Source organism: Micromonospora sp. NPDC004704 (assembly GCF_053601675.1).
In genome coordinates this window covers 1-56,045 of sequence record NZ_JBSGCD010000005.1, presented here as the reverse complement: position 1 = coordinate 56,045, position 56,045 = coordinate 1, and the positions used below count along the sequence as shown (strand labels likewise).

58 protein-coding genes, 2 tRNA genes and 1 riboswitch (1 of these 61 running past the window's edge) are annotated in these 56,045 nt (G+C 69.2%); of the genes, 30 read left to right on the top strand and 30 right to left on the bottom strand.

Features of this window, described 5'->3' with window-relative positions; translation table 11 throughout:
- Nucleotides 1-105, top strand: the 3' portion of a protein-coding gene (gene trhA / locus ACWEFB_RS08450) for a PAQR family membrane homeostasis protein TrhA (RefSeq protein WP_452283555.1). 573 nt of this gene lie to the left of the window's left edge; 105 of the gene's 678 nt are visible here — the last part of the coding sequence; its start codon lies off the left edge, out of view; the stop codon is at nt 103-105.
- A 162-nt stretch (nt 106-267) separates the two neighbouring features.
- Here the strand turns inward: trhA and ACWEFB_RS08445 are convergent, their stop codons facing one another.
- Complete coding sequence (locus tag ACWEFB_RS08445; RefSeq protein ID WP_452283553.1) at nt 268-537, bottom strand: DUF6458 family protein; 270 nt, start codon at nt 535-537, stop codon at nt 268-270.
- Between the two features lie 222 nt (nt 538-759).
- On the opposite strand from ACWEFB_RS08445, the gene ACWEFB_RS08440 reads away from it, so the two are divergent.
- The gene (locus ACWEFB_RS08440) at nt 760-1,287 is read left to right on the top strand and encodes a SixA phosphatase family protein (protein WP_452283551.1); all 528 of its coding nucleotides are present in this window, start codon (nt 760-762) and stop codon (nt 1,285-1,287) included.
- 16 nt (nt 1,288-1,303) lie between these two features.
- On the opposite strand, the gene ACWEFB_RS08435 is transcribed toward ACWEFB_RS08440, so the two are convergent.
- The 4 genes from ACWEFB_RS08435 to ACWEFB_RS08420 all read right to left on the bottom strand — a co-directional run bounded on the left by ACWEFB_RS08435 (nt 1,304) and on the right by ACWEFB_RS08420 (nt 5,670).
- Nucleotides 1,304-1,573 carry a DUF6458 family protein gene (locus ACWEFB_RS08435; RefSeq protein WP_326561983.1) on the bottom strand — a complete coding sequence of 90 codons (270 nt, stop codon included), beginning with the start codon at nt 1,571-1,573 and terminating at the stop codon, nt 1,304-1,306.
- 190 nt (nt 1,574-1,763) lie between these two features.
- Entirely contained in the window at nt 1,764-3,617 is a 1,854-nt protein-coding gene (locus ACWEFB_RS08430) for an acyl-CoA dehydrogenase (RefSeq protein WP_452283549.1), read from the bottom strand.
- Between the two features lie 139 nt (nt 3,618-3,756).
- Nucleotides 3,757-4,884, bottom strand: coding sequence for a PP2C family protein-serine/threonine phosphatase (locus ACWEFB_RS08425; protein ID WP_326561981.1), 1,128 nt, complete (start codon nt 4,882-4,884; stop codon nt 3,757-3,759).
- Between the two features lie 147 nt (nt 4,885-5,031).
- On the bottom strand, nt 5,032-5,670 hold the full coding sequence (locus ACWEFB_RS08420) for a septal ring lytic transglycosylase RlpA family protein (RefSeq protein WP_452283546.1): 639 nt from the start codon (nt 5,668-5,670) through the stop codon (nt 5,032-5,034).
- 169 nt (nt 5,671-5,839) lie between these two features.
- Here ACWEFB_RS08420 and ACWEFB_RS08415 point away from each other — a divergent pair, with 169 nt between their 5' ends.
- Together ACWEFB_RS08415 and ACWEFB_RS08410 are read left to right on the top strand one after the other, a co-directional pair.
- The gene (locus tag ACWEFB_RS08415; protein ID WP_326561979.1) at nt 5,840-6,391 is read left to right on the top strand and encodes a phosphoribosyltransferase family protein; all 552 of its coding nucleotides are present in this window, start codon (nt 5,840-5,842) and stop codon (nt 6,389-6,391) included.
- Between the two features lie 62 nt (nt 6,392-6,453).
- Nucleotides 6,454-7,464, top strand: a complete 1,011-nt coding sequence (locus ACWEFB_RS08410; protein ID WP_452284042.1) for a questin oxidase family protein — start codon at nt 6,454-6,456, stop codon at nt 7,462-7,464.
- A 24-nt stretch (nt 7,465-7,488) separates the two neighbouring features.
- On the opposite strand, the gene ACWEFB_RS08405 is transcribed toward ACWEFB_RS08410, so the two are convergent.
- Both ACWEFB_RS08405 and ACWEFB_RS08400 read right to left on the bottom strand, forming a co-directional pair.
- Nucleotides 7,489-8,364, bottom strand: coding sequence for an LLM class flavin-dependent oxidoreductase (locus tag ACWEFB_RS08405; RefSeq protein WP_452283544.1), 876 nt, complete (start codon nt 8,362-8,364; stop codon nt 7,489-7,491).
- Between the two features lie 83 nt (nt 8,365-8,447).
- A complete protein-coding gene (locus ACWEFB_RS08400; RefSeq protein ID WP_452283542.1) occupies nt 8,448-9,002 on the bottom strand; it encodes a hypothetical protein in 555 nt (184 codons plus the stop codon).
- Between the two features lie 133 nt (nt 9,003-9,135).
- Here ACWEFB_RS08400 and ACWEFB_RS08395 point away from each other — a divergent pair, with 133 nt between their 5' ends.
- Together ACWEFB_RS08395 and ACWEFB_RS08390 are read left to right on the top strand one after the other, a co-directional pair.
- A complete protein-coding gene (locus tag ACWEFB_RS08395) occupies nt 9,136-9,819 on the top strand; it encodes a UTRA domain-containing protein (protein WP_452283540.1) in 684 nt (227 codons plus the stop codon).
- Nucleotides 9,816-10,559, top strand: coding sequence for a glycosyltransferase (locus ACWEFB_RS08390; protein ID WP_452283538.1), 744 nt, complete (start codon nt 9,816-9,818; stop codon nt 10,557-10,559). The genes ACWEFB_RS08395 and ACWEFB_RS08390 overlap by 4 nt, the downstream gene beginning before the upstream one ends.
- 33 nt (nt 10,560-10,592) lie before the next feature.
- Here ACWEFB_RS08390 and trxA read toward each other — a convergent pair whose 3' ends face one another.
- Nucleotides 10,593-10,940: a thioredoxin gene (gene trxA / locus ACWEFB_RS08385; protein ID WP_452283536.1), complete on the bottom strand. Its 348-nt coding sequence runs from the start codon at nt 10,938-10,940 to the stop codon at nt 10,593-10,595.
- Nucleotides 10,910-11,302, bottom strand: coding sequence for a MerR family transcriptional regulator (locus ACWEFB_RS08380; protein WP_452283534.1), 393 nt, complete (start codon nt 11,300-11,302; stop codon nt 10,910-10,912). Before ACWEFB_RS08380 ends, trxA begins: the two co-directional genes overlap by 31 nt.
- 149 nt (nt 11,303-11,451) lie before the next feature.
- Between ACWEFB_RS08380 and ACWEFB_RS08375 the strand changes: the two genes are divergently transcribed.
- The gene (locus ACWEFB_RS08375) at nt 11,452-11,655 is read left to right on the top strand and encodes a hypothetical protein (protein ID WP_326561971.1); all 204 of its coding nucleotides are present in this window, start codon (nt 11,452-11,454) and stop codon (nt 11,653-11,655) included.
- Nucleotides 11,656-12,366: 711 nt separating this feature from the next.
- Here ACWEFB_RS08375 and ACWEFB_RS08370 read toward each other — a convergent pair.
- Together ACWEFB_RS08370 and ACWEFB_RS08365 are read right to left on the bottom strand one after the other, a co-directional pair.
- Nucleotides 12,367-12,738: a hypothetical protein gene (locus ACWEFB_RS08370; RefSeq protein WP_452283532.1), complete on the bottom strand. Its 372-nt coding sequence runs from the start codon at nt 12,736-12,738 to the stop codon at nt 12,367-12,369.
- A gap of 187 nt (nt 12,739-12,925) precedes the next feature.
- Nucleotides 12,926-13,345 carry a hypothetical protein gene (locus tag ACWEFB_RS08365; protein ID WP_452283530.1) on the bottom strand — a complete coding sequence of 140 codons (420 nt, stop codon included), beginning with the start codon at nt 13,343-13,345 and terminating at the stop codon, nt 12,926-12,928.
- A 389-nt stretch (nt 13,346-13,734) separates the two neighbouring features.
- Between ACWEFB_RS08365 and ACWEFB_RS08360 the strand changes: the two genes are divergently transcribed.
- Nucleotides 13,735-14,544, top strand: coding sequence for a hypothetical protein (locus ACWEFB_RS08360; RefSeq protein ID WP_452283528.1), 810 nt, complete (start codon nt 13,735-13,737; stop codon nt 14,542-14,544).
- Between the two features lie 61 nt (nt 14,545-14,605).
- On the opposite strand, the gene ACWEFB_RS08355 is transcribed toward ACWEFB_RS08360, so the two are convergent.
- Together ACWEFB_RS08355 and ACWEFB_RS08350 are read right to left on the bottom strand one after the other, a co-directional pair.
- Complete coding sequence (locus tag ACWEFB_RS08355; protein ID WP_452283526.1) at nt 14,606-15,364, bottom strand: glycosyltransferase family 2 protein; 759 nt, start codon at nt 15,362-15,364, stop codon at nt 14,606-14,608.
- Complete coding sequence (locus tag ACWEFB_RS08350) at nt 15,361-16,155, bottom strand: GntR family transcriptional regulator (RefSeq protein WP_452283524.1); 795 nt, start codon at nt 16,153-16,155, stop codon at nt 15,361-15,363. The genes ACWEFB_RS08355 and ACWEFB_RS08350 overlap by 4 nt, the downstream gene beginning before the upstream one ends.
- A 138-nt stretch (nt 16,156-16,293) precedes the next feature.
- On the opposite strand from ACWEFB_RS08350, the gene ACWEFB_RS08345 reads away from it, so the two are divergent.
- The 11 genes from ACWEFB_RS08345 to ACWEFB_RS08295 all read left to right on the top strand — a co-directional run bounded on the left by ACWEFB_RS08345 (nt 16,294) and on the right by ACWEFB_RS08295 (nt 25,138).
- Nucleotides 16,294-16,551 carry a DUF6284 family protein gene (locus ACWEFB_RS08345; RefSeq protein ID WP_452283522.1) on the top strand — a complete coding sequence of 86 codons (258 nt, stop codon included), beginning with the start codon at nt 16,294-16,296 and terminating at the stop codon, nt 16,549-16,551.
- Nucleotides 16,548-17,396: a DUF2637 domain-containing protein gene (locus tag ACWEFB_RS08340; protein ID WP_452283520.1), complete on the top strand. Its 849-nt coding sequence runs from the start codon at nt 16,548-16,550 to the stop codon at nt 17,394-17,396. The genes ACWEFB_RS08345 and ACWEFB_RS08340 overlap by 4 nt, the downstream gene beginning before the upstream one ends.
- A 92-nt stretch (nt 17,397-17,488) precedes the next feature.
- Entirely contained in the window at nt 17,489-17,953 is a 465-nt protein-coding gene (locus ACWEFB_RS08335) for a transcriptional regulator (RefSeq protein WP_452283518.1), read from the top strand.
- Between the two features lie 21 nt (nt 17,954-17,974).
- On the top strand, nt 17,975-18,142 hold the full coding sequence (locus tag ACWEFB_RS08330) for a hypothetical protein (RefSeq protein ID WP_452283516.1): 168 nt from the start codon (nt 17,975-17,977) through the stop codon (nt 18,140-18,142).
- A 97-nt stretch (nt 18,143-18,239) separates the two neighbouring features.
- Nucleotides 18,240-20,396, top strand: a complete 2,157-nt coding sequence (locus ACWEFB_RS08325) for an FtsK/SpoIIIE domain-containing protein (protein ID WP_452283514.1) — start codon at nt 18,240-18,242, stop codon at nt 20,394-20,396.
- A 147-nt stretch (nt 20,397-20,543) separates the two neighbouring features.
- Nucleotides 20,544-20,786, top strand: a complete 243-nt coding sequence (locus ACWEFB_RS08320) for a hypothetical protein (RefSeq protein ID WP_452283512.1) — start codon at nt 20,544-20,546, stop codon at nt 20,784-20,786.
- Nucleotides 20,783-21,079, top strand: coding sequence for a hypothetical protein (locus tag ACWEFB_RS08315; RefSeq protein WP_452283510.1), 297 nt, complete (start codon nt 20,783-20,785; stop codon nt 21,077-21,079). Before ACWEFB_RS08320 ends, ACWEFB_RS08315 begins: the two co-directional genes overlap by 4 nt.
- Nucleotides 21,080-21,231: 152 nt before the next feature.
- A complete protein-coding gene (locus tag ACWEFB_RS08310) occupies nt 21,232-22,116 on the top strand; it encodes a bifunctional DNA primase/polymerase (protein ID WP_452284040.1) in 885 nt (294 codons plus the stop codon).
- Nucleotides 22,113-23,441 carry a DUF3631 domain-containing protein gene (locus ACWEFB_RS08305; protein ID WP_452283508.1) on the top strand — a complete coding sequence of 443 codons (1,329 nt, stop codon included), beginning with the start codon at nt 22,113-22,115 and terminating at the stop codon, nt 23,439-23,441. The genes ACWEFB_RS08310 and ACWEFB_RS08305 overlap by 4 nt, the downstream gene beginning before the upstream one ends.
- 229 nt (nt 23,442-23,670) lie before the next feature.
- Nucleotides 23,671-23,937 carry a helix-turn-helix domain-containing protein gene (locus ACWEFB_RS08300; RefSeq protein WP_452283506.1) on the top strand — a complete coding sequence of 89 codons (267 nt, stop codon included), beginning with the start codon at nt 23,671-23,673 and terminating at the stop codon, nt 23,935-23,937.
- Nucleotide 23,938: 1 nt separating this feature from the next.
- Nucleotides 23,939-25,138 carry a tyrosine-type recombinase/integrase gene (locus tag ACWEFB_RS08295; protein ID WP_452283504.1) on the top strand — a complete coding sequence of 400 codons (1,200 nt, stop codon included), beginning with the start codon at nt 23,939-23,941 and terminating at the stop codon, nt 25,136-25,138.
- A 93-nt stretch (nt 25,139-25,231) separates the two neighbouring features.
- Here ACWEFB_RS08295 and ACWEFB_RS08290 read toward each other — a convergent pair.
- Nucleotides 25,232-25,302, bottom strand: a tRNA-Gly gene (locus ACWEFB_RS08290).
- Nucleotides 25,303-25,513: 211 nt separating this feature from the next.
- Here ACWEFB_RS08290 and ACWEFB_RS08285 point away from each other — a divergent pair.
- Nucleotides 25,514-26,497: a zinc metalloprotease gene (locus tag ACWEFB_RS08285; RefSeq protein ID WP_452283502.1), complete on the top strand. Its 984-nt coding sequence runs from the start codon at nt 25,514-25,516 to the stop codon at nt 26,495-26,497.
- Nucleotides 26,498-26,594: 97 nt separating this feature from the next.
- On the opposite strand, the gene ACWEFB_RS08280 is transcribed toward ACWEFB_RS08285, so the two are convergent.
- Nucleotides 26,595-27,236 carry a pyridoxamine 5'-phosphate oxidase family protein gene (locus tag ACWEFB_RS08280; protein WP_452283500.1) on the bottom strand — a complete coding sequence of 214 codons (642 nt, stop codon included), beginning with the start codon at nt 27,234-27,236 and terminating at the stop codon, nt 26,595-26,597.
- 115 nt (nt 27,237-27,351) lie between these two features.
- Here ACWEFB_RS08280 and dcd point away from each other — a divergent pair, with 115 nt between their 5' ends.
- A complete protein-coding gene (dcd, locus tag ACWEFB_RS08275; protein WP_326561965.1) occupies nt 27,352-27,930 on the top strand; it encodes a dCTP deaminase in 579 nt (192 codons plus the stop codon).
- 118 nt (nt 27,931-28,048) lie between these two features.
- Here the strand turns inward: dcd and ACWEFB_RS08270 are convergent, their stop codons facing one another.
- The 8 genes from ACWEFB_RS08270 to ACWEFB_RS08235 form a co-directional block, all read right to left on the bottom strand.
- The gene (locus ACWEFB_RS08270; protein WP_326561964.1) at nt 28,049-29,032 is read right to left on the bottom strand and encodes a C40 family peptidase; all 984 of its coding nucleotides are present in this window, start codon (nt 29,030-29,032) and stop codon (nt 28,049-28,051) included.
- A 67-nt stretch (nt 29,033-29,099) separates the two neighbouring features.
- A riboswitch (cyclic di-AMP (ydaO/yuaA leader) is annotated at nt 29,100-29,237 on the bottom strand.
- A 215-nt stretch (nt 29,238-29,452) separates the two neighbouring features.
- Complete coding sequence (locus ACWEFB_RS08265) at nt 29,453-30,481, bottom strand: NlpC/P60 family protein (RefSeq protein ID WP_442792092.1); 1,029 nt, start codon at nt 30,479-30,481, stop codon at nt 29,453-29,455.
- A 136-nt stretch (nt 30,482-30,617) separates the two neighbouring features.
- Nucleotides 30,618-31,661, bottom strand: coding sequence for a hemolysin family protein (locus ACWEFB_RS08260; RefSeq protein WP_452283496.1), 1,044 nt, complete (start codon nt 31,659-31,661; stop codon nt 30,618-30,620).
- Between the two features lie 25 nt (nt 31,662-31,686).
- Nucleotides 31,687-33,012 carry a hemolysin family protein gene (locus ACWEFB_RS08255; protein ID WP_326561961.1) on the bottom strand — a complete coding sequence of 442 codons (1,326 nt, stop codon included), beginning with the start codon at nt 33,010-33,012 and terminating at the stop codon, nt 31,687-31,689.
- Between the two features lie 110 nt (nt 33,013-33,122).
- Nucleotides 33,123-33,767, bottom strand: coding sequence for a response regulator transcription factor (locus ACWEFB_RS08250; RefSeq protein WP_326561960.1), 645 nt, complete (start codon nt 33,765-33,767; stop codon nt 33,123-33,125).
- Entirely contained in the window at nt 33,758-34,930 is a 1,173-nt protein-coding gene (locus ACWEFB_RS08245; RefSeq protein ID WP_452283494.1) for a sensor histidine kinase, read from the bottom strand. The genes ACWEFB_RS08250 and ACWEFB_RS08245 overlap by 10 nt, the downstream gene beginning before the upstream one ends.
- Nucleotides 34,931-35,004: 74 nt before the next feature.
- Nucleotides 35,005-37,197 carry a (Fe-S)-binding protein gene (locus tag ACWEFB_RS08240; protein ID WP_452283492.1) on the bottom strand — a complete coding sequence of 731 codons (2,193 nt, stop codon included), beginning with the start codon at nt 37,195-37,197 and terminating at the stop codon, nt 35,005-35,007.
- A gap of 298 nt (nt 37,198-37,495) precedes the next feature.
- Nucleotides 37,496-37,759: a cell division protein CrgA gene (locus ACWEFB_RS08235; RefSeq protein ID WP_326561957.1), complete on the bottom strand. Its 264-nt coding sequence runs from the start codon at nt 37,757-37,759 to the stop codon at nt 37,496-37,498.
- 220 nt (nt 37,760-37,979) lie between these two features.
- On the opposite strand from ACWEFB_RS08235, the gene ACWEFB_RS08230 reads away from it, so the two are divergent.
- The 4 genes from ACWEFB_RS08230 to ACWEFB_RS08215 all read left to right on the top strand — a co-directional run bounded on the left by ACWEFB_RS08230 (nt 37,980) and on the right by ACWEFB_RS08215 (nt 42,029).
- Nucleotides 37,980-38,789 (top strand): DUF881 domain-containing protein, encoded by an 810-nt coding sequence (locus ACWEFB_RS08230; RefSeq protein ID WP_326561956.1) that lies wholly within the window; start codon nt 37,980-37,982, stop codon nt 38,787-38,789.
- A gap of 332 nt (nt 38,790-39,121) precedes the next feature.
- On the top strand, nt 39,122-41,080 hold the full coding sequence (locus ACWEFB_RS08225) for a class E sortase (protein ID WP_452283489.1): 1,959 nt from the start codon (nt 39,122-39,124) through the stop codon (nt 41,078-41,080).
- A gap of 3 nt (nt 41,081-41,083) precedes the next feature.
- On the top strand, nt 41,084-41,374 hold the full coding sequence (locus tag ACWEFB_RS08220) for a hypothetical protein (RefSeq protein WP_326561953.1): 291 nt from the start codon (nt 41,084-41,086) through the stop codon (nt 41,372-41,374).
- 4 nt (nt 41,375-41,378) lie between these two features.
- Entirely contained in the window at nt 41,379-42,029 is a 651-nt protein-coding gene (locus tag ACWEFB_RS08215; RefSeq protein WP_452283487.1) for an aminodeoxychorismate/anthranilate synthase component II, read from the top strand.
- 51 nt (nt 42,030-42,080) lie between these two features.
- Here ACWEFB_RS08215 and pknB read toward each other — a convergent pair whose 3' ends face one another.
- The 7 genes from pknB to ACWEFB_RS08180 form a co-directional block, all read right to left on the bottom strand.
- Entirely contained in the window at nt 42,081-43,898 is a 1,818-nt protein-coding gene (gene pknB / locus ACWEFB_RS08210; protein ID WP_452283485.1) for a Stk1 family PASTA domain-containing Ser/Thr kinase, read from the bottom strand.
- Complete coding sequence (locus ACWEFB_RS08205) at nt 43,895-45,346, bottom strand: protein kinase domain-containing protein (RefSeq protein WP_452283483.1); 1,452 nt, start codon at nt 45,344-45,346, stop codon at nt 43,895-43,897. Before ACWEFB_RS08205 ends, pknB begins: the two co-directional genes overlap by 4 nt.
- Entirely contained in the window at nt 45,346-46,848 is a 1,503-nt protein-coding gene (locus ACWEFB_RS08200) for a peptidoglycan D,D-transpeptidase FtsI family protein (protein WP_452283481.1), read from the bottom strand. Before ACWEFB_RS08200 ends, ACWEFB_RS08205 begins: the two co-directional genes overlap by 1 nt.
- Nucleotides 46,845-48,290 carry an FtsW/RodA/SpoVE family cell cycle protein gene (locus ACWEFB_RS08195; RefSeq protein WP_452284038.1) on the bottom strand — a complete coding sequence of 482 codons (1,446 nt, stop codon included), beginning with the start codon at nt 48,288-48,290 and terminating at the stop codon, nt 46,845-46,847. The genes ACWEFB_RS08200 and ACWEFB_RS08195 overlap by 4 nt, the downstream gene beginning before the upstream one ends.
- Nucleotides 48,291-48,369: 79 nt before the next feature.
- Nucleotides 48,370-49,833, bottom strand: coding sequence for a PP2C family protein-serine/threonine phosphatase (locus tag ACWEFB_RS08190; RefSeq protein ID WP_452283479.1), 1,464 nt, complete (start codon nt 49,831-49,833; stop codon nt 48,370-48,372).
- On the bottom strand, nt 49,830-50,312 hold the full coding sequence (locus tag ACWEFB_RS08185) for an FHA domain-containing protein FhaB/FipA (RefSeq protein WP_326561947.1): 483 nt from the start codon (nt 50,310-50,312) through the stop codon (nt 49,830-49,832). Before ACWEFB_RS08185 ends, ACWEFB_RS08190 begins: the two co-directional genes overlap by 4 nt.
- 4 nt (nt 50,313-50,316) lie before the next feature.
- A complete protein-coding gene (locus ACWEFB_RS08180; protein ID WP_452283476.1) occupies nt 50,317-51,114 on the bottom strand; it encodes an FhaA domain-containing protein in 798 nt (265 codons plus the stop codon).
- 242 nt (nt 51,115-51,356) lie between these two features.
- Here ACWEFB_RS08180 and ACWEFB_RS08175 point away from each other — a divergent pair.
- From ACWEFB_RS08175 to ACWEFB_RS08155, 5 genes are all read left to right on the top strand, one after another.
- Nucleotides 51,357-51,442, top strand: a tRNA-Leu gene (locus tag ACWEFB_RS08175).
- Between the two features lie 122 nt (nt 51,443-51,564).
- Entirely contained in the window at nt 51,565-52,638 is a 1,074-nt protein-coding gene (locus ACWEFB_RS08170) for an NAD-dependent epimerase/dehydratase family protein (protein WP_452283474.1), read from the top strand.
- A gap of 106 nt (nt 52,639-52,744) precedes the next feature.
- Nucleotides 52,745-53,551, top strand: coding sequence for a WecB/TagA/CpsF family glycosyltransferase (locus ACWEFB_RS08165; RefSeq protein WP_452283472.1), 807 nt, complete (start codon nt 52,745-52,747; stop codon nt 53,549-53,551).
- A gap of 165 nt (nt 53,552-53,716) precedes the next feature.
- A complete protein-coding gene (locus tag ACWEFB_RS08160; RefSeq protein ID WP_326561943.1) occupies nt 53,717-55,144 on the top strand; it encodes a hypothetical protein in 1,428 nt (475 codons plus the stop codon).
- A complete protein-coding gene (locus ACWEFB_RS08155) occupies nt 55,141-55,920 on the top strand; it encodes a 3-ketoacyl-ACP reductase (RefSeq protein ID WP_452283470.1) in 780 nt (259 codons plus the stop codon). The genes ACWEFB_RS08160 and ACWEFB_RS08155 overlap by 4 nt, the downstream gene beginning before the upstream one ends.
- Nucleotides 55,921-56,045: the final 125 nt, after the last annotated feature.

The window sequence follows — 56,045 nt, the reverse complement described above, 5'->3', positions numbered from 1 at the left end:
AACCCGTGGCCGACCGTCTTCGGCCACCACGAGTTCTTCCACGCCTGCACCCTGATCGCGGCGATCTGCCACCACGTCGCGATCTACCTCGCCCTGTACGCCTGACCGTCGGCTTACGCCCGAGCGTCGCGCCGACGAGCGGACGCAACCGGCCCCGGACATGGGTAACCGGCGCGGACCGCGTGGGGGGACGGTCCGCGCCGGCTACGAAGGGTGGGTAGGGCCGTATCCCGTGGACCGGCCCGGAACCCTGTTACTCGGGTTGGTTCAGAGGGGGTGACCCGGACGCCGCACCTCGCGGTACTCCTCGACCACCCGGTCATCGCGGACCGGTACGACCCGGGTGTCCTCGACCGTGGTGACGACCGGACGGCGGCGGCTCTGCCAGAGCCACGCGGTCATGATCAGGCCCACCAGGCCGGCGAGCATCAGCACCCAGCCGACCACGCTGAGATCGAGCCAACCCAGCTCCACGTCCACGGCGAACGCAAAGATCGCGCCCAGCGCGATGAGGAAGATACTTCCACCGATACCCACTTTTGTCGCCCTCCTTGGCTATCCGCTGGCCTGACTGGCCCGCCGCGGCCACTTGGCGAGGTTGCGGCACAGAAGGACTTACCCAGGCGCTTCGTCGCCCAATCAACCTCACTCTCCGAGTCGACCGGTGGGACGAAAGCCGAGAGCCGGACGCAGGGCGAGGTCCCCCGACTGGCACAGCTATAAAGGTCATGACGACGACGAGCGGAGCGAGGAGACGTCATGACCAAGCGCGTCGTACTGCTGCGGCACGCCAAGGCGGAACGCCCGGCCAGGATCGCGGACTTCGACCGTCCGCTCACCGCCCGGGGGTACGCGGACGCTGGCGCCGCCGGGGCCTGGCTCGCCCACGGCGGTCATCTGCCCTCGGTGGTGATCTGTTCGCCGGCCAGGCGCACCCGGCAGACCTGGCACGGGGTGGCCCTGGCGATGGCCGAGGCCCCGGCCGCCACGGTCGGGGGGAAGGCCGGCGGCGGACCGGTGGTGAGTTACGAGCCGGACGTGTACGAGGGTGACGCCAGGGAGTTGCTGGACCTGATCCGTAAGGTCGATCCGGCGGCGGGTGTGGTGTTGCTGATCGGGCACAACCCGAGCATCTCCGGCCTTTCCCGTCTCCTGGACCCGGTGAGCGCCGATCCGGACGGACTCCGTACCAGTGGAATTGCCGTACACCGGCTGGCGGTGCCCGAGTGGGCGGAACTCAGCCCGAGTCGGGGACCGCTGGAAGCGGCGCACACCGCCCGGAGCTGATGCACGCCGCGGCCCGTCACGAGGGCGGTGCCTGCGGCGGGGGCGGGTCCGGAGGCGGCGGCATCATCGCCGTCGGATGGGACAGCCGGTTCTCTTCCACGATGAGGGTACGGGCCTTCTTCTTGCTGGTCTGCCAGTACCAGAGGGTGGTCAACAGGACGGCCAGTCCGGCGAGCATGAAAACCCAGCCGACCGCGCGCAGGTCGAGCCACCACACGTTCGCCCTGATGGCGAACGTCAGAATGGCTCCCAGTCCGATCAGGAAAATACCGCTACCGACGCCCATGTCCGCTGCACTCCCCCGTGCGATGGCTTCTGGGCTAACCTGACAAATCACATAAACCTAAACTGACAAATCCCAACAAACTGCTGGTCGCACCGCTTCCACCATAACGCGGCGGCCGACGAGCAGTCTCGCTCGTCGGCCGCCGAAAAACATCGGTGCTAGGCAGTGGGCGCTAGCGCTACCGAACGGTTCAGAACGCTTCCTCGGCCAGGTCCATCAGGTCGAGGTTGGTGGACTCGATGACGCGCCGGTCGGCCCCGATCCGGGGCAGCACCTCGTGGGCGAAGAACCGGGCCGCCGCGACCTTGCCGGTGTAGAACGACTTGTCCGCAGTCGACACCTCGCCGCCCAGTGCCCGCAGGGCCACCTCGGCCTGCCGCTGGAGCAGCCAGCCGACCACCAGGTCACCGACCGCCAGCAGCACCCGGCGGCTGTTGAGGCCGACCTTGTAGACCGCGCGCGGCTCGCCGGACTGTGCCTCGCCCAACCAGCCGGTCATCGTGACGAGGATGGTCTGCAACTCGTTGAGGGCGCGGCCGAGGGCCACCCGCTCCTCCTTGAGCTGACCGTTGCCGCCCTCGGCGGTGATGAACTCCTCGATCTCGCTGGCCACCACCCCGAGCGCCCGGCCGTTGTCCTTCACGATCTTCCGGAAGAAGAGGTCGAGGCTCTGGATCGCGGTGGTGCCCTCGTACAGAGTGTCGATCTTGGCGTCGCGGACGTACTGCTCCAGCGGGTAGTCCTGGAGGAAACCCGAACCACCGAAGGTCTGCAACGACTCGTGGCTGAGCATTTCGTACGCCCGCTCCGAGCCACAGCCCTTCACCAGCGGCAGCAGCAGGTCGTTGACCCGCTTGGCCTGCTTCACGCCCGCCTCGTCGCCGGCCGCCTCGGCCAGCTTCACCCTGTCCTGCCAGGTCGCGGTGTAGCAGACCAGGGCGCGCAGCCCTTCCGCGTACGACTTCTGGAGCATCAGCGAACGGCGGACGTCCGGGTGGTGGGTGATGGTGACGCGGGGTGCGTTGCGCTCGGTGGCGACCAGGTCTGCGCCCTGCTTGCGCTGCTTCGCGTACTCCAGGGCGTTGAGGTAGCCGGTGGAGAGGGTGGCGATCGCCTTGGTGCCGACCATCATCCGGGCGTACTCGATGATCAGGAACATCTGCCGGATGCCGTCGTGCACGTCGCCCAGCAGCCAGCCCTTGGCCGGTACGCCGTGCTCGCCGAAGGTCAGCTCGCAGGTGTTGGAGACCTTGATCCCCATCTTGTGCTCGACGTTGGTGGCGAAGACGCCGTTGCGCTCGCCGAGTTCGCCGGTCTCGGAGTCGAAGTGGAACTTCGGCACGATGAAGAGGGAGAGTCCCTTGGTGCCGGGACCGCCCACGCCCTCGACGCCGACCGGCCGGGCCAGCACATAGTGGACGATGTTGTCGGTCAGGTCGTGCTCACCGGAGGTGATGAAGCGCTTCACGCCCTCCAGATGCCACGAGCCGTCGGGCTGCGGGATCGCCCTGGTCCGGCCGGCACCCACGTCCGAGCCGGCGTCCGGCTCGGTGAGGACCATGGAGGAGCCCCACTGCTTCTCGGTGAAGAGCTTGGCCCACTTGCGCTGCTGCTCGGTGCCCTCGACATAGAGGGTGTGCGCGAACGACGGGCCGGAGGCGTACATCCAGATCGGGGCGTTCGCGCCGAGGATCAGTTCGGCCAGCGACCACCAGAGCGCCCGGGGAGCGTTCGTCCCGTCCAGCTCCGGCGGCAGGTCCAGCCGCCAGAACTCCGACTCCATCAGGGCCGCGTACGACTTCTTGAAGGAGGCGGGCAGCGGCGCGGAGTGGGTGGCCGGGTCGAAGACCGGCGGGTTCCGGTCGCCGTCGACGTAGCTCGCCGCGAGGTCCTCGCGGGCCAACCGGTCAACCTCGGCCAGGATGCTGCGGGCGGTGTCGACATCAAGATCGGAGTACGGCTCCTGGCCGAACGCCTGATCCGCGCCGAAGACCTCGAAGAGGTTGAACTCCAGGTCCCGGATGTTGCTCTTGTAGTGGGTCATATGAGCGGGCCCCGCTTCCGAACAGGTGTTACCAGCCAGTAACTCCGACTGTATTACTCACGGGTAGCCTCGACAACCCAATAGCGGAAGTGACGGCGGACACATTGCCGACAGGGAGCACCGAACCAGACGTCCGGGCTCAGACGTCCGAGGCGCCGACTTCCCAACTCGGTACGGCGACCGTGGTGACGGGACGGGGTCCGGCGTACTCCATCAGGACCAGGGCGATGTCGTCGTCCAGCCGCCCGTGCACCCACTCGACCAGCGCGGTCTCCAGCGAGGCGAGCCCGTCCCCGACCGTCCCGTGGCCGAGCAACTGCCAGGCCCGCTCCTCGGTGGGGAAGAACTCCCCGTCGCGGCGGGCCTCACCGAGCCCGTCGGTGAACAGCAGCAGCCGATCGCCCGGTTCGAGCCGCTCGACCCGGGGCCGGACCACCGGCATGAAACCCAGCGGCGGGGCCGGCGACGGCGGCTCCAGCGGGATCACCTGCCCCCGGCGCAGGAGCAACGGTGCCGGGTGACCACAGTTGACGATCGTCAGCGTGCCACCCCGCTCCTCGACCAGCGCGGCGGTGACAAAGTCCTCGTCTCCGACACTGCGCGCCACCGCGCGGTCCAGGTCGGCCACGATCGCCCGCAGGTCGGCCCGCTCGTACGCGACGTGGCGGTAGGAACCGAGCACGATGCTGGCGAGCCGGACCGCGTCGAGCCCCTTGCCGCGTACGTCACCGATCAGCATCCGTACGCCGTAGGGGGTGTCGATCACCTCGTACAGGTCACCGCCGATCTCGGCGGCGGCGGTGGAGGAGATGTACCGGGCGGCGACCGCGAGCGTGCCGACCTGCGGTCCGAGCGGGCGCAGCACCGCCTGCTGGGCGACGGCGGCGAGTTTGGACAGCTCGGCGATCTGCTCGGCCTGCCGCTGCCGGACGACCGCCACCGCCGCGGCGACCCCGATGAAGGCCATCACGCCGCCGACATTGACCACATTGCCCAGTTCGACCGTCTGGGCGCTGAGGGTGAAGGCCACACCTATCCCGACGGCCGCGGCCCCCACACCGAGCACCACCCGCCAGGACGCGAACGCCGCGGCGAGGAACGGGGCGGCCACCAGGAGTCCGATATGGTCGGCCCGGGTGCCGTCCGCCACCTCGATCCCGGAGACGAGCGCGAGCAGCACGAGGGCCGCGCCGAGACCGGCGCGGGAACCAGAACTCAGCGGGCGGCGGCCCGGCGGCAAGAATTGCATGGGTACGCCGAACAGCATGCCTGATTCGCGGGCACTGTTGAACGAAGTTGACCCCTCGTCTGAGTGGGTTCTGTCCACCTGGCCGGTGCCCGGTCGCGTCGCCACCGCTACGCGACGATCGGGAAGCCGGCGACGCACCGGACGACGTACCTGGTCAAGGGCGGGTCACCCGAGAATCTCGTACCGGACCGTGATCGCGCCGAGGTCGGTGGAGGCGATCGCCTCGAACGCCGCCCGGGAGAGGTCGAGGCACCGGCCGCCGACGTACGGGCCCCGGTCGTTGATCCGTACGACCACGGACTTGCCGTTGTCCGGGTTGATCACCCGTACCCGGGTGTTGAACGCGAGGGTGAGGTGCGCGGCGGTGAGCGAACTCGGGTCGAAGTTCTCCCCGTTCGCGGTCATCTGCCCCTGGTCGTAGAAGGACGCGCCACAGGTGCCGGTGCCGACCACCGGGGTGGATGCCGGCTTCGGCTTCTTCGTCGTGGTCGGCTTCGGGGTGGCGGCCCGGGTCTTGCCGCGCGAGGCCCGCTCGGTTGTCCTGGCCGGTGCGGGCGTGGCCGAGGTCGCCGACGGTGACGGCGTCACCGGAACCGCGGTTGCCGGCGAACTGCTCGGCAACGCGCTCGGCGACAGGCTCGGTACGACGTCCACGGTCTCCGCGGCGGTCGACGAGGCCGGGCTGCTGGCGAGGTGGATGCCACCGACCGTGCCGCCCACGGCGAGCGCCACGCCCAGCGCGACACTGGCGGTGAGGCCGACCGGCGACTTGAATATCCGAACCAGGGGGCGCTTCTCCGTCACCGACCTGTCCTTCCCGCTGACGACGTGAACATGAAGGTCGGAAGGTAGCGACCGGAGCACTTCGGGAGTCAACGTGATCATGCGCTTTTGCCCGCATTTGCGGTGAAACGTGTAACCGATCGGCCGACCCGCCCTGGGCCGGTCGTGCCCGTATCCGAGGAGGGTGCAGATGGCCGCTGAGCTGAGGAAACGGCTGACCGAACTGTTCCGCTGGATCGATCCCGGCCCGGACAGCAGCCACCTCGTCAGCGACATTTCCGGCTGGTGGCGTGATCCGGACACCCTACTGGAAATCGGACCTGCACTGGGCAACCTGTTCCGGGCCGAGTCGCCCACCGTCGTGCTCGCTCCCGAGGTGACCGGCCTGCTGATCGGCCCGCTGGTGGCGACCGCGCTCGGGGTGGGCTTCCTGCCCGCGTACAAGAACACCGGCGACCGGCGGATCGCCGAGCCGACCACCTGGGCGACCACCCCACCGGACTACCGCGGCCGGCAACTCGCCCTCGGCGTACGCGACCGGCACCTCGGCCCGGCCGACCGGGTGCTGGTGGTGGACGACTGGGTGGCCAGCGGTGCCCAGGTCCGCGCCCTCTACCAGGTGATCTCCGCCCGGGGCGCGACCCCGGTCGGCACCGCCGCGATCATCGCCGACTGTCCGGTGGAACTCGCCCGCGAACTGCGCGTACGCAGCCTCCTCGACCGGCACGACCTGGCAGTCTGACCCAGGCGATTCCGGGGCTTGACCTCAAGTCCGGTTCACCTCCGAGGCTGGACCGCATGACAGTGGACACCCTCGACGAGGCGTACGCCCGACTCCACCGCACCGGACCCGAGTTCGAAGGATGGCTCAGCAACCACGGCCCGATGGCGGTCGAAGCCCTGGTCCACCACGGTCACCAGACCGGGGTGCACCGCTGGCTCGACTCCTATCTGGACCGGCTCGACGAACTGCCGCGCGGCATCCAGCCGATCGACGACTGGCGGGCCGCACTCGGCGACCCGAAACGCACCGGCGACTGGCTGGCGTACTTCGCCCGGACCATGGACGAGACGCCCTGGCGTACCGCGCTGGCGACCTGGTGGCCCCGGCTGCTACCGGGAATCGCGGCCAGCGCCACCCACGGCGTCATCCGGGTCGGCCACGCCGTACGGGCACTGGGTGAGCGGACCACGCCGGAGCGGGTCACCGAACTCGGTCAGGCGCTCGCCTACTGGGCCGCCCGGTGGCAACCGGTGCCCGGCGCCGGCCCGCTCACCGGTACGAGCGGGGTCGGAGTCGCGCTCGACCGGATACCCCGGATCCCGAAACAGGACGGGGGCATCCGGGACCGGTTCGCCCAACTGCCCGACGTACCCGGTTGGTCTGCCTCGGTCGCCGCGCCGCGCCCACCGGCCGACCCGGCGGATGCGGCGCGCTTCCTCGCCGAGGTGGTGCACCGGGCCAGCCTGGACTTCCTGCGGTACGGACACGCCAACCCGGTGATGCTGGTGCACGCCGTGACCGCGCCGACCGCGGTGCTGCGTATCCTGCCGGAACTGGAACCGGCACAGTGGCTGCCGAGCGTGGCCGCGGCCTGGTCCGCGACGGCCGCCGTCACCGCCGTGTACGCCCCCGCCGGTGCGCTCCCGCCGCCCCCGATCACGGTCGACTCGGCGGCGGAAACCTTCGACCGGGCCAGCCGCAACGGCGACGAGCACGTGGTCAAGCTCGCCGACGCGGTGCTCGACGTGCACGCCGCCACGGGCGACGAGGCACCCCTCGCCGCCGCGCTCTACGCCGCCCAGCTCATCTGAGGTTGTCCGACCTGCCTGCTCAGCTCAACGGAGACCGGGCAGCAACGTTGTCGCCACCTCTTCGAGGACCGCCTCGTCGCCCGCGTACCAGCTCGACTCGCGGGGCCAGTGGGTGATCACGTCGGTGAAGCCGAGTTCGGCGGCACGGGCCACCGCGTCGGCGAAGAAGGAGGCACTGGAGAGGGAGAAGACCGGTGCGGAGTCCAGGGAGAGGTAACGGTCCAGGGTCGCCGGGTCCCGGTCGGCGGCCTCGAGGGTCCGATCGAGCTGGGCACTGAGCTCGGTCACCGTACGCCACCAGGCGGCCATGTCGTCGCCACCGAGCCCGGTGGTCACCCAGCCCTGCCCGAACCGGGCGACCAGCTTCATCGCCCGGGGCCCGTTCGCCGCCACGACAAACGGCACCCGAGGCGTCTGTACGCAGCCCGGGTTGTTGCGGGCGTCGACCGAGGCGAACCACTCGCCCCGCCAGTCGACCCGGTCGGTGCGCAGGATCAGGTCGAGCAGCTCGGTGAACTCGGCGAACCGGTCCACCCGTTGCCGGGGCGGCAACGTCTCCCCGCCGAGGACGGCGGAGTCGAACCCGATCCCGCCGGAGCCCAGGCCGAGCAGCACCCGACCGCCGGAGATGTCGTCCAGCGCGGTCACCTCGCGGGCGAAGTGGACCGGGTGCCGGAAGTTGGGGGAGGCGACCAGGGTGCCGAGCCTGATCCGGCTGGTGACCATCGCCGCCGCGGTGAGGGTGGGCACCGAGTCGAACCAGGGACCGTCCACCAGGTCACGCCACCCCAGGTGGTCGTACGTCCAGGCGTGGTCGAAACCCCACGCCTCGGCCTGACGCCATCGGCGCTCCGACTCGGACCACCGCTGGTCAGGAAGAATGACGATACCCACGCGCATGATCGTCAGCCTACGACCCGCGTCCGTCCCCCGGTACGGGCGGCGCGGCGGCAGGGGACGGATCCGTGGCCCGGTCGCCCACGTCAGCCCGGTTGGACCACTCCGGCGGGCAACCGTCGGGTCAGCTCCGCCCGCAGTACGTCCGGACCCGGGTGGAGCAGGCCGACCTCGGTGACGATGGTCGGGCGACCCGCCCGCTGACGTATGCGGGGTCCCCAGCCGGTGGGCGGTCCCGTCGACGTCGCGGCCATGCTCGTCGGAGTCACCTCGACCATGGTGAACGGGCCGAACCACCGGAACCTGACCGCCTCGACCGCATCCCAGGGCACGAACACCGGCTGTCGGCGGGCGGCGGCCAGCTCGATCCCGGTGGCGGACAGCCGGACCCAGGTCGGCCGGCGCCGCTGCCCCAGCGCGCCGAGTGCGGCGAAGAGCATGACGTAGAACACCCCGGAGATCAGGCTCTCCCGGATCACCTCCTCGGTGAAGCCCAGGTCGAACAGGAGGATCACCATCAGCCGGGCGAAGATCCAACCGACGACGCCGAGCAGGAGCATCGTCACCAGCATGCGGGTCAGGGTCGTCCGGAAGACGAGGACGTCGGGCTCGGACCGTGAGCCATCGTCATGTTCGGCCATGACGCATTCGTACCTCATATCGACGGATTCGATTGTCCCGGGAAGACATCAGCAAGCCGTACCAATCGGACGACACGGGGTGAAGCACGCCCATAGCGGGCGCGTCCGCGCCCTGACGGGTACCGTCAGCCGGGTGATCGCTCGCAACCGTCACCCGCACTCCCCTCGACCCGACCAGCAGCCCCGCGGCGACCTCCCGGATGCGGCGGCTCGCGAGCGGGAGGCAGACCCACCACGGGTACGGCGGGACAACACCGAGCGGTACCAGTGGGAGAAGGACCGGGTGCTGCTCGACGAGGCGGGGCGACGGCGTACCGGCGGCACCGAGCACGACACCGGACTGCCCACCACCGACCTGCGTTTCCACGCCGAGTACGACCGCATCGACGCCGACGAGGACCTGGCCGCCGCGTTCGAGGTGCCCATCGGTACGAAACTGCTGCGCCGGATCTACTGGACCAGTTCCCGGGAACGGGGCGCCGCCCTGTCGGTCTCCCACTCCTACCTGCCGTACGAGCTGGCGCAGGCGAACCTGGCCCTGCTGGACGCCGACAACGAGCCCTGGCCCGGCGGCACCCAGCACCAGCTCTTCACCCTCGGCATCGAGCTGGACCGGATCGTCGACGAGGTACGCGCCCGACCCCCGTCCCGCGACGAGGCGGACCTGCTCGACCTCGCCCCCGACGACCCGGTCCTGGCCGTACGGAAAACCTCGATCGACACCACCGGACGGGTGGTCGAGGTCGCCGACGTCGTCTTCCCCGGCGACCGCACCGAACTCGCGTACGCGACAGCACTGAAGCGGTGGCAGCGGTGAGCCGGGTGATCTCGGTGATCACCCCGGTCCACTGGCCCAGCGTCGGCTACCTCGCCGGTGCGTACGAGTCACTGGCCGGGCAGGAGTTGCCGGATGGCTGGGACTGGCAGTGGCTGGTCCAGGAGGACGGACAGGACGGACTCCTGGTCGACAAGCTGCCCGAGTTGGATCCACGGATCAGCCCCGGCAGCGGGCGACCGGGCGGTCCGGGCGTCGCCCGTACCCTGGCCCTGTCCCGGGTCGAGGGCGAGCTGGTCAAGGTGCTCGACGCCGACGACCAGCTCACACCCGGCGCACTGGCCAGGGACATCACCACGCTCACCGACAACCCGGACGTCGGGTGGACCACCTCGCGGGTGCTCGACCTGCTCGCCGACGGCTCCACCCGGGACTGGGGTGACGACCCGCCGGAGGGCCCGCTCAACACCGGCGCCATCCTCGCCTTCTGGCAGGCCAACGACTACGGGCTGCCGGTGCACCCGGCGACCCTGTGCATGCGTACGGAACTGCTGCTCGCCCTCGGCGGTTGGATGGCCCTGCCCGCCTCCGAGGACACCGGCCTGCTGCTGGCCGCGAACGCGATCAGCCCCGGTTGGTTCATCGCCGAACCCGGCCTGCTCTACCGCAAGTGGCCCGGTCAGATGACCAACCAGGCCACCCACCGCGAGCCGGCCGAGCACACCGCCCGGATGCGGGTCGTCGAGGCCCGCGCCCACGCGATCCGCGCCCTGCTCACCTGACCGATCCCCCGACTGCCCTGCTTCCTCGACCGATCACGGCTCCAGATGTGCGGTCAGCGCCTGCCGGAGGTGGCTCTTCGGCCTGGCCCCGACGGTCGAGCCGACCAGCTCACCCCGCCGGAACACCAGCAGCGTCGGCAGCGACAGAATCCGGTACGCACGCGTGGTCGCCGGGTTCTCGTCGGAGTTGAGCGTCGCGACGACCATCCGGTCACCGAACTCCTCGGCCAGCTCGGCGAGGCTCTTCGAGATCGCCCGGCACGGCGGGCACCACTCCGCCCAGAAGTCGACCACCACCGGTCGGTCGCTCGCCAGTACCAACGTGGCGAACGTGGCGTCGGTGACGGTGACTACCGCTCCGGCTTCCTGTGCTTGAAGCATGTTTCCTCCCGCTGCGCGATGGCCTGGGTGAGCTGGGTGTGGAGCTGCTGCCGTACCTCCCCGAGCTGGTCGAGGTACGCGTCGACCTCGGCGAGCTTGCGTCGCAGCACCGCCACCGAGTCCGGGCACACGTCCCCGGACGGGTTGCCGGCCCGAAGGCAGGCAACAAAGGGACGGATGTCGTCGAGGCCGAAGCCGACCGCGAGCAGAGCACGGATTTCGCGTACGACCCGCAGCTCCGCCTCGTCGTAGACGCGGTAGCCGTTGGCGGAACGCCGTGCCCGTACGAGCCCGTGCTCCTCGTAGTAGCGAAGCGTCCGGGTGCTCGTACCGGCGTTCTCCGCCAGCTCGCCGATCAGCATGCTGACCTCCTGTTTCAGCCCGTACCAGCCACGCTAGACCTTGCCGCCGGCGTCAAGGCAACAGTCGTACGGCCGAGGTCCAACACGCCACCGGGACTGTGGTGAATCCGTCACTAGCCCGTTGCTCAGCGCTCACATAAGGTCACCCTATGGAGTACGAGAAGGGCGACAAGGTGGTGTTGACGAAGTTGGTCGACGGCCACAAACCTGGCGCGGCGGGACTGGTCATCCGGGTGGAGACCGGCTGGTTGTCCAGGACCAGGTACGACGTCCTGGTGGGAGACACCGGCGAGGTCCTCGAACAACTCGTCGAGGATGACCTGTTTAGCCCCGAGCGCGACTCCGCGACCTAGACAGCGCGATCCCGGCCAGCCCCGCCGACTCCCACTCCACCGATGCCGCTGAAATACTCGTTACGTGGCCGTTTTCAGATGCATCGCCTGCGGCACCGCACTGACACCCGACCTCGTGCTTCTGACGGGCGAGTTGGTCCGCAAGAGAGTCGAGCGAGGTCCCGGCCCGTCGACGGTGCCCCGTGGGTTCTTCGCCGTCGACCCTGAGCCGTTCGGCGCCCCGTTTGTGCCAGCGGAGGATCAGGAGTCCTCGCCGGATGCCATGCCGGGCATTCCGAGGAACGTCAACGGTGTGAACGTGGTGTCTGCCGGCCCACGCGACACGATCGTCATCCACCCGGACGACGCCCCCTCGCTTCGGCGACACCCGGACGCCTCCCGTATGACCGGGTGCTGCGGCCCGTTCGGAGCCGCCGGCCCGAACCAGGTGTGCCCATGCGGCGCCGAGGTGGCAACACTGATGGCGGACTGTTACGGCCCCCATGAACTACACCTCTATCCCGACCGGGTGTCCTCACAGCACGACGTACGGCCAACCGCCGCGACCCGAGAAGCACCCTGACCGGGAGGGACGACCAGGCGGCACGGCACTCGGCCAGTGTCAGCTCGGAAATTGGACCGGGACAAGGTCCCGGTCCAGCGATTCGCCTGGTCGACACGGTCGCTGGTTGCCTGGAGCGACATCGGCTCATGGCTCGTGGGTGGCCCGGCCTACTGCTCCTCAGGGGCCGGCCGAAGACGGTTCCACTGCGGGTCGAAGCAAATGAGGCCACGCTCGGCAGCCATCCGCGCCGCGCCCGCCGACACCTCCTCACACATGCTGTACCGCATGGCGAAGTAGATGATCGGACCTGACGCGTTGCCGATCAGCGGGCCATCGGACCATGGGCTCACGTCATCGTCGTCCTCGGTCATATCTATCCAACGGTCAAGCAGAGCCTCGACGTAGGCGCGGATACGCGGAGTCGGCGGAACATCCTCATCCACTCCGACGTACTTCCGGTAGGTCCGCTCGAAGGCCACAGCGCCCGCAGCGTCATCGGCCGGCGGGTCGCCCTCCCAAACAGCAAGGTCGTAGGTCATGCCGGCAGTGTGCCGGTTCACGCCGACACTTCAGTCCGCGGTCGATCGCAAGCCGGGTGCGCCCTGGTGAGTACGGCGGATGCAGCCTCCGGCCCGCCCTCGCGGTTGGATGCCCCCTCAAATCGCCAGCTCCGCTCGCTCCCTCGCCGCCCTTGCTTCCGGGGCTTCCGCCGGAGGGCGGCCCGAGCTACCAGATGTGCGCGCGCTCGTCGATGAATCGAGGAGGCTCGCCAAGGAAGGTATTGGCGGGCGCTGCTCCGTGCGCGACGTTGTGGGTGTCCAAGTGGTAAAGCGAGGCGCCGCCGTTCATCCCCATGAAGCGGTAGTTGATCTGCCAGCGCAGCCATTCGCCGCGGGCCAGTCGGACCGTAGGCGGCCGGCGGTGACGGCGCGGCATGCCCCAGGCCGCCGCAAACAGTTCAACCTGAAGGTGCCCGTCCACGAGCAGGAGACGCACCTCGCTCCGGTACGACGGGCGGAGCCGGAGACGCACTTCGCCCCGGTACGGCGCGCGTACCAGAGTCTCGCGAGGCTCGAACCCATCGACCTCCACCATCTTGATCTCTTGTGTGAGCGGCGCAGCCCGTGCCGGCAGCGCGAACGACACCGGTACCGCGTTACGCCGAGTTGCCTCGGCTCCGCCGCGTGAACGCTTGGTCCACGAGGTACGAACCCACTGCGTCACCGCATCCACATCGGGATACTCGGTCCCTACCCGTCCCGACGCAACTCAGATTCACGACGCCTATTGCCTCCTGGACGCCATGGACAGCCGCCACTCGAACGTGACCACGCAAACGGCGAAGGCCCCGATCCGGACTCGCGTCCTGACCAGGGCCTTTGCATTGGAGCGGGTGAAGGGAATCGAACCCTCACTGTCAGCTTGGGAATCGTACCGAGAGGCGCTCCTGTGCAGCGTCTCGCCATGTCAGCGCGGTCCCTGATGGCCTGGTTCGGCCTGGAGTTATGCCGAGTGCTGGCACGCTAATGGCACGGTTGGCATGGGTCGACCTGCTGTCCGCGCTCGGAACCGCCCCTGAACTGCACGAATTGCCAGGAACCCTTTCATTGACTGCAACCAAGTATCATACGTCCATGGTGGCAGTCAAAAAGCAGCTTACAACCGGGCCGGAAATTCTGCATCTGAACTTCGGAGCAATGCGGATTTGGCGTGACGATATCGCTCAAATGGTCAGCATTCTTCAAGGCGCCACGGACAAGAATCTAGAATTCGAAAGCGATGGATTCACCCTTGACTCGGTGTCCGACCTGTCCGATCTACCGCAGGAATCTCTGACATATTTTAACGCAACACTAAAGGATGAGTCTGCTCCAGAATGGCACAATGACGAAAGTTCCTATAAAATCGTCCTGCATTTGGCAACAGACAAATCCTTCCTGATTCTAAAAGATCCCGATAATGGGATGCGATGGGCGGCTTCACAAATCGGCGACCTTCTGAACCGACGTCAACGTCGGATATATGGAGCCATGAAGGTAACTAGAGTAGTTGCACTCGTCATGATACTACTGCTAGCCGCCCCCGCGTCCTTCGTGATAAGAGGCGTTCTTCATCCCATCATTAACGTTAGTTATGTGATGCTGGTATTCACGGCACTGGGCCTACGGTTCGCCATCGGTCGCAGACTAAAATCCGACCGTGGCACACTGATATTCAAAAAGACCCGAGCAGAAAGCCCTGCCTTCTGGCAAAGAAAGCGCGACGATATCACCATTACCATCGTGAGTAACGTAGTGTCACTCGGCTTGGGCGCTTGGATTGGCTACATGCTGTCGAATCTCTGATAAAGCGCCGATTTCGTCAGCCATTCGGTAATCGATTTTGCGGCTATATCCACGCCGGTTATTAATGGGCAACTGGTGCCCAGCCCCCGCGTATCATTGCCCACACTCGTGCTTCAATTACCGCCGCCCGAGCAAACCGCTCTGCTTCGTTGTTATGAGCGGGCTGCGCTGTGCTCTGTAAGGGCCACTTCCGGTACAGCAGACCGGGGGTCGCGATGAAGTAGCCCGGCCTCACTGTGCTCGCCGCGACTAGCAGGCCGGTATCCTCAGACGCCGGCAGCGCCATCCACCCACCGAGCGCAATTATTAGATCGCGGCGGATACACATGGTCCCCGGCACAACGGGTGGCTGGTAGTCGTGCGAAAGCCAGTAGTCAAACACGCTTCCTGCCGGCATTATCCCCTCGGATGGGTCCGCCTGATTCCAACTTATCGTTGACCCGTCCGGCAGAAGATCGAGCGCACTTGTGGCGGTCCACCCAATTTCCTTGTTCTCTGCGTGGATGCTGATGTCCCGGTGTAGCGCTCCCGGCGTTAGCAGATCGTCAGCGTCGAGTGCCTTCACGAGCTGGCCACTACTGCGGACGAGAGCAATGTTTCGCGCTACAGCCGGCCCGGCATGCCGCCCAGTGCCGAAGCTAATCCGAGGATCATCGGGCAGCAGGTCGGCAATAGCGCCACTCTGACCGTCTTCCTGGACGACCCATTCCCACTGCCATCGGTCGGGTAACTCTTGCTCAACAAGAGAGCGATATGCGTCGATCAAGAATGCAGCGTTCGGCGGGTAGACGGGCGTTATGACGGAAATGACGTTGCTCACGCTGGCCACCTGTCCAGTTTGATAATATAGGTAAGTTGAGTCCGGTCACCCGCTAACACCATGTCTGCTACCTCTACGACTCGATCACGTGTATCAATCGAAATCTTCCGCAGCGCAAATACGGACACTCCCGCGTCGATCCCGAGCGCTTCCGCCTCATCGGCGGACGGAGGCCGGGCAATCACCTCTTCCTTGATGCGATCTAGTTCGATTCCGATCGTCGCAAGCTGGGCTTGCGTACCGCCGGGCCACGGCTCATTCGATACTTCTAATAAATCTGGATTGGCTGCCACCATGTGGTAAACGACGAAGGAACGGCCAACCCCGATAGGAGAGTCCTCACTACGAGGCCGAGTACGGTAGACCCTTTCGAGAAGCCGCGTACCAACCGGCACGCCGAAGACCTCGGCCAAGTCTTCATCAGCTTCACAGGGCGTGTATTCCGCATGGAAGTCGAGATCTTTCATCTCAAGGCCGGTGTCTCGCTCTGCCGAACCGGTGCCGTAGCGTTGTTCGACTGGTATTAGTACGCGGTTTTTCTCCCATTGGTGCCGATCCGACTCACGCCGGAGCCGCTGCCGTGGTCGACGCACGAACGTGCCACGGCCGTGCTGCTTCTCGATCAAGCCTTCGGCCGCCAGGAGGTCGAGCGCACGCCGCATCGTGACCAGGCTAACGCCGTACTCATCCTTCAAGATCGTCTCGGGTTGTAGCTGATCGCCCGGCGCCATGACACCCGCGTGAACCTTCCGCCGCAGGTCAGCCGCGATCCTGTCGTACTTGGTAGCCATGCCCCTCACCCTCGCTCGTAGACCTCTTGAGTTTAAGTCCTCTATAGGTCTTGACATCGTGCCTTTGGTCACTAAGCTCTAGGCCATAAGTCCTCTAGAGGACCAGAGGATCGAAGCTATTTTGATTGGAGGTGCCCGGTGGGGCACACGTCACATGCCCAGCTCGGAGCCGAGCCAAGCCCGGCTGAGTTGGCCGAGATCGAGCGCGAGTTGCCGTTGATCGCGGCCGAGGTGGAGTTGCTGGACGCCGAGATCACGGTGTTGTCGGCCGAGCCGTTGCCGACGGAGCTGGACTGGCGCCGGGTGCGCCGCGCCGCGCGGCGGGTTGAGCGTGAGGCTGTCGTGTTCTACGGCCGCCCGGTGCCGGCCGCGTCGCCCGTTGGGCGGGCGGCATGACGACGCCGACGATGAACAGCGTTTACCCGAAGCCGGTGCAGGAGTTGCTGCCGGACGCGCGGGACCTGGTCGGCAAGCTGGGTGAGCTTCCGTCGCAGAACCGGCTGATGAAGGAACTGAAGGTGGGTGCGCCGAAGGCGCGGGAGCTGCGGAAGGCGTTGGAGAACGTGTCCACCGCGCTTGCTGTCGCCCCGGCTGCGGTCACGGATGAGGTGCCCCCGCCCCCGGTGGCTCCCGTCGCGGACACTCGGCCGGACCTGGACACGGCGCCGGACATGGCTGAGTCCACGGTCGCCGTGCCGCCGGTCGTAGTTCCCTCGGGGAGCGGGGCATCTCCGCAGCCCATCCCGTCCGTAGAACCGGTTCCCAACATCATCACCGCCCCGGCTCCGGCCGTGTCCGTGGCCCCGGTGACGGGTGAGGTGAAGCGTTCGGGTGGGCGGGGGTGGGCGTACCTCGGGGTGCTTCTCGGTGGGGTGGTGTCGATCGCGGCGAACATCGCACACACCTACCTCCCGCCGACCGGTGCCGGGTCCGGTTGGTCGCCGGAACCGCTCGCGGTGGTGTTCTCGGTGTTCTGGCCGATCGCGTTGTTCGTTGCGGTGGAGATCCTGGCCCGTACCCCCTGGAAGGCCGGGTGGCAGTCGGTTCTGCTGCGGTTCGTCGGGGTGCTGCCGGTGGCCCTGGTCGCGGCGCTGGTGTCGTATCGGCACCTGTCCGGGTTGCTCGCTCACTACGGCGAAGACGCGCTCACGTCCGCGCTCGGCCCCCTCGCGGTGGACGGGCTGATGCTCATGGCCTCAGCCGCGTTGATCGTGACCGCGCGGCACAAGTCCCGTACCTGATTTCGCCCGGCGGCGCGGCCCCTTGGCCTGGTAACCAGCGCCGCGCCGCCGGTCCTACCTCCGCAGTCCGAAGACCTCGGGAAGGAACCCCCATGCTGTCAGATCCGACCGGCAAACTCGCTATCGCCGCTGCCGTGTTCGTCGCTCTCTACGCCGCTCACCAGGTCGCGGATCACTGGGTCCAGACCAGTCACCAGGCCGCACACAAGGGCCTTCCCGGCTGGACCGGGCGCCTCGCCTGCCTGGGTCACGTCACCACCTACACGCTGACCGGGGTCGCGTTCCTGGCCATGCTCGCCGGGTTCACCGGCTGGCGCCCCGGCGCCCTGCCGCTGCTGGCCGGGCTGGCGATCAGCGCGGTCACGCACTACATCGCGGACCGGCGTACCCCGCTGCGACGCATCGCCGTGCTGGCCGGCGCTGCCGACTTCCACTCGCTCGGCGTGCCCCGTGCCGGCCGGGACGATAACCCGAGTTTGGGCACCGGTGCCTACGCCCTGGATCAGTCCTGGCACATCGGTTTCCTGTTCCTGTCCGCACTCGCCATCGCTGCCTGACCCGAACCCAAGGAGTAGATCGTGAGCAAGCTGACCTGCCACAACTGCGGCAACAACAAGACGTGGCGTAACGCCCGGCAGGACCGGGGCACCCAAACCGCCACCTGCGGCAAGTGCGGGGAGACGGTCCGCAGCACGGGCGGTACCTCGATGGGCACCGTGAACGGCGGGATGACCCAGACCCGATAGCCCTACCCGGCGGCGCGGCCCAACGGCCTAGGAACCAGTGCCGCGCCGCCGGTCCCTCCGACCCGAGAACAGATCCCTTGATGGAGGAGCACTCATCATGACTTCCCCGAACGAAGACTTCGACCGGCGCGCCGCTGAGGCGGACGTGGTCGACCTGGACGCGGTCCGCGCCGCCCGCGACACCCGCGACGACGACACCAACGCCGACGCCGGTGGCCCGGTGCTGGTCGACTCGCCGGAGGCGCAGCGGTCGCCCCGGTTCACGGTGGCCGGTTTGCAGGTGGCGCAGCGTCGGCCGGTCCTGCCCGCGTGGGTCCGGTCCCGCGCCGAGCTGCGCGAGGTGCTGCGCTGGTCGGCTGGGCACGCTGGTCACACCAGCGCGTACCACGCGGTTCGGCTGCCGAAGTACGCCGGGAAGCTCGCTGTCCGGTCGCCGTACGGGGCGTACCGGGTGGTCCGGGCTGGTACCCGGTGGTTGTTCGATTGGGAGGGTGAGCCGGTCCGGCAGGCCACCGTCCGCAAGCAGGACTCGGAGGAGTACCTGAAGCTGTCCCGGCAGCGTGACCGCCGGGTGCGGTGGCGCGGCATCGTCGCCGCGTTCGGGACGGCGCTCACCCTCGCGGGGGGCATCACGGTTGCTCTGGCCCCGGAGTGGGCGCGGTGGACGGTGCTGGGCATGGCCGTGACCCTGTTCGGCCTGCTCGGCGGCCGTGAGGACAAGCCCCTGCTCGACACCGCCGTGGTCGTGCCCCGCGTGGCGCGGCTGACCTCCGACGTGGTTATCCGCGCGCTGGCCGTGCTCGGCGTGGCCGGGATCAACCAGGCCATCTCCAAGCAGGGGAACAAGGCGATCGGGTTCACCGCGCCGATCACCCGCGACGGCCCCGGTTGGCGGGCCGACATCGACCTGCCGCCGGGAGTGACCGCCGGGGACGTGATCGAGCGCCGTGACCGGCTCGCCGCCGGCCTCACCCGCCCCCTCGGGTGTGTGTGGCCGGAGGGTCAGCCGGAGGTGCACCCTGGTCGGCTGATGCTGTGGGTTGGTGACCAGGACGTAGCCAGCGCCCGTCAACCCGCGTGGCCGCTGCTTAAGTCCGGCACGGTGGACTTGTTCAAGGCGGTCCCGTTCGGCACCGACCCGCGCGGCCGGACCGTGCTGATGGACCTGATGTACACGAACCTGCTCATCGGGTCGATCCCCGGTGCCGGTAAGACGTTCTCGCTGCGGGTGCCGCTGCTCGCCGCAGCTCTCGACCCGCGTGCGGAGCTGCGGGTGTTCGAGTTGAAGGGCACCGGCGACCTGGAACCCCTCGCCCTGGTCGCGTCCCGGTACGCGTCCGGCCCGGACGACGACACCCTCGAAGAGGCGTTGGAAGCGCTGCGGGAGCTGCGCAAGGAGTGCCAGCGCCGGGCCGCGACGATCAAGGGCCTGCCGAAGGCGGTGTGTCCGGAGAACAAGGTCACCCCCGAACTGGCCTCGCGGAAGAACCTCGGTCTTCACCCGCTGATCATGGCCGTGGACGAGTGCCAGGAGCTGTTCAGCCACCCGGAGTTCGGCAAGGAGGCCGGGGAACTGGCCGAGAAGATCATCAAGCTTGGTCGGGCGCTCGGTATTCACCTCATGCTGGCTACGCAGCGGCCGGACGCGCGGTCCCTGCCGACCGGGGTGTCCGCGAACGTCGGTACCCGGTTCTGCCTGCGGGTGATGGGGCAGATGGAGAACGACATGGTGCTCGGCACGTCGGCGTACAAGAACGGCATCCGGGCGACGATGTTCACCCGCCGGGACAAGGGTGTCGGGTACCTGGTCGGTGCCGCCGACGACGCGCAGATCACCCGCACCTTCTACGTCGACGGACCGGCCGCCGAGCGGGTGTGCCAGCGGGGGCGGGCCATGCGGGAAGCCGCCGGCACGCTGACCGGTCACGCTGCCGGGCAGGCCACCGCTTCCCCGGCCGCCGCCCGGCGGGACACCCTCCTTGACGACATCCTGACGGTGGTGCCGGTCGGGGAGCCGAAGGTGTGGGCCGAGACGCTGACCGAACGGCTCGCGGAGCTGCGGCCGGACGTGTACGGGGACTTCACCCGCGATCAGCTCACGGCCGCGTTGAAGCCGTGGGGGATCACCACCGGGCAGGTGTGGGGTACCGACCCGGCGACCGGTAAGGGAGCGAACCGGCGGGGCATCGAACGCGCCCACATCACCGATGCGGTAGCGGAGCGTAACCGGCACCGGGGAGACAAAGCCGCCTAACCCGGACAGCCGTGGGTCGCTAGGTCTAGCGGCACCCCCCGCTAGACCTAGCACCCCCGCTAGCGCCACACCCGAACCCTGGCCAGCGCCCTAATCACTAGCGGCGCGGGATCTTCGCACCCTGAAACCGGCTCCTGGAGGCGTTCCGTGACCCTCATCGCCGTACTAGCTAGCCTCACCCTCCTTGGTTACCCAGCGTGGTACCTGATCCTGTGCGCCGTCGCCCCGTTCGGCCGCTGCCACCGCTGCGCGGGCACCGGCCACCGCCGCACCATCACCGGTCGACGCGGCCCGGAATGCCACCGCTGCGACGGCACCGGCCGCCGCGTACGGATCGGCCGCCGACTGTTCGACTACTTCCGCACCGAACACGACCGGGGCAACCGATGAAGCGCCGACCGACCACCCACACGGACTGGTGCGCCCGTGACCACCGCTGCGGACTGGCCGAACACCGCTCCGAAGAGATGGTGGTCGACCTGCCCGGCTACGGCCGCGCCGTACTCAACCGCGTACGCGGCGAAGACGGCCGCGAGTACGCCGAACTGCGGATGCGGGTCGCTCTCGCCCCGGTCGAACCGGCCGCCCGCCGACAACTCGTCACCATCCTGACCAGCGCGCGGGCACTGGTCACCCGCGCCGCCCTGGTCGGCCGCCCCCGGCCCACTCGACGGGCCGCGTGATGAGCACTGACCAGCCGATCAACATGGCCGCCGCTGTCCGCGTCGCCCGTGGTTGGCCGCTCTGTGCCGCTGGCTGCGGGTGGCCCGTCGACCCGGCCGCCGACAGCGACCGACACCCCACCTGCCACCCCCACTCACCTCGGGAGGACCTGGTGTTTGACCTGCTCGCCCCCGCACTGCGGTACGCCGAACAGGGCTGGCCCGTATTCATGCTCGGCCGATCGAAGCGCCCGGTTGCCAACTGCGAGCCGTGCCGGGAAGCCGACAACGACCACGACCCGGCCGCGTGCACCTGCCTGACCTGCCACGGGTTCTACGCAGCCAGCACCGACCCGTTGCAGGTAGCCGCGATCGTGGCCGCTATCCCTGGTGGGCAACTGGCGTTGCGGGCCGGTACGGCGTCCGGGCTGGTGGTGGTCGACATCGACCCCCGCAACGGCGGGGACAGGACCATGCGCGAACTGATCGCGGCCGGGCTGCTGCCGCCGACCGTCCACGTGGTCACCGGGTCGGGTGGGCGGCACCTGTACTACCGGCACCCCGGCCGCCCGGTCCCATGCAGCCAGGGCAAACCCGGCATGGGGCTCGGTCCGGGCATCGACGTGAAGTCAGACGGCGGGTACGTCGTGCTCCCCCCGTCCGTCCACCCGGCCACCGGCCGCCCGTACCGGTGGGTACCGGGTCGGCAGGTGGAGGAGATGCCCCCCGCCCTGGTGGAGGCATGCCAACCGGTCGCGCCGTCGCTGCCGACCGAGCCGACCGGGCCGATCAGCACCCGTGAGGCGGGGGGCATCTCCCAACCCGACCGGCTGTTAGCCGCCCACCTCGACTCGATCAGCCGCGCCACCGCCGGTACCCGCCGAACCACCCTCTACGGCGCGGCGCGCGGGGTGGCCCGCATGGTCGCTGCCGACGCTATCCAGCGCGAAGACGCGATCAGCGCACTCACCATCGCCGGCCGTGAGGCCGAGCAGACCGACCGTGACATTCGCGCCGCCATCCGTGGTGGCTTCCGTGCCGAAGGAGTCGCAGCATGAGCCAGAACACCTTGCCGACCGGTCAGCGCATCGACGGTGCCGCGATCCTGGACGACCTGCACGCCTGCCTCACCCGGTACGTCATCCTGCCCAGCGCTGAGGCCGTGGACGCTGTGGTGCTGTGGATCGCCGCGAGTCACGCCCTGTCCGCGTGGGCGCACGCTCCCCGGCTGGTCATCCGGGCACCGGAGAAGCGCTGCGGGAAGTCCCGACTGCTCGACATCGTCGAAGGCACCTGCCACAACCCGCTCATCACCGTCAACGCCTCCCCGGCCGCTGTGTACCGGGCGATCGGCACCGACCAGCCGCCAACCCTGCTGGTCGATGAGGCCGACACCATCTTCGGCGGAAAGAACGCTGAGGCGAACGAGGACCTACGCGGACTGCTCAACGCCGGTCACCAACGCAACCGGGCCGCGATCCGGTGGGACAACAACACCCACAGCCTGGAAAAGATCCCTACCTTCGCCATGGCCGCGCTCGCCGGGATCGGCGCCATGCCGGACACCATCGAAGACCGCGCCGTAGTCGTGCGGATGCGCCGCCGGGCACCGGGGGAGACGGTGGCGCCGTACCGGCACCGCCGCGACAGCCCCGGCCTGCGGAAGGTCGCGGAGAAGCTGACCGAATGGCTCGGCGTGCACATGGCCGATCTGGAAGCCGCCGAACCAGCCATGCCGGTCGAAGACCGGGCCGCCGACACCTGGGAACCCCTGGTCGCCGTAGCCGACCTCGCCGGAGGAACCTGGCCGCAACGCGCACGACTCGCGGTCACCACCCTCACCGAGGAATCCGACGACGCCGGGAACGTGTCGACCCGCGTGCGGCTGCTGGCCGACATTCGAGCCGCGTTCACCGTGCTGGGGGAACCCGGTGCAGCGTCTACCAGTGAGCTGCTGACCGCGCTCAACTCGGACCAGGAAGCGCCGTGGTCGGACAGCGGACCGGCCGGGCTGACCGGCAAGCGGCTCGGTGACCTACTGCGGGAGTTCGGCATCAAGTCCGACACTATTCGCTTCCCCGTCGGGCAGGCCAAGGGCTACACCCGAGGTGCCTTCACCGACGCCTGGGAACGGTACTGCCCGACACCCCCCGCCGGGGTAACCGTCGCATCCGTACCAACCTTGTTTCCGCAGGTCAGCTCCGGTACGGATTCCCTGCCCGGTACGGATCGAACCGTACCGGGCGACCACCGGGCGAGTGTCCCTGGTACGCATCAATCCGTACCGGCGCACCTATCCGTACCGACCCTGAGCAGCCAAAACAGGCTTGGTACGGATGGTACGGGCACCCCCCGGCCACGCGTCACCGGTCGCCCAGCATGACTGCCCGCCGGACCGCCGAAACGGACCCCTCAGAAGCCCTGAGAGCATCCGGCCCATCCATAGATACTGACCTATCTCAGATCTTGGCTCTACGTGGCTCTCAGGCACCCTCCCAAACACCCTGTGTCGCACTGACCCCCCAACCCACCGCCGACCCCCACCCGAGCGGACAGGTGCTCAGCGGGCGCCTGACCGGCACCGGTAGCCCTTCCAAAGAGGAGTGCCACTGATGGCCAGAAGGATCAGCGTCGTACCCGCGCCGACTCCCGACAGCGTCTTGCCGGACGAACTGCTGACGATCGAAGAGGCAGCGGCACGGCTGAAGATGAGCGTCCGTTACGTGCGGCGCCTGGTCAGTGAGCGCCGTATCGCCTTTCACCGCTTGGGGCGTTCGGTGCGCTTTGACCCGGCGGACCTGGCCGCGCACGTGCGGGCCGGCCGCGTGGAACCGATGACCGCAGAAACCACGTGGACCACGCTTAGGAGCGCTGCCTGATATGGCGAACAAGGATGGTCACCGCAGGTTCGGCAGTGTGCGCAAGCTGCCGTCCGGCCGCTACCAAGCGCGCTACCTCGGACCGGACGGACTGATGCGCAAGGCACCGGAGACGTTCGCCCGCAAGGGTGACGCTGAGCAGTACCTGACCATCGTGGAAGCGCAGATGATCCGACGCGATTGGATCGACCCGGACCGGGCAAAGATCCGATTGAAGGACTACGCCGAGCGGTGGATTGCGCAACGCGCGAACCTGCGACCTCGCACGGTGCAGCTCTACACATGGCTGCTGGGCAAGCACGTCACGCCCTACCTCGGAAAGGTAACTCTCAGCCGGCTCGATACCCCGATGGTCCGCGAGTGGCGTACCACGTTGCTCACCAACGGCGTTTCGCCCACCATGGCCGCAAAGGCGTACCGGCTGCTGCGGGCCGTGCTGATGACCGCCGTCAAGGAAGACGAGCTGATCCGGGTCAACCCATGCCGCGTGCCGGGGGCCGACCAGGAAAAGCCCGGTGAGCGACCAGTGCTCACCGTGCCCCAGGTGCTCGACCTTTCCGAGCGGGTACCCGAGCGATATCGGGCGCTGGTGCTGCTGACCACGTTTGCCTGCCTGCGGTGGGGCGAGGTGGCAGCCCTACAGCGACGCGATATCGACCTGACCGCCGGCACCGTACGGGTTCGCCACGCGTTCACCGAGCAACGCGGAGTCGGACTCGTGCTCGGCCTCCCGAAATCCCGCGCTGGGCTGCGCACCGTGACCGTGCCCCGCGTGGTACTCGCGAGTGTGCGCGCACATCTCGCCGAATACGTCGATGACAACCCGGACGCGTACGTGTTCACCGTCCCAACCGGCCGCCCGATCTGGCGCGGCAACTTCAACAAGCTGGTCAAATGGCCCGAGGTGGTGAAGGCGATCGGGGCTCCCGGTCTGCACTTCCACGACCTACGGCACACCGGAAACACCCTCGCGTCCCGCGCGCCGGGGGCCAGCCTTCGTGACCTCATGGCTCGGATGGGCCACGACAGCCCGAGAGCTGCGCTCATCTACCAGCACGCGAGCAGCCAAGCGGACCAGGCAATTGCCGACGCCGTGAATGCCGAAGTCAAGAAGGCCGCCAGGAAGGCAGCCAAGCGACCCAAGAAGCGGCGTGGCGACCCGGACGACGGAGCGGCCGGAGTGCTTGCCAAGGTGGGCTAATGGCACGTCAATGGCACGCGGCGGGTTTCGAGTAGTCGAGATATAGATGAGGCTGGTCAGGTTGTCTACCCTGACCAGCCTCATCGTTGTCTGAGCGGGTGACGGGAATCGAACCCGCACTGTCAGCTTGGGAAGCTGATGTTCTGCCATTGAACTACACCCGCGAGCGGAGCCCACTGTACCTGGTCCGCCTCCGGAGCGCATCAACGTACCCCACGGGAGGGTGCGTGCCGGCCTGACAGCGGGGCAGATCGATCGGGACCACGCCGATCCGCGTTGTTTGCGAAGAGTGTCCCGGCCTGTAACGTCCGCCACACCTGTAACTTGCGGCGCGTGTTTTTAGCGTCGCTCTCCGTGGGGCGAAGGAGTGAGGTCGTGGGTTTGCACCGCATCCGGAAGTCGTTGCGCTCGGCTGGCGTGGCGTCCACTGCTCTCGTACTGCTGCTCGGGTCGACGGGGGTGGTCGCGAGGCCGGCGGTCGCCAGCGCGGCCGGAGCACCTGCGGCGCCCTGCGTGGAACCGGCGGACGTGCACCCGCTCGCCAAGGCGAAACCCGGTGCGCCGGGAGGGCACGACCCCAACGAGTTGAGCGCCGCCGGGGCGGCGCAGCGTCACCGCGACCTGGACGCCGCGTACGCGGAGCGAATCGGGGTCGCCCCGTTCAGCACCGCTCCGACGAAGATCACCATTCCGGTGGTGGTGCACGTGATCAGCCGGGACCGTACGCGGGCCGGCGGCAACATCCCGCGCGCGCTGATCGACGCCCAGCTCAAGGTGTTGAACGAGGCGTTCACCGGTGGGAGTGGCAGCGCGGTGACGCCGTTCAGGTTCAAGCTGAAGAAGCTCAACCGGGTGGTCAACCCGGCCTGGTATCCGATCGTGGCGGACAGCCTCACCGAGTCGCAGATGAAAAAGGCGCTGCGGGTCGGTGGGCCGGAGACGCTGAACCTCTATCTCGGCGCGCTCAGCGACGAACTGCTCGGCTGGGCGACGTTCCCGCAGAAGAAGCTGACCTCGTACGACGGGGTGGTGGTGCTCTCGGAGTCACTGCCGGGCGGTACGGCGAAGCCGTACAACGAGGGCGACACGGGTACGCACGAGGTCGGGCACTGGTTGGATCTCTTCCACACGTTCCAGGACGGGTGCGCCGGTGAGGGTGACGCGGTGGCGGACACTCCGGCCGAGGCGGAGCCGGCGTTCGGGTGCCCGACGGGCCGGGACTCGTGCGTCAGCAAGCCGGGGTTGGACCCGATCCACAACTTCATGGACTACACGAACGACTCCTGCATGGACAGGTTCAGCCCCGGACAGGTGAACCGCATGGTGAAGGCGTGGCAGGCCTATCGCGCTCTCTTGTGACGAAGTCGAACGACGAGGGCCGGCCCATTCCCGAGGAGCCGGCCCTCGTCGCGTCCTGTGAGACCTACCGTGCCCACTCAGGGGCGCCTGGACACTGTCAGGAGGCCCAGACCGCGGGGTCGGGCGCTGCCGCCGCCACCCGGGGCTCCCGGACGAAACGCTGGTCGACCGCGTTGGCTGTCGACGCCCCACGTAAGTCGGACGGGTTGGGGTGGCGGCGGGTACGGCGACCCCGGCGGGTCACCTGCGGTCGGGTGGCGGTGGGGTCGAGCCACACCTGGACGCCCGGCCGCTCGCCGCCCGGCCCGCCGTAGGCGAGTGGGATCGCGTCGGCCCGCCCGTGTCGGGCCAGCATGGCTGCCTCGACGGTGAACTCGAACAGCCGCCAGTCGACCCGCGGCTCGGCCCGCACCATGTCTGCCAGCCGGGCGATCTTCGCCGGGTCGGTGACCTCCTGGGCCCGCCCGGCGACGTACGCCTCGTCGTCGCTCTCCTCCGGCGGGAACGAGTGCAACGCGTAGCGGCCGTCGCGTTCGAGGTCGCGCCGCTTGGGTGAGTCGACGACGAAGCAGAACAGCCCTTCGTCGTTGATCACCGGCGACACCGGATGTACGCGCGGGCCGCCGTCGGCGCGCACGGTCGCCAGGTAGCCGAGACCCGGCCCGTACTGCTGCAGGAGGATGCGGATCGCCTCGGCGAGACGCGGGGCGTCGGCGGCGAATTCGGACCAGGATGCCATGCGGAGAGTCTATCGAACACATGTTCGAGAGCGGTAGTGCGACACGCGTGAGCCGGGCGCCACTCCGGGTACGGGTACGCCGTGACCGGGCCCGACGGCTCGCTAAGGTGTCGGGATGCTGCTCTCCGACCGCGACCTGGTCATCGAGATCAAGGCGGGCACCCTCGGGCTCGACCCGTTCGAGCCCGCACTCGTGCAACCGTCGAGCATCGACGTACGGCTGGACCGGCTCTTCCGGGTCTTCAACAACCATCTCTACACCCACATCGACCCGGCGAGTCAGCAGGACGACCTGACCTCGGTGGTGGACGTGCCGGACGGCGAGCCGTTCGTGCTGCATCCCGGCGAGTTCGTGCTCGCCTCGACACTCGAGGTCATCTCGCTCGGCGACCAGCTCGCCGGCCGGCTGGAGGGCAAGTCGAGCCTGGGTCGGCTGGGACTGCTCACCCACTCCACCGCCGGTTTCATCGACCCCGGCTTCTCCGGTCACGTCACGCTGGAACTCTCCAACGTGGCCAACCTGCCGATCACCCTCTGGCCCGGCATGAAGATCGGCCAGCTCTGCATCTTCCGGCTCTCGTCCCCGGCCGAGCACCCGTACGGCTCAGCCGTGTACGGCTCGCGTTACCAGGGCCAGCGCGGCCCCACCCCGAGCCGCTCCTGGCAGCACTGGCGCACCTGGCCCACCCGCTAACCCCCCGCCCCCGCTCTTCCGCGATCTAGGGCAAATACGCGCGCTTGGAGATCAACAAGCACGTATTTGCCCTAGATCGCGGAAGAGCGGGGGCGGGGGCGGGGGCAGGGGGCGGGGGTCAGCCGGGGCGGCCGAAGCTGTGGATGGTGCCCTCGTCGACGCGTTTCATCTTGATCGGTTCACCGGCCTGGGAGGCGTGCACCACCCACCCGTTGCCCACGTACATGCCGACGTGGTGCAGGTCGGCGTAGTAGAAGACGAGATCTCCGGGACGCAGGTCGGCGCGCTTGACGTACGCCGTGACCCGGCGCTGCGCGGCGGCGTTGTGCGGCAGCGTCACCCCGGCCTTGGCCCAGGCGGCGAGCATCAGCCCGGAGCAGTCGAAGTTGTTCGGGCCGGCGGCGCCCCAGACGTAGAGCTTGCCGATCTGTTGGCAGGCGTACTTGACGGCGATGCCTGCGCCGCCGCCCGGATACTCGGACGGGCACGGGGCCGGGGCGAGCGGGCCGCCGCCACCGTTGCCGTACACCTTGATCCGCAGCTTCTGGAGCCGGTCGATCTCGGCGTCGATCTGCTTCTTCTTCGCGGCCAGGTCGGCCTCGGTGCGGGTGAGCTGGGCGACCAGGGTGTCCAGCGGCGCCTTCTGGGCCGCGTACTTCTCCTTGAGGTCGACCACGGCCTGCACGTCGTGCTGCTGCCGGCGGGCGAACTGGTCGAGGATGGTGAGCTGGTCGGCGAGCATCGTCGGCGAGTCCGTGGTCAGGATCGCGTTGATCGCGGAGGCGTTGTCGCCCTTGTACGCCCGCACGGCCATGTCGCTGACCTTGCCCATGGCCATGTCGACCTGGAGCTGCAACGGCTGGATCTTCTTGGCCAGCGCGTCGGCCTGCTTCTGCTTGACGGCCAGGTCCTGGCGGGTCGCGTTGTGCTTCTCGATGATCGGTTCGAGCTGGTTCCAGGCCACGTCGATCTGCTTCTCGATCTCGGCGACCGAGGGTTCGGCGTGGGCCGGGGTGGTACCGAGCAGGAGAACGGCTACGCCGGCGATCGCGGCGAGCAGGCTGGTACGAACAGGCCAACGGGTACGTGATCGCACGGTCATCGGGTCGACCGGAGTCGACGCGACGGACAGCGACCGCGGGGCATGGCTAGCCACCGGGGTTGGGCGCTCCTTCTTCCGTTACCGCGTACCGGGTTAGCTGACGGGTTCGGGCGGGAAGTGGCGCCCTACCACGAGAATTCGCGGATTCACCCCGAGGTGCTGGGTCCCCGGCTCGTTTCGGAAAACGATTCGGCGGTGTCGAGCCGGTGCCACCCGGGCTGGGTGGACTGGGGCCGCCCCGACGATCTCCCACAGTAGGAAGCCTGTTATTGAAGTGCAACCCGTGGCAGGAGTGAAATCTTTCCGTATATCAGACAATCACGTACGGTGTGTTGTGGTCGACATAAAGAGAACCCCTTGCTAACGGCAGGTGCCGCGGGCAAGGGGTTCTTCATTGCAAATCTGGGCAATTACTCCAGGTCAGCCCGGACGACGGAACCCGGCAACCGGCATGACGTCAATGCTCTGCATCTGTACCGGCTTACCGGACCGTGGCGAGTGCACCATCAGCCCGTTACCGACGTACATACCGACGTGGTGCAGATCACCGTAGAAGAAGACCAGATCGCCGGCGCGGGCGTCGGCACGGCTCACCGCCTTACCCTCGTTCCACTGTGCTCCGGTGAAGTGCGTGAGCTTCACCCCGGCCTTGCCCCAGGCGTACTGGGTGAGGCCCGAACAGTCGAACGAGTTCGGGCCGGTCGAACCCCAGACGTACGGCTTGCCGATCTGCGCGCAGGCGGTCTTGACCGCGGTGCCGGCGGCACCACCGGGGTACGTCGCCGGGCAGGGGCCCTTGCGCAACGCGCCACCGGCACTGCTCGACCCGTACGCGGTCAGACGCAGCTTTTCCAGCCGCTCAATCTCACCGTTGATCTGCTTGCGCTTGCCGGCGAGTTCGGTGTCCTGCTTCTTCTGCTGGGCGATCAGCTCGTCCAGCTTGCGCTTCTCGCCGTCGTACTTGTCCCGCGCGGCGGTGACGTCGGCGATCTGCTCCTGCTGCTGGCGGGCCAGGTGGTCCAGGATGGTGAGCTGGTCCGCGAGCTGGGTCGGCGTACCGGTGGTGATCAGCGCGTTCAGGTCCGACGACGGGCCGGTCTTGTAGTAACGCGAGGCCAGATCACCGACCCGGTCGAGCGCCATGTTGGCCTGTAGCGCCAGCGGCTGAATCTTCTTCTGCAGGTCGGCCGACTTCTTCTGGTTCGCCAGAAGCTGGCCGTGCACCTTGTTGTACTGCTCGATGGTCGGTTCGAGCTGCACCCACTGGGTGTCGATCTGCGATTCGATTTCGTCGACCGTCGGAGCGGCCTGCGCCTGCGTGGCGGGCAGCAGTCCGGCGAGCACCACGGCAGAGAGCGCCAACAGGCGGTACGTGCGGCGGCGTGTGCCACCACCCGGATGCTCATGATTGGTCGAATGGCGATGGGAGGGCACGCGTGCCACCGGCACCGACTCCTTCGTTACCGACCGCTGGGTGCCACCCGAGGGGGGAAATGGGCGCCGACGTCCCACAGCGGTCGGAGCCCCACATTAGGGAAGGTTCGTTCGCGAATCAAGGCCGCTGGTCGGATACTCCTCGCTGTATTCAGACCGGCGCAATCGGTTGCCGGACAACGGTCTCAGTCGACCTACCAACGACCGCAGTCAATACATCGTCCAGCGTTACCACACCCAGCGGCGCCCGGCCGTCACTCACCAACACCATGTGCCGGCGCTCGCGGCGCATCGACAACAACAGTTCGGCCAGCGTACGGTCCGGTGGCACCACCGCCAGCGGACGCAACACGTCGGGCGGCACCGGTGCCCGCCGAGCCGCCCCCGCATAACCCAGTACGTCCTTCACGTGCACGAAACCGAGCACCCGTCGGGTACTGCGCTGCACCACCGGGAACCGCGAACGGCCCGTACTCGTGGCCAGCACCTCCAGCGACGCGGGCGACACGTCCTCGGCCACCGTCGTCACACTCGACCACGGCCGCAGCGCGTCCGCCGCGGTACGGCGGTGCAACGCCAGCGCCCCGGTAATCCGGGCGTGTTCCACCGGGTCGAGCAGCCCCTCGGTACGCGCCTGCGCGACCAGCCCGGCCAACTCCTCCGCGGTGAACACCGTCTTCACCGCGTCCGCGGCCTCGATCCCCCACAGCCGCAGCACCTGCCGCGACGCCCACTTCATCGCCAGCAGCAGCGGCTTGGTCGCCGTGCAGAACGCCAGCATCGCCGGCCCGAGCGTGAGCGCCGCCCGCTCCGGACCGGCGAGGGTGATGTTCTTCGGCACCATCTCGCCGACCACGGTGTGCAGGAACACCACCACGCCGAGGGCGAGCACGAACGCGACCGGGTGCACCGCACCGTCCGGCACACCGATCGCGTGGAACGGGCCCTCCAGCAGGTGCGCCAGGGCCGGCTCGGCGATCGCGCCGAGACCCAGCGAGCAGATGGTGATGCCGAGCTGCGCACCGGCGATCATCAGCGGGATCTGGTTCATCGCGGACAACGCCCACCGGGCCGGTTTGGACACCACCGCCATCGGCTCGATGACCGTACGCCTGGAGGCGATCAGGGCGAACTCGCTGCCCACGAAGAAGCCGTTGCCGAGCAGCAGCACGAGAGCCACCAGCAGCCCGGTCACGAGCCACCACCCGACGGCCGCCCGGTCATGCCGGCTCCCCCGGATCCGGCGGGCGCAGGACCCGTACCTGCTCGATCCGGTGCCGGTCCACCTCGACCACGGTGAACTCGTACCCCTGCTCGGTGACCGTCTCCCCGGCGACCGGGATGTGCCCGAGACGGGCCAGCAGGAAGCCGGCCAGGGTCTCGTAGGGACCGTCCGGCAGCCGGAAGCCGGTCTGCTCGGCCAGTTCGTCCGCGCGGCGTACCCCGTCGACCAGGACCGTCCGCTCACCGCCCGGCACGGTCAGTTCGAGCCACTCGCTGTCCGGTTCCGCCGCCGGGTCGAACTCGTCGGCGATCTCACCGACCAGCTCCTCCACCAGGTCCTCGACCGTGACCACACCGTCGGTGCCGCCGTACTCGTCGACCACGATCGCCAGGTCGGCGTCCGCGCGACGCAGCGCGGCGAGCACGTTGTCCAGGTCCAGGCTCTCCGGTACGTACACCGGCTCCCGGGCCACCGCGGCGACCGTCGTCTCGGCCCTGCGTGCCAGCGGTACGCCGAGCGCGTCCGGCACCCCGGCCACCCCGGTGACCAGGTCGAGGGTGTCCTCGTACACCGGGAACCGGGTCCGACCGGTGCGCTGGGCCAGGTCGAGCAACTCGGCCACGGTGGCGCCGGCCCGCAGCGCGACCACGTCGACCCTCGGGGTCATCGCCTCCGCCGCCCGTTTGTCGCCGAACCGGATGGTCCGGCGCAGGAGCATCGCGGTGTCCGGCGGCAGCGCTCCGGCCTGCGCCGAGATCGCGGCCAGCAGCCCCAGCTCGTCGGCGGACCGGGCGCTGGCCAGTTCCTCCTGCGGCTCCACGCCGAGCCGCCGGACGAGCCAGTTCGCCGAGTTGTTCAGGGCCCGGATCAGCCACTTGAAGACGATGCTGAAGGTACGCATCGGCGCGGCCGTGGCCAGCGCCGCCGGCAGTGGCCGGGCCAACGCGGCGTTCTTCGGGATCAGCTCACCGAAGAGCATCGACAGCAGGGTGGCCAGCACCAGCGACAGCAACGGGGTGACCAGCTCGGTACGGTCCCCGAGCAGGGGCCGCAGCACCGGGCCGAAGAGTTTGGCCAGTGCCGGTTCGGCGAGGTAGCCGGTGAGCAGGGCGGTGATGGTGATGCCGAGCTGCGCCCCGGAAAGCTGGAAGGAAAGTTCCCGCAGTGCCTTGTGGACCGTACCGGCGCGGCGGTCCCCGGCGGCAGCGCGTTGGTCCACCTCGGCCCGGTCGACGGTCACGAGAGCGAATTCGGCCACCACGAAGAAGGCGTTGCCGGCGGTCAGCAGCACGAAGGCGACCAGCGGCAGGAGGGTGGTCAACAGTGGGCTATCGATGATCTGCTCACCTCGGCGCCGATTGTTCCACGACTGCGCGCAGGGCACGAGCGCCGATTTTTCCCGGTTGGCCGCCGGGGCGGCGTTCGTCGGAGTCAGCTACCGAGGTAGCGGAGCACGGCCAGCACCCGGCGGCTGTACCCGGTGGTGTGCGACAGCCCCAGCTTCTCGAAGATCGCGTTCACGTGTTTCTCCACCGCGCTCTGCGACACGTGCAACTGCCCGGCGATGGTGGCGTTCGTCTGGCCCTGCGCCATCTGGTCCAGCACCGCCCGCTCCCGCTCGGTGAGCCGGCCCAACGAGTCCGTGTGCGACGTACGCGCCAGGAGTTGGCGTACCACCTCGGGGTCGAAGGCGGTGCCGCCGGTGCCGACCCGGGCCAGGGCGTCGAGGAACTCGCCCACCTCCACCACCCGGTCCTTCAGCAGGTAGCCCACCCCGTCGGTACGACCGCCGAGCAGGTCGACGGCGTACCGCTTCTCCACGTACTGGGAGAGGACCAGGACCCCGACGGCCGGCCACCGGCGGCGGATCTCCAGTGCGGCGCGCAGCCCCTCGTCAGTGTGCGTCGGCGGCATCCGTACGTCCGCGACCACGACGTCGGGCGGGTCGGCCCGGACCGCCTCGACCAGCGCGACCCCGTCACCGACCGAGGCCACCACCTCGTGCCCCTCCTCGACCAGCAGCCGGGCCAGCCCCTCCCGGAGCAGGGTCGAGTCCTCGGCCAGGATCACCCGCACGGCAGCTCCGCGACGACCGTGGTCGGACCGCCGGGCGGGCTGTGCACCCGGAACCGACCGTCCAGCGCGGCCACCCGGCGGGCCAGTCCGGCCAGTCCGCTGCCGGACGGGTCCGCGCCGCCGGTCCCGTCGTCGTCGATCGTCACCACGACCGCATTCTGCCCCGGTGCGACCTCGACCACGACCCGGCCGGCACGGGCGTGCTTGGCCGCGTTCGTCACCGCCTCCGAGACCACGAAGTACGCGGCGGTCCGCACCGGATCCGGCGGCTGCTCGGCCAACCGGTAGTGGATCGTCACCGGCACCCCGGCCCGCTCGCCCACCCGGGCCAGCGCCTCCTGGAGGCCCAGGCTGTCCAGGGCGGCCGGGTACACCCGCCAGGCGACCTCACGGAGGTCCTCCAGGGCCGACCGGGACTCCTCGTGCGCCTGCCGGAGCAGGTCCCCGGCCCGCTCCGGATCGCCGCTGCGGCGGGCCCGGCCCAGCAGCATGCCGAGCGCGACCAGCCGTTGCTGCAACCCGTCGTGCAGGTCCCGCTCGATCCGCCGGCGTTCGGCGCCGACCGCCTCGACGATCCCGGCCCGGCTCACCGCCAGCTCGCTGATCCGGCGCTCCAGCGCCTCCCGGTCGCTCGGTCCGAAGAACATCCGGCCCAGCCTGCGATCCAGCGCGGCCAACCCGACCAGGCCCTGCGTGACCAGGAAGAGACCGATCAGGCCGAGGAGGAGTTGACCGCCGAAGAGCAGGACGCCGCTCTGGCCCGCGACCCACTCACCGAGCCACACCAGACCGGCGACGGCGCCGTACGCGAACAGCAGGAGCACGAATCCGCCGAGCAGGCCGACCGCCCAGCGCAGGCAGAGGTACTCCACCGCGCGCCGCCCGCTGTAGTCGTCGGCGTTGTCGCTGTCGAGGAACGCCGCCAGTCGCCACCGCTCCACCTCGGCGAGGTGCCGGGCACCGGCCTGGATCTCCCGTACCGCCGCCCGCCGGGCTCCCGGATGCGGCCAGACCGGCACCAGGATCAGCCCGGACCAGACCAGGTACGTCAGGTCGACCACCGCGGTCACCGCACCGAGCAGGACCCCGACCACGAGGCGTACGGCACGGCTCAGCAGTCGTACGACCGCCTTACCGGGCCGGGACGGGTTCGGGCTCTCCACCCCGGCGAGGCTACCTTTGCGGTTCTCCACAGCCCCCGGGCTGCGGTTTCCCCCAGTTGCGGGCTGCTTCCCGGTTAGCTGGCCGTGGTGGCGGGTTCCGGCTGTCCCTGGGTCGGCGGCTTGACCGAGCGGAGCAGTACGGTCGCCACGTCGATCACCTCGACCTCGTCGGACGCGCCCTTGCCGTTCACCCCGTCGCTGATCATCGTGGTGCAGAACGGGCAGCCGACCGCGATGGTCTTCGCGCCGGTGGCGATCGCCTCCTCGACCCGCTCCACGTTGATCCGCTTGCCGATCCGCTCCTCCATCCACATCCGGGCGCCGCCGGCACCGCAGCAGAAGGAACGCTCGCTGTTGCGCGGCATCTCGGTCAGCCCGTCGGCCGCCGCCGCGCCGAGCACCTCGCGCGGCGGGGTGAAGACCCGGTTGTGCCGGCCCAGGTAGCAGGGGTCGTGGTAGGTGACGCCGCCGTCGATCGGGGCGACCGGGGTGAGCTTGCCGGTGGCGACCAGGTGGGCCAGCAACTGGGTGTGGTGGACAACCTCGAACTGGCCGCCGAGTTCGCCGTACTCGTTGCCGAGGGTGTTGAAGCAGTGCGGGCAGGTCGCCACGATCTTGCGCTTGGCCGGTTCCCGGTCACCGAACGCCTCGTTCAGCGTCTCGACGTTCTGCTGGGCGAGCATCTGGAAGACGAACTCGTTGCCGATCCGTCGGGCCGGGTCACCGGTGCAGGTCTCGCCCTCGCCGAGGATGGCGAAGTTGACCCCGGCCTCGTGCAGGAGGGTGGCCACCGCACGGGTGGTCTTCTTCGCCCGGTCCTCGAACGCCCCGGCGCAGCCGACCCAGAACAGGTACTCGAAGTCCTCGGTCTCACCGACCCGGGGCACCTCGAAGTCGAGGCCCTTGGTCCAGTCCTCGCGGGTGTTCGGCGGTGCACCCCACGGGTTGCCCTTGTTCTCCAGGTTGCGCAGCATCACGCCCGCCTCGGGCGGGAAGTTCGACTCGATCAGCACCTGGTAGCGGCGCATGTCGACGATGTGGTCCACGTGCTCGATGTCGACCGGGCACTGCTCGACGCAGGCACCGCAGGTGGTGCAGGACCAGAGGACGTCCGGGTCGATCACCCCGCCCTCCTCGGCGCCACCGATCAGCGGGCGGTTCCCCTCGGCGAGCGAGAGCACGTCCAGGTGGGCGAGCTGGGCCTGGGTCGCCTTCTCCTCGCCGGTCAGGTCCTTGCCCCCACCGGCCAGCAGGTACGGCGCCTTCGCGTACGCGTGGTCACGCAGGCTGAGTACGAGCAGCTTCGGCGACAGCGGCTTGCCGGTGTTCCAGGCGGGGCACTGCGACTGGCACCGCCCGCACTCGGTGCAGGTGCTGAAGTCCAGCAGCCCCTTCCAGGTGAACTGCTCCACCTGGGCGACCCCGAACTGGTCGGACTCCGGGTCCGCCTCCTCGAAGTCGAGGGGCTTGCCGGCGCTCATCATCGGCCGCAGCGCCCCGAGGCCCGAGCCGGTCTTGCCGGGTTCCCGCTTGAAGTAGATGTTGAAGAACGCGAAGAACCGGTGCCAGGCCACGCCCATGGTCACGTTGAGCGCGATGACGATGACCCAGGTCATCGAAATCATGATCTTCACCATTGCGGTGACACTGGTGCCGGCGGACCAGTCCGGCAGCACCGCGCCGACCGCGTGGCTGACCGGGGTGGCCCAGGCCGGGAACTCGAAGTGGTCGGTCGCGACCTTGAAGCCACGGATCAGGAAGCCGCAGACGAGTACCGCCAGCACCACGGCCTCGACGAAGTAGCCCTGCCACATGGTCGAGCCGGTGAACCGGGAACGCCGCTCCGGGTTGCCCGGTCGGTTGCGCAGCCGGATGGCGATCAGCACCAGGATCCCGGCCGTACCGAGGATCCCGATGATCTCGGTGACCAGGCCGTACACGATCCAGTGGCCGATCACCGGCAGGCCGCCGGTCGGGGTGACCACCTCGAAGTACGCCTCGAGCACCAGCAGCGACAGCACGATGAACGCGACCATCACGAACCAGTGCGCGGCACCCACCACGCTCCAGCGCAGCATCCGGGTGTGCCCGAGCGTCTCGGTCAACATCGTCCGCGTACGCAGGGCCCGGTTGCCGGAGCGCGTGGGGTCGGGTTGACCCGCCCGGATCACCGCCAGCATCCGCTGCACCGCGCGTACCGCCAGCACCACCGCGACCACGGTGATGGCGGCGGCGACGGCCGTGGTGACGATCTGGACGCTGCCCATGCCCTGGCCTCCCGGTGTACGACGTGCCCGGCGACTGGCTGACCGCGGGGGTGCGATCGTGCCTGCAGCCTACGCGCTAGGTTACCCGCTAGTAACGTGGGATTCCTCGCAGCCGGATGCGCCGCCGTACGGACACCCTAGGCGGCCCCGGTCGCAGTCGCCGCGCCGGTCAGGGTGCACGTACGCAGAGCCGGCGCCCGCGGGACGGTGCTGGCGCCGGCTGAGCTGGCTGACCCGCCCGTACGGGGCGGGTCAGCGAAGGTTGTCGTGCGAGATCAGTGGCCGATCCGGTACGCCGTCAGCGCCAACGGGAGAGCAGGGCCAACGAGCCGACCATGCCCCCGAAGCCGATCGCGAGGTTCCAGTAACCCCAGCTGGCGACCGGGTACTCGGTCTCGGAAAGGTAGTAGACCACCAGCCACGCGATGCCAAAGACGATCAAGCTGACCGCGGTGATGGGCAGCCAGATCGGGCTAGGCTTGCGGGTCGCCGCCGTGCCCGAGGGGCGCACGTCGGTGGGCGGGGTGTAGACCTTTTTCTTACGGACCTGCGACTTCGGCACGGCGCTCCTCCTGGAGGGGTGGCGATCCTCGTCCGGCCTGACAACCGGACGCAGGGGCGACGGTCCATGGCCAATAATGTTCGACAGCTAGCGTAGTCGGGTTGACCCGATCAGGCCATGAACGGGGCCAACCGGTTGCTCCGGGTGAGCACATCCGGCTACCGAGTGGGACACGAAGCCCACAGTGCGAGAGATCGACACGATGGGGAGGGCAGGCTCGGTGGAGTACACGACGGGTGTCATCTCCTGGCGCAAGGTGCTCCGCCGGGCGGTTGTCGGGCTACTGCCCCGCCGCTCCGGGCAGCGACGGCCGGGCTGGTCCGCGGCTGTGCCGTTGATCGCTCTCGCCGCCGGGCTGCTGTTCACCACCTCGGCGACCGCCGCCAACGGCACCTCGCTGCGGGAGGACCGCCGCCCCGAGCTCGCCCAGCTCATGAAGGACCGCCGCGACCAGGTGGTCGCCAGCGAGAAACAGGCCGCGGCCCTGCGCGCCGACGTGGAGCGGCAGACCGAGTCCCTGGCCGGCTCCGACGCACCCGTCGCCGCCCAGCGCGACCGGGCCGCCGCCAGCCGGGTGGCCGCCGGCTTCACCGCCCTGGCCGGGCCGGGCCTCGTGGTCGAACTCAACGACGCCCCCCGACTCGGCGACGACAGCCGGCCGGCGAACGCCAGCAACGACGACCTCGTGGTCCACCAGGGCGACGTACAGGCGGTCGTCAACGCGCTCTGGGCCGGTGGCGCGGAGGGCATGTCCATCATGAACGTCCGCGTGCTCGCCACCAGCGCGGTACGCTGCGTGGGAAACACCCTGTTACTACACGGGCGGGTGTATTCGCCGCCCTTCAAGATCACCGCAATCGGTGACCCCGCCGCGCTGCAGCGGGCCCTCGCCGCCTCCGAGGGCGTCCGGTTGTTCAAGGACGCCGTGGACCACTTCCAACTCGGATACCAGGAGACAGTGGAGTCCAGCGTGACCGTGCCGGCCTTCGAAGGGTCAACCGGGCTACGTACCGCCCAGGTGCCGGGGTGAGTTCGATGAGCGGCGACCCGTCGCACGACGACCGCAATGGACGCCATCGTGCCCCGGACGCCGACGACCAGACCATGGTGATCCCACGATTCACCGACCCTGGTCCGCCTCCTGCGGCGTCGACCCCGACCGCCGCCGTGCCGAAAGCACCCCCTACCGCCTCGACGCCGCCGGTCCCGCCCATTGCCGCCTCGACGCCGCCGGCACCGGCCGCCGCCCGGCCACAAGCACCCCAGAGCCCACCGGCCAGGCCCGTCCCGCCTCCGTCGGCCGACCGCCGACCCGGCGCGGCTTCGCCGGCCGGCACCACTCCCGCTCCGGTCGTACCGTCGGTGACGCCCGCCCGTCAGCGCCCGACACCGGGGCCGACGCCGGGATCCCCGGCCCGCTCCGACGGGGTCCCGAACCCCGGCCAGGCCCGCCCGGCCGGGCCGAACCCGGACACGACAGCACCCATTCCGGCCATCCGCCCGTTCACGGCACCCGCCGCAGCCGGCAAGTCGGCGGCGTCCGCCGACCCTGCCAGGGTCTGGCCCGGTACGGTCGGCCCGACCGGTGTTGCCCTGAACGGCTCCGCACGCGCAGGTGACGCATCCACACCGGTCGCCGCGACCCGACCCGCCCCGGACCACATCCCGGGTTCGGCCGACCGGACGCAGCCCATCCCCGGGCCCGACCCGGACGCGTCCGCTCGTACCCAGCCCATCCCCGGACCCGGTCCTGCCGCAGTCACCCGCCCGAGCCCCGGCCCGTCCGCACGCACCCGGGCCCTCAACGGCCTGTCGGAGCACACCCGGCCCGCCACCATCGAACGCCCCCAGCCAGGCACCACCGGGCCCATCCGGCCCGCGACGGCCGACCTCACCCGACCCGGCCCGGGGTCGTCCGACCGCACCCAGCCCATCCCGGGGCCGGCCGAGCTGGCGTCTCTCGCGAACGGGCGGGTCACCGCCGGACCGACGGCGACGGCGGCCGGCGCGAGCGGTGCCAACGGCGGCTGGAGCCGGGCCTCCGGCGGGCCGGACCCGGTTCGTGCACCTGCCCCGTCCCACCCGCTGACCGCCAGCGCGCACCCGCTCACCGCCGCCGCGGCCCCGCTGGCGAGCGCGGCGCGTAACGACTCCCCGACGAAGCCGGCCCCGGGCGGTGGCACTCCCAGCCCGAACGGCGCCACGGCACCGGGCCCGACGGCCGACAGCCGGGCCACCCGGCCACCGCTGCCCACCTCGGCGCTGAGGCGTCCACCGGCCGCCCCGCCGTCGCCCGAGAACTCGACGATGGTCATCCCGGCGGTCCCGCCGGTCGAGGACACGTCGGCAACCACCCTGCTGCCCACGGTGGCGGCACGGAAGCCACGGCCGGAGGGAAGACGGCCGGAGGCACACGTCACGACCCTGCTGCCGCTCGTGGCGGCGGGATCACGGACGAACCGTGACCCGGCGACCGGCGACGAGCGACCGGGCGCGGACCGCAACGGCACCGAGAACGAGGCCGACGCTGATGGCGAGGCCCGACCCAAGCGGGGTGAACGGGTGGTCAAACTCCGCCCGGAGCGTACGGACGAGGGCTACAAGAGCGTCTACTCCGAGTTGACCCGCCCGACCATCGGCTCGCGGATCCGTACCGGGCTCCGGTTCAGCGGCGAACTCATGATCACGTTTGGCCTGGTCATCCTGCTCTTCGCCGGGTACGAGATCTGGGGCAAGTCGGTCATCGTCAACGCCCACCAGAGCGAACTGAACCAGGAACTCGCCCAGGCGTGGGAGGACGAACCCGGTCCCGACCCGACCGTGGGGCCGACCCCGGCACCCGGAGTCGCCCCGCCGAAGGCTCCCGCCGGCGGCAAGCCGATGGCCTCGATCTACATCCCGAAGCTCGACAAGAGCTGGGTGGTGGTCGAGGGCGTCACCCAGAAGGACATCCGGTACGCGCCCGGCCACTACCCGAAGACCGCCCTGCCCGGCCAGGTGGGCAACTTCTCCGTCGCCGGCCACCGCAACAAGGCAACCTTCTGGCGCCTCGACGAACTGCACGACGGCGACGTGATCGTGGCCGAGTCGAAGACCGACTGGTTCATCTACAAGGTCACCGACAACATCATCGTCAAGCCGAGCCAGGTCGAGGTGGTCGCGCCGGTACCCGGCAAGCCCAAGGCCAAGGCGACCAAGGCGATGCTGACGCTGACCACCTGCAACCCCAAGTTCGACAACTACCAGCGGTTGATCATCCACGCCGAACTGGCTCGTACCCAACCGAAGTCGGCCGGGCAACCGGACGAGCTGAAGGGCTGAGCCGTGTACGCCTGGATCTGGCGACGACTACCATTTGGCCTGGTCGGCAAGCTGGTCGGCTCGCTTCTGCTCACCACGGCGACGGTGGCCCTGCTCTGGTACGTGGTGTTTCCCTGGGCCGAGCCACTGCTGCCGTTCGACGACGTACAGGTGACCCAGGACGGCGGCGGCCCCGACGGGGTCGAGTCCGGCGAGGACCCGGGCCTCGGGGGCGATCCGGCGACCGGCGACGACCATTCGGTGCCGTACGACACCGATGCGAACAACACCCCTCCTCCCAGCCCGAACAGGTAACCCGATGCGCGTCCTGGTGATCGACAACTACGACTCCTTCGTCTTCAACCTGGTCCAGTACCTGGGCCAGCTCGGAGTCGACTGCGAGGTACGCCGCAACGACGAGATCGAGGTGGCCGAGATCGGCCGGCTCGGCGTCGCCGGGGTGCTGCTCTCCCCGGGACCGGGTACGCCCGAACGCGCCGGAATCTGCCTCGACGTGGTCCGTGAGTACGCCGGAAAACTGCCTATCTTCGGCGTGTGTCTGGGGCACCAGGCCATCGGTGTCGCCTTCGGTGCCACCGTCACCCGTGCACCGGAGCTGCTGCACGGCAAGACCTCGCAGGTGCAGCACAAGTCGGTGGGGGTCCTGGCCGGTCTGCCCGACCCGTTCACCGCCACCAGGTACCACTCGTTGGCCGTACTGCCGGAGACGCTGCCGGACGAGATCGAGGTCACCGGCTGGACCGAGTCCGGGGTGGTGATGGCGATGCGCCACCGGACGCTGCCGATCGAGGGGGTGCAGTTCCACCCCGAGTCGGTGCTGACCGAGGGTGGGCACCTGATGCTCGCCAACTGGCTGGCCGCTTGCGGCCACCCGGAGGCGCTCGACCGGGCGCCAGCGCTCGCCGCCGAGGTCGACACCCGCCGCCGCTCGGCCTTCGTCACCGTCTAGCGTCCGTCACCGCCACCTCACCGCGGGGACGGACGTACCGCTCGGGGTCTCCTAGCGGATCCCGCTTCTGGTTGGCCGCGCGCTCGGGGTCGTGCTCGGGCTGACCGGCACCCCGCCACCGCCGCCGGCACCGGCACCACCGGTGCCCGTCGGAGTCGGCGTCGGGGTGGTCGGGTTCGCGGTCGGCTCCTGCCGGGGGACGGTGACGGTCAGCACGATCTGGGTGCCGACCGGCTTCTTCTGCCCCTCGGGGATGCTCTGCTTCTCCACCCGGCCCGCGTCCTGTGGCGCGACCTTGTTGCCGTCGATGACCTTCACGTCGAAACCGAGGTTGTCCAGCGTGTTCTCGGCGTCTTCCCTGGTCTCGCCCCGCACCTCCGGCACCGTCCTGAGGTTGCCGGTGGCGACCTCGACGACGACCTTCGAGCCCTTCTGCACCGAGGCGTCGGAGCCCGGGGTGAGCTTCAGCACCGTGCCCTCTTGCTGTTCGCTCGACACGTTCTTGCGCTCGGGAACCAGGCCGGCCTGCTTCAACGCGGCCTCGACGTTGGCGTACGGGTTGCCGACCTGGTTCGCCGGGACCTTCACCGCCTCCGGGCCGCCGCAGAGCCGCAGCGTGATCGTGGTGTTCGCCTCGGCCGGCTGCCCGGCGGCCGGATCCTGCGAGGCGACCGTGTCCTTCTCGCAGGTGTCGTTGAACTCCTGCGCGCCGACCGTGGTCTTGAAGCCCTGCTTCTGGAGTGCGGCGACGGCGGCTGCCTCCGTCTGCCCGACCACCCCCTGCACCTGGACCGTGGTCGGCTTGTCGGCGTTGTTGATCAGCAGGGCGGCGACCAGCGCGATCACCGCGAGGACACCGAGCCCGCTGAGGGTGGCGAGCACCCAGGCGGAGGCGCGGCGGTTGCGGGGGTCACCGACCCGGGCCGGTGCCGGTCGGTTGCCGCCACCACCGGGGCGTACGGCGCCGGCCGGCGGCAGGGCGGTGGTCTCGTCCTCGCGCAGCACCGGGGTGGCCATCACCGGGCGCCCCGCCGCTGCCCGGAGCAGGTCGGCACGCATCTCGCCGGCACTCTGGTAACGGTTGAGCGGGTTCTTGGAGAGCGCCTTGAGCACGATCGCGTCGATCGGCGGGGTGACGTCCCGGTTGATGTCGCTCGGTGCCGGCGGGTCCTCCCGTACGTGCTGGTAAGCGACGCTGACCGGGCTGTCCCCGACGAACGGGGGGTGGCCGCAGAGCAGCTCGAAGATCACGCACCCGGCCGCGTAGACGTCCGACCGGGCGTCCACCGGCTCGCCACGGGCCTGCTCGGGCGAGAGGTACTGGGCGGTTCCGATGACGGCGCTGGTCTGCGTCATCGTGGTGGCACCGCTGGCCAGGGCCCGCGCGATGCCGAAGTCCATGACCTTGACCTGGCCGTTCAGGGTGAGCATCACGTTGCCGGGCTTGATGTCCCGGTGGATGATCCCGTGCCGGTGGCTGAACTCCAGGGCGGCGCAGATGTCGGCGGAGATCTCCAGGGCGCGGCGGGGCATCAACCGCCCCTCGGCGGCGAGCACCTCCTTGAGGGTGCGCCCGTTGACGAACTCCATGACGATGAACGGGAGCGTCTCGCCGGTGGGGGCGATCTCCTCGCCGGTGTCGTAGACGGCGACGATCGCCGGGTGGTTGAGGGACGCGGCGTTCTGCGCCTCCCGACGGAAGCGCATCTGGAAGGTGGCGTCCCGGGCGAGGTCCGTACGCAGCATCTTGATCGCGACGTCCCGGCCGAGCCGGAGATCGCGCCCCCGGTGCACCTCGGCCATGCCGCCGTAGCCGAGCAGCTCGCCGACCTGATACCTGCCACCCAGCAGGCGGGCCTGCGCAGTCATCGCGTCTGTCGTCCTTCGCTCATCTGGGTCATCCGGGCGCCGTACCCGTACCGCTCTATCCGACGGTACGGCGCATATTGCGAAACGTCGCGTTCGTTGACTCTCTGCGAGCTGGACGTCACTGTCCGCAAGCCTTGGCTCTCGGCGTTGTTGTTGCTCTTCGTCACCCAGTAGGAGATCACGCCGGAGCAGATCAGCACTGTCAGCCCCAACACCAGCGCGAGCGCCACCAGCAGGGACCGGTTGGCGGGCGACGGCGGCTGCGGGCGGGACGCCACGGCCGCCGGTGGCGGAGCGTAACTGGGTTCCTGGCGGGGTCGGGGGGCCGGCACCGCAGCCGCGCCACGGTGGTAACCCGCCGGCTGCTGGGTCGGGCCGGCCGGTGAACCCGGACGGTTCGGCACCGAAGCAGCCGCGGCGGCGGACGGCGGCGGATAGGACGGGCCGACCCTGGTCCCGCCGGGCGCCACCGGGGGCGCACCGGAGACGGGGCCGGCAACCGGCGAACCCGGCGGTACCGATCCGGGGTACCCCGTCGGGCGACCGGGCTGCGCCGGGGCCGGCGGGGCGGGATGCGCGGCGGCCCGGTTCGGCTGCGGGGGCGCGGGGTGCACCGGCGGGCGCATCGGGGGCGCCGGAGTGGCGGCCTGCCGGGCCACCGCGGCCAGAGTGGCCGCCGTGGGCCACCGGGCCGCCGGGTCCTTGGCCATCGACCGTTCGACGATCGCCCGTACGGCCGGCGGGATGTCCGCCGGCAGTGGCCGGGGCGTGTCCCGTACGTGCTGCATGGCGATGTCGAGCGGGTTCTCGCCCTCGAACGGGCGCCGCCCGGAGAGGCACTGGTACGCCACCACGCCGAGGGCGTAGACGTCCGAGGCGGGCGACGCGGTGGACCCGGTCGCCTGCTCCGGGGAGATGTAGGACGCCGTCCCGAGTACGGATCCGGCCGCGGTGAGCTGCCCGACCAGTGCGGACCGGGCGATACCGAAGTCGGTGAGGACCAGCGTGCCGTTCGGGCGTACCAGCAGGTTGCCCGGCTTGACGTCGCGGTGCACGATGCCCTTCTCGTGCGCGGCGTGCAACGCGTCGGCGGCCTGCGCCATCAGCGCCATCGTCCGCGCCGGGGTGAGCCGGCCGACCCGGCCGAGCGTCGTGGAGAGCGCGTCGCCCTCAACGTACTCCATGACCAGGAAGGCGATCTGCTGGTCGCTGCCGTAGTCGTAGACGTCCACCACACCGGGGTGGTTGATCGTCGCCATGGTCCGGGCCTCGCCCCGGAACCGCTCGGCGAAGCCGGGCTCGTCGAGCAGTGCCGGCAGCAGGATCTTCACCGCGACGGTACGGCCGAGCACCTCGTCCGTACCGCGCCAGACGTCACCCATGCCGCCGCCGGCGATCCGCTCGTCCAGGCGGTAACGGTTGCCGAGCAGCACTCCGGGGCTGAGCATTACTTGCCTCCCCCGTCCTGGATGACCGCCTGCATGATCTTGCCGGCGATCCGGGCCGCCTCGCCGCTGCCACCGCTGCCGGCGGCCTCCAGCAGGACCGCCACGGCGGAGATCGGCTTGCCGTCCTTCATCACGAACCCGATGAACCAGCCGTGGTCCTGGGTGTTCGCGTCGGACTGGGCGGTGCCGGTCTTGCCACCGACCTGGTAGCCGCTGATCCGGGCCGGCTTGCCGGTGCCGTTCGTGACCACGCTGAACATCATGTCCCGCAGGTCGCTGGCCACCTGGGGGCTGACCGACTGGCGCAGCTCGCGCGGGTCGGCGGTGTAGTAGTCGGTGGTCCGGTCCGGGCCGAGGAGCTGCTGCACCAGGTACGGCCGCATCTGCTTGCCGTTGTTCGCCACCGCGGCGGCGATCATCGCGCCTTCCAGCGGGGTCATCCGTACGTTGTTCTGGCCGATCGCGGACTGCGCCAGGGCGGCCGGGTCGTCCCCGCCGTCCGGGTTCTTGATGTCCCCGGTACGGCTGGCCGCGGTGGCGATCCCGTTCTCGTCGAGCCGGCCGACGGTGAGGTCCTCGTCCTCGAAGCCGAAGTTCCGCGCGGTCTCCTTGATCTTGTCTGCGCCGAGCTGCACACCGAGTCGCGCGAAGCCGGTGTTGCACGACTCGGTGAGCGCGTCGATCAGGGTGACCTCGGCCTCCGGGCAGATGCTCGGCGCGGCGTTGCGGATCTCGGTACCAGAGGTCGGCGCGGTGTAACTGGAGGTGGCCGGGATCTTGGTGTCCTGCTTGTACCCGGCCTCCAGCGCGGCGGCGGCGTCGATCACCTTGAAGGTCGAGCCGGGCGGCTGGGTCTCGGAGAGAGCGCGGTTGCGCAGCGGCCCGTTCGGGTCGTTCTCCAGCTTCTGGTACTCGACGTTCGCCGCCTCGGTGTCGTGGGTGGCGAGCGTGTTCGGGTCGAAGCTGGGCATGGAGACGAGCGCCTGCACCGCACCGGTGCTCGGGTTGATCGCGATGGCGCCACCCCTGACCGCACCGACCTTGTTCTTCGTCATCTCGTCGAACGCGGTCTGCTGTGCCCGGCGGGACAGGCTCAGCAGGACGTTGCCGCCGGCCGTCTGGTCGCCGGTGAAGAGGTCCCGGACCCGGTCACCGAAAAGCTGGTCGCTGGTGCCGTTGAGGAAGTCGTTCTCGCTCCGCTCGATGCCGGTCGGACCGATGTTGACCGGCTGGTAGCCGAGCACGTGCGCGTACATCGGCCCGTCGACGTACGAGCGCAGGAACTTCAGCTTGCCGGTGGTCTCCTTGCTGCTGGCCAGAGCCGTACCGCCGGCTTCGATGTTGCCGCGCTTGCGGTCGTACTGGGCGACCTGGACCCGACCGTTGTAGTCGCTGGTGCGGTATTCGTCGGCCTTGTAGCCCTGCACCCAGTTGAGGTTCACGAAGAGCAGGCCGAACAGGACCATGACGACCACGCCGACCTTGCGCAGTGGTGCGTTCACGGGCGAATCACCTCCGTTGTGGCACCGTGCAGTTGGGCCGGGGGTGTCCCGGACCCGCCCGCCGGACGCCCCGGCGTGGAACTGTCCACCGGCCGCCGGGCCGCGTCGGAGATCCGCAACAGCAGCGCCACCAGCAGCCAGTTCGCCATCAGTGAGGAGCCACCGGCGGAGAGGAACGGGGTGGTCTGGCCGGTGAGCGGAATGAGCTTGCTGATCCCGCCGACGATCACGAAGACCTGGAGCCCGAGGGTGAACGCGAGGCCACCGGCGAGCAGTTTGCCGAACGAGTCGCGTACGGCCAGCGCGGCCCGCAGCCCGCGTTCGACGATGAGCAGGTAGATCACCAGCAGGGCGGTGAGCCCGAACAGGCCGATCTCCTCACCCATGCCGGCGAAGATGAAGTCGTTGTGCACCTCGGGCACCTCGGTCGGCTGACCGCCGCCCGGCCCGGCGCCGAACAGACCTCCGGTACCGAGCCCGAGTAAGCCCTGTACGAGTTGATAACCGTCGCGGTACGGATCGTCGAACGGGTGCAGCCAGATCTCGGCCCGCAGGTAGAAGTTCGCGAACGGGCCGCCGACCGCGCTGCCCAGGAAGTACGCCAGGAACGCCCCGCCGAAGAAGAGCACTAGACCGATGATGAGCCAACTGACCCGCTCGGTGGCGATGTAGAGCGTCACCACGAACATGCCGAAGTAGAGCAGCGAGGTGCCGAGGTCCTTCTCGAAGATCAGGACCATCAGGCTGACCAGCCAGACCCCGATCACCGGCCCGAGGTCGCGGCCACGGGGGAAGTCGACGCCGAGGAACCGACGGCTCGCCAGCGACAGCACTTCTCGCTTGCGGACCAGGTAATAGGCGAAGAAGACCAGCAGGGCCAACTTGGCGAACTCGCCGGGCTGGATGGAGAACCCGCCGATCATGATCCAGAGCTTGGCGCCGTTGATCTCCGACATGCTCCGCGGCAGCACCGCCGGCAGCATCACCAGCACGATGCCGGCGAGGCCGAGCGTGTACGCGTACCGCGAGATCGCCCGGTGGTCGCGGACCAGGATCAGCAGTCCGGCCGCGAGGATCACCGCGGCCAGGGTCCAGGCCAGTTGCCGGCCCCCGGTGCCCGCGAAGATCGGGAAGTCGGCGCGTGCCTCCGGCTTCGCCTCGGCCAGGTCGAGGCGGCGCAGGAAGCCCACGCCGAGCCCGTTGAGCAGGGCGACCGCCGGCACCAGGGCCGGATCGGCGTGCGGCGCGAGGTAACGGATCACCACGTGCAGACCGAGGAAGACCGCGGTCAGGGCCGCGGTCGGCACCCAGAAGTCCAGCGTGACGGTGTCGAGCACGTTCGCCTCGACGGTGGCCGCGTACACCGCCACCAGCGCCATCGCCAGCAGGAGTAGCGCCAGTTCGGCGTTGCGCCGGGACTTGGTGTCCCGGACGCGCGGCATCTCACCCGTGACTGCGGGCGCTGGTGGCGGTCCGGCTGGGGCAGTCACGATAAGTCCCTCGGATCGTTCGATCTCACGGTCACTCGGGCGACCGGCATCCCGCCGGGTCGGGGGTGGCCGGCGGAAGCGTGTCGGACGGGAACGGGTCGGGACTGGCGGAGTCGGACGGTACGGCGGGTGCGGTCGGGCTGAGCCCGACCCCCGGCAACGTCGGGGTGGGGGTGACGCCGTTCGGTGTCGGCGTGCCCGGGGGTGGTGCGACCGGCGCGGTCGGGCTCGCCGTGACGTCCGCCGACGGGGAAGGGCTCGGCGGACAGGTCGGCTTCAGGTTCGGGTTGCCCGGCTCGTCGAGCGTCAGCTCGGAGAGCAGTCGCTCCGCGTCCGGCTCGTCGTCGGCCTGGATCCCCTGCTTGACCTGCTCCTGGGCGGCGTTCGTCAGGTCGTCGAGCTTGGCCCGGCTGGTCGCGTGCACGCTGGAGAGGTCCAGCCCGGCGATCTGACCCGGCACGCCCCGGAAGACGGCAAGCTGCCCGCTCTCCGTGGCGCCGACGTAGAACTGCCGCTGGCTGTAGGTCCAACCGCCCCAGAGACCGCCGCCGAGGATGCCGGCCAGGACGATCAACTGCACCGCCGTACGCAGCGGCCGGCGGCGGGGCCGCTCGGAGTCGTCGTCGTTTCCGGAGGCGTTCGCCGGCTCAGGAGTGGCCGGGCGCGGCGGGGTGAGCGCCGAGGCACGGGCGGCCGGGGTCGAGTCGTCGGCAGACGTCGCCATGCCCCGGTCACGGGCGGCGGCACCGCCCACGATCGGTGTGGCTTCGAGAATGTCCTGGTCGGTCGCGTCGGCGATGACCACGGTGATGTTGTCCGGGCCGCCACCGCGCAGGGCGAGCTGGACCAGCCGCTCCACACACTTCTGCGGGTCGGTGTACTCGCGCAGCGTCTGCCCGATGGTCTCGGCGCTCACCACGCCGGAGAGACCGTCGCTGCAGATCAGATAGCGATCACCGGGGAGCACCTGCCGGACGGAGTATTCCGGGTCGATGTCGCGTCCGTCGAGGGCCCGGGTGAGCAGCGACCGCTGCGGGTGGCTGCTCGCCTCCTCCAGGGTGATCCGGCCCTCGTCGACGAGCATCTGTACGTAGGTGTCGTCCTTGGTGATCTGGCCGAACTCACCGTCGCGCAACAGGTACGCGCGGGAGTCGCCGATGTGCACCATGCCGATCTTGCTGCCCGAGAACAGCGTCGCGGTCAGGGTGGTGCCCATACCCTCCAGGTGCGGGTTGGCGTCCACCGTGTCGCGGAGTTGCTGGTTGGCGGTATCGACGGCGGAGCGCAGCGCGTCGACCAGAGCGTCCCCGGGGACGTCCTCGTCGAGCGGCGCCATCGCACCGATGACAATGTTGCTGGCGACGTCACCGGCGGCCATGCCGCCCATGCCGTCCGCCACGGCGAGTAGCCGCGGACCGGCGTAGACGGAGTCCTGGTTTCCGTCTCGGATCAGACCGCGGTCGCTGTGGGCCGCATAGCGCAGGGTCAGAGTCATGGCCGTAACTCGAGAGAAGTGCGGCCGATCCGGATCGGCACGCCGAGGGGGACGGGGGTTGGTCCGGTGACCTTAGCGCGGTCGAGGTATGTGCCGTTAGTCGAGCCGAGGTCTTCGACGAACCACTGGCCGGAGCGGGGCACCAGTCGGGCGTGTCGGGCCGAGGCATAGTCGTCGGTAATCACCAGGGTGGAGTCCTCCGCACGGCCGATGGTGATCTGCCCCTCGCCGAGGGTGATCCTGGTGCCGGCCAGCTGACCGGCGGTGACGACGAGCTGGTGGGCCGCCCTGCCGCGCTTCACCTTCGCCGGCTTGCCCTGCCCGGTCACCGCGCCGACCCCCCGTGGCGCCGCTACCAGACGACTGGACCGGGCGCCCGCGAAGAGGTCTCGACGGATCACCCCCACCACGGTGAAGACGAAGATCCACAGCAGGACGATGAACCCGAACCGGGCGACGGTGATGACGAAGGGCGCCAAGTTTTTAGCCGTCCACTCGGAACGTGAGGGTGGTCGTCCCGAGCTGGACCATGTCGCCTGGGTTGAGCGCCACCGCCGAGACCCGTTGGCCGTTGACCATCGTCCCGTTGGTCGAGCCGAGATCGGTCAGCACCACCTGGGCGCCGTCGAAGTCGAGCCGGGCGTGTCGGCGGGAGATGCCGACGTCGGGCAGACGCAGGTTGGCCTGGTCGCCCCGACCGATCACGGTCGAACCCATCTGCAGCGGGTAGCTGCGCCCGTCGCCGGAGACCAGTCGCACGTTGCGACCGCCACCGTGGCCGGGCGGCGGGCCGTAGCCACCACCACCCTGCTGCTCGTACGGCGGGTAGCCGCCCTGTCCGGGCTGGTCGTACGACTGCTGCTGCACCGGCGCGACATCGCCGCCGGTGTAGACCTCGGCCGTGACCCGGAACATGCCGGTGTCCAGCCCGTCGCCGCGCTCGATCTCGACGATCACGTCGCCGTAGACCGTCCAGGCCTGCTCGCCGATGAACTCGGCCTGCGACTGGGCCAGCTCCTGGGCCAGTGCGGCGGCGTACGGCGCGAGCCGACTGTGGTCGTACGGCGAGAGATCGATCACGTAGCGGTTGGGCACGAGAGTGCGCCCACCAGCCAGGATCGCCTTGTGCGCCTCTGCCTCCCGCTGCATCGCGTTGAGGATCTCCACTGGGTGGACGACCCCCTTGAACACCTTCGCGAAGGCCCCCTCGACCAGGCCTTCCAGACGCTTCTCGAAGCGTTGCAGCACGCTCACCGGCTCCTCCTCGGGTCCCGAGGACATGATGGTATCCGGCCGCCGCACATGCGGCTCGCATGCCGCTCGGCCGTCTGCTGCCGGCCCGTACTGGGGGGCCGGAGTCCTCGTGCTAGTGTTCCATGCGCCGCAAGCGGTAACGCCCACGGTCGCAGTACGAACAGCGTAATATGTCCCGGCGTCGGTTGAAGAACTGGCTGGGATAACCTGAAGTTGGTTGGGCCCATGCACGAGCCGGGGCAGAGCAATCTGTCCGGGTCATCGCGCACGGGGGAGTGGCGGAATGGCAGACGCGCACGGTTCAGGTCCGTGTGCCCGAAAGGGCGTGGGGGTTCAACTCCCCCCTTCCCCACCAACACGAAGGGCTCCGCGTTCACGCGGGGCCCTTCACTCATGTCCGGGCACGAATGCCCGAGCCAGGTCGGTGCCGCGTTATGCTCCGATGGTTTCCGGTTGCCGAGGATCCTGGAGTGTCGTGTGAGTGTCGCGCTGGTGACCGGATCAGGTGGTCTGATCGGATCTGAGGCGGTCCGGCACTTCGCCGGACTGGGTCTCGACGTAGTGGGCATCGACAACGACATGCGTCGGCAGTTCTTCGGCGCCGAGGCCTCGACCGCGTGGAACGTACTGCGGCTGACCAGCGACCTCGGCGCGGCGTACACCCATCGGGACGCCGACATTCGCGACCGGGACGCGCTGGCGGAGATCTTCCGCCGCTACGGCCGCGAGATCTCTGTGGTGATCCACACGGCGGCGCAGCCGTCCCACGACTGGGCGGTACGCGACCCGTTCACGGACTTCGACGTGAACGCCGGCGGCACCCTGAACGTGCTCCAGAACGTGCGCGAGAACTGCCCGGAGGCGGCGTTCATCCACTGCTCGACCAACAAGGTCTACGGCGACCGGCCGAACAGCCTGCCGTTGATCGAGCAGGAGACCCGCTGGGAGATCGACCCCGGGCACCCGTACGCGGACGGGATCAAGGAGGACATGTCGATCGACGGCACCCTGCACTCCGTCTTCGGCGCCTCCAAGGTTGCCGCCGACGTGATGGTGCAGGAGTACGGCCGCTACTTCGACATGCGTACCGCCTGCTTCCGGGGCGGCACGCTCACCGGCCCGGCGCACTCCGCCACCGAGCTGCACGGCTTCCTCGGGTACGTGATGCGCTGCAACATGGAACGCCGGACGTACAAGATCTTCGGGTACAAAGGCAAGATGGTGCGGGACGCGATCCACAGCCACGACGTGGTGAACGCGTTCGAGGCGTTCTTCCGCAACCCGCGTTCGGCGGCGGTCTACAACCTCGGTGGCGGACGCCACTCGAACTGCTCCCACCTGGAGGCGTTCGCGCTGGCCGAGCAGATCTCCGGCCAGGCGATGATCACCGAATACCGGGACGAGAACCGGGTCGGTGACCACCAGTGGTGGATTGGTTCCAACGCGTCGTTCCAGGCCCACTACCCGGACTGGAAGCAGATCTACGACGTGCCGATGATCCTGCAGGAGATCTACGAAGCCAACGTGGACAAGTGGATACCGCAGGCATGACGGCACGCGTTCAGGCCGCACCATGAACAGGTACGCGAAGGCGCCAGCGCCATGAGTCAGCTCAGTCACGGGGATCACGGCGCCGTGGGCGCAGCGAGGGAACGCGATGATCTCCGAGGGTAAGCGGAACGTGCTCGGCGTACTGGTGGACGTGATCGACTACGACGCCGCGGCAACCGAGGTGATCTCCGCCGCACGCGAGCGAAGGCCGTTCGCGCTGACCGCGTTGGCCGTACACGGTGTGATGACCGGCGTGCTGGATCCGCCGCACAACGCCAGGCTCAACTCGTTCGACGTGGTCACGCCGGACGGCCAGCCCGTCCGCTGGGCGCTCAACCTGCTGCACGGGGCCCGGCTGGCCGAACGTGTCTACGGCCCGACCCTCACGCTGCACGTCCTGTCCCGCGCCGCCGACGCCGGCCTACCTGTCTACCTGTACGGCTCGACCGAGTCGACCCTGGCCCGGCTGGTGCCGGCGCTGGAGCAGCGCTTCCCGGCGCTGAAGTTCGCCGGGGTGGAGCCGTCCAAGTTCCGCCAGGTCCGGCCGCACGAGGAGAACGAGATCGCCGACCGGATCCGCGCCTCGGGGGCCAGGGTCGTCCTGGTCGGGCTCGGCTGCCCCCGCCAGGAGGTCTTCGCGTACGCGATGCGTCCCCTGCTGGACATGCCCCTGCTCGCCGTCGGTGCCGCCTTCGACTACCACGCCGGACTGCTCCGCAAGCCGCCCCCGTGGATGCAGCGGGCCGGGCTGGAGTGGCTGTGGCGACTCGGTCTGGAGCCGAGGCGCCTGTGGCAGCGCTACCTGGTCCTGAACCCGGCCTACCTGGCCCGCCTGGCCGCCCAGAAGACCAAACTCTGGAAGGCCACCCCACCCCCCCCCGCCACGGAACTCCCCCCCACCTTCTCCGTCTAACTCCGTCGCCCGGGGGCGACCGGGCCACAAACGTAGAGAAAGAGTGCCTGTTCCGGCTGGTGTAGGCACTCTTTCTCTACGTTTGCGCGCGACTCAGATGGGGCGTTTCGGGCGGGTGGGGAGTGGGTCTAGGTTTTGGGCAAGCGCTTTCCTATGCTTGCCACCATGATGAGGAGCGACGAGGAGCTGACCCCCGGGCGGCTGATCCCCAAGATCGAACGTCTCTGGGCGCTGTCGGCCGAGAAGATCGATTCGATCGAGCAGAGTTGCCCCGCGGGTTCGCCGTCGCCGGTGTTCACCGTCGAGGGCCGGTACACCGCCCGGGGCTGGACCGAGTGGACCCAGGGCTTCCAGTACGGCTCCGCGCTGTTGCAGTACGACGCCACCGGCGAACAGCGGTTCCTCGACGTCGGCCGCGAGCAGACCGTGGCGGTGATGGCCAGTCACGTCAGCCACATCGGCGTACACGATCACGGGTTCAACAACGTCAGCACGTACGGCAACCTGTGGCGGCTGATGAACGAGGGGCGGATCCCGGACGACCGGGGCGAGCGGCACTTCTACGAGCTGGCGTTGAAGCTCACCGGCGCGGTGCAGGCGGCCCGGTGGCGGGACACCGCCGACGGCACCGGCTACATCTACTCCTTCAACGGTCCGCAGTCGCTCTTCGTCGACACCATCCGGTCCTGCCGGGCGCTGGGCGTGTCGCACCTGCTCGGGCACGTCCTGATGGGCGAGCGGGACGAGCGGATCTCGCTGCTCGGCCGGCTGGTCGAGCACGCGACCAACACCGCCAGGTGGAACGTCTTCTACGGCGACGGCCGGGACAGTTACGACATCTCCGGTCGTACCGCACACGAGTCGATCTTCAACGTCAACGACGGCAGCTACCGGTGCCCGAGCACCCAGCAGGGCTACTCCCCGTTCAGCACCTGGACCCGGGGGCTGGCCTGGGCCATGCTCGGCTTCCCCGAGCAGCTCGAGTTCCTCGCCGTCCTGCCGGACGAGGCGTTCGAACCGTACGGCGGGCGGGCCGAGGTCGAGGCGACGCTGCTCCGGGCCGCCATTGCCACCTGTGACTTCTACCTGGCCCACACCCCGGTCGACGGGATCCCGTACTGGGACACCGGCGCGCCGGGACTGGCCCGGATGGGCGACTACCTGGACCACCCGGCGGACCCGTACAACGCGCACGAGCCGGTGGACTCGTCGGCGGCGGCGATCGGCGCCCAGGGGCTGCTCCGGCTCGGCCGCTACCTCACCTCGGTCGGGCGGGTGGTCGAGGGGCAGCGCTACTGGCAGGCCGGGCTGACCGTCTGCGACACCCTCTTCGACGAGCCGTACCTGAGCACCGACGCCCGGCACCAGGGACTGATCCTGCACTCGGTCTACCACCGGCCGAACGGTTGGGACCACGTACCGGCCGGGCAGCGGGTGCCGAACGGGGAGTCCAGCATGTGGGGTGACTACCACGCCCGCGAGCTGGCCCTCTACGTCCAGCGGGTGGCCCGGGACGAGCCGTACTACACCTTCTTCGGGCCGGTGGCGGGCTCCGTACCGTCGATCGCGACGCCGGTCGGGGCGGCCCGATGAGCCCGCGGCCGGTCGCGATCGTCACCGGTGGCTCCCGGGGCATCGGACGCGGCATCGTGCTCTCGCTGGCCGGCGCCGGCTACGACGTGGTGGTCAACTACGCGAGCAACGCCGACGCCGCCCGCGAGGTCGCCAAGGAGGTCGAGGCGCGCGGAGGACGGGCCCTTCCGGTACGGGCCGACGTCTCCCAGCGGGCCGACCGGCAGCACCTGGTCGACGAGACCGTCAACACCTTCGGCCGGCTCGACCTGCTGGTGAGCAACGCGGGAGTGGCGCCGAACGTACGGGCCGACCTGCTGGAGGCGGAGGAGGAGTCCTTCGACCGGCTGATCGAGATCAATCTCAAGGGGCCGTACTTCCTGACCCAGCTCGCCGCCCGGGTCATGATCGAGCAGCAGGCGGCCGGGATCGTCACCAATCCGAAGATCGTCATCGTCTCGTCGGTCAGCGCGTACGCGGCCAGCGTGAACCGTGGCGACTACTGCGTCAGCAAGGCCGGACTGGCGATGACCGCCCAGCTCTACGCGGCCCGCCTCGCCGAACACGGGATCAACGTGTACGAGATCCGGCCGGGCATCATCGAGACCGACATGACCGGCGGTGTGAAGGCCCGGTACGACGATCTGATCTTCAACCAGGGGCTGACGCCGATCCGCCGCTGGGGCCAGCCCGACGACGTGGGTCGGGCGGTGGTCGCGGTCGCCACCGACCTGCTCCCGTTCAGCACGGGGCAGGTCATCGACGTCGACGGCGGCTTCCACCTCCGTACGCTGTAGCTCCCGCGCCGGCTCCGGGTCGCGACCCGGAGCCGGCGCCCCGGCGCCAACCAGAAACGACCAATAAGAAAGGAACTGAGAGAAGATATGGAAAATTGGAAATATTGATATAGTTTTAAAGTGTG

Coding starts and splice junctions, on each gene's coding strand:
- ACWEFB_RS08380 (WP_452283534.1), bottom strand. CDS start 11,302: ATGCTGATCGGCGAGCTGGCGGAGAACGCCGGTACGAGCACCCGGACG.
- ACWEFB_RS08405 (WP_452283544.1), bottom strand. CDS start 8,364: ATGCGCGTGGGTATCGTCATTCTTCCTGACCAGCGGTGGTCCGAGTCG.
- ACWEFB_RS08415 (WP_326561979.1), top strand. CDS start 5,840: ATGGCCGCTGAGCTGAGGAAACGGCTGACCGAACTGTTCCGCTGGATC.
- ACWEFB_RS08335 (WP_452283518.1), top strand. CDS start 17,489: ATGCTGTCAGATCCGACCGGCAAACTCGCTATCGCCGCTGCCGTGTTC.
- ACWEFB_RS08350 (WP_452283524.1), bottom strand. CDS start 16,155: ATGGCTACCAAGTACGACAGGATCGCGGCTGACCTGCGGCGGAAGGTT.
- ACWEFB_RS08440 (WP_452283551.1), top strand. CDS start 760: ATGACCAAGCGCGTCGTACTGCTGCGGCACGCCAAGGCGGAACGCCCG.
- ACWEFB_RS08155 (WP_452283470.1), top strand. CDS start 55,141: ATGAGCCCGCGGCCGGTCGCGATCGTCACCGGTGGCTCCCGGGGCATC.
- ACWEFB_RS08370 (WP_452283532.1), bottom strand. CDS start 12,738: ATGACCTACGACCTTGCTGTTTGGGAGGGCGACCCGCCGGCCGATGAC.
- ACWEFB_RS08295 (WP_452283504.1), top strand. CDS start 23,939: ATGGCGAACAAGGATGGTCACCGCAGGTTCGGCAGTGTGCGCAAGCTG.
- ACWEFB_RS08180 (WP_452283476.1), bottom strand. CDS start 51,114: ATGTCCTCGGGACCCGAGGAGGAGCCGGTGAGCGTGCTGCAACGCTTC.
- ACWEFB_RS08300 (WP_452283506.1), top strand. CDS start 23,671: ATGGCCAGAAGGATCAGCGTCGTACCCGCGCCGACTCCCGACAGCGTC.
- trxA (WP_452283536.1), bottom strand. CDS start 10,940: ATGCTTCAAGCACAGGAAGCCGGAGCGGTAGTCACCGTCACCGACGCC.
- ACWEFB_RS08340 (WP_452283520.1), top strand. CDS start 16,548: ATGACGACGCCGACGATGAACAGCGTTTACCCGAAGCCGGTGCAGGAG.
- ACWEFB_RS08425 (WP_326561981.1), bottom strand. CDS start 4,884: ATGCTGTTCGGCGTACCCATGCAATTCTTGCCGCCGGGCCGCCGCCCG.
- ACWEFB_RS08430 (WP_452283549.1), bottom strand. CDS start 3,617: ATGACCCACTACAAGAGCAACATCCGGGACCTGGAGTTCAACCTCTTC.
- ACWEFB_RS08435 (WP_326561983.1), bottom strand. CDS start 1,573: ATGGGCGTCGGTAGCGGTATTTTCCTGATCGGACTGGGAGCCATTCTG.
- ACWEFB_RS08325 (WP_452283514.1), top strand. CDS start 18,240: ATGACTTCCCCGAACGAAGACTTCGACCGGCGCGCCGCTGAGGCGGAC.
- pknB (WP_452283485.1), bottom strand. CDS start 43,898: ATGACTGCGCAGGCCCGCCTGCTGGGTGGCAGGTATCAGGTCGGCGAG.
- ACWEFB_RS08195 (WP_452284038.1), bottom strand. CDS start 48,290: ATGCCGCGCGTCCGGGACACCAAGTCCCGGCGCAACGCCGAACTGGCG.
- ACWEFB_RS08190 (WP_452283479.1), bottom strand. CDS start 49,833: ATGACTCTGACCCTGCGCTATGCGGCCCACAGCGACCGCGGTCTGATC.
- ACWEFB_RS08400 (WP_452283542.1), bottom strand. CDS start 9,002: ATGGCCGAACATGACGATGGCTCACGGTCCGAGCCCGACGTCCTCGTC.
- ACWEFB_RS08315 (WP_452283510.1), top strand. CDS start 20,783: ATGAAGCGCCGACCGACCACCCACACGGACTGGTGCGCCCGTGACCAC.
- ACWEFB_RS08375 (WP_326561971.1), top strand. CDS start 11,452: ATGGAGTACGAGAAGGGCGACAAGGTGGTGTTGACGAAGTTGGTCGAC.
- ACWEFB_RS08215 (WP_452283487.1), top strand. CDS start 41,379: ATGCGCGTCCTGGTGATCGACAACTACGACTCCTTCGTCTTCAACCTG.
- ACWEFB_RS08270 (WP_326561964.1), bottom strand. CDS start 29,032: ATGACCGTGCGATCACGTACCCGTTGGCCTGTTCGTACCAGCCTGCTC.
- ACWEFB_RS08205 (WP_452283483.1), bottom strand. CDS start 45,346: ATGCTCAGCCCCGGAGTGCTGCTCGGCAACCGTTACCGCCTGGACGAG.
- ACWEFB_RS08240 (WP_452283492.1), bottom strand. CDS start 37,197: ATGGGCAGCGTCCAGATCGTCACCACGGCCGTCGCCGCCGCCATCACC.
- ACWEFB_RS08160 (WP_326561943.1), top strand. CDS start 53,717: ATGATGAGGAGCGACGAGGAGCTGACCCCCGGGCGGCTGATCCCCAAG.
- ACWEFB_RS08280 (WP_452283500.1), bottom strand. CDS start 27,236: ATGGCATCCTGGTCCGAATTCGCCGCCGACGCCCCGCGTCTCGCCGAG.
- dcd (WP_326561965.1), top strand. CDS start 27,352: ATGCTGCTCTCCGACCGCGACCTGGTCATCGAGATCAAGGCGGGCACC.
- ACWEFB_RS08165 (WP_452283472.1), top strand. CDS start 52,745: ATGATCTCCGAGGGTAAGCGGAACGTGCTCGGCGTACTGGTGGACGTG.
- ACWEFB_RS08305 (WP_452283508.1), top strand. CDS start 22,113: ATGAGCCAGAACACCTTGCCGACCGGTCAGCGCATCGACGGTGCCGCG.